General features: G+C 70.0%; 46 protein-coding genes and 1 pseudogene (1 of these 47 running past the window's edge). 31 read left to right on the top strand and 16 right to left on the bottom strand.

Annotated features, from left to right (window positions below):
- The 4 genes from JR064_RS11645 to JR064_RS11630 form a co-directional block, all read left to right on the top strand.
- On the top strand, positions 1–400 hold the 3' portion of the coding sequence (locus JR064_RS11645) for a peptidoglycan-binding protein (RefSeq protein ID WP_206229828.1). The gene continues 1,580 nt to the left of window position 1, outside the view; only the last 400 of its 1,980 coding nucleotides appear in the window; the start codon falls outside the window, past its left edge; it ends in the stop codon at positions 398–400.
- A 101-nt stretch (positions 401–501) separates the two neighbouring features.
- Complete coding sequence (locus JR064_RS11640; RefSeq protein WP_206229827.1) at positions 502–711, top strand: hypothetical protein; 210 nt, start codon at positions 502–504, stop codon at positions 709–711.
- 44 nt (positions 712–755) lie between these two features.
- Entirely contained in the window at positions 756–1,301 is a 546-nt protein-coding gene (locus JR064_RS23095; RefSeq protein ID WP_338123887.1) for a lysozyme inhibitor LprI family protein, read from the top strand.
- Between the two features lie 49 nt (positions 1,302–1,350).
- On the top strand, positions 1,351–2,736 hold the full coding sequence (locus JR064_RS11630; protein WP_206229826.1) for a peptidoglycan-binding domain-containing protein: 1,386 nt from the start codon (positions 1,351–1,353) through the stop codon (positions 2,734–2,736).
- 293 nt (positions 2,737–3,029) lie between these two features.
- Here JR064_RS11630 and JR064_RS11625 read toward each other — a convergent pair whose 3' ends face one another.
- Positions 3,030–3,941 (bottom strand): LysR substrate-binding domain-containing protein, encoded by a 912-nt coding sequence (locus tag JR064_RS11625; RefSeq protein ID WP_206229825.1) that lies wholly within the window; start codon positions 3,939–3,941, stop codon positions 3,030–3,032.
- 108 nt (positions 3,942–4,049) lie between these two features.
- Between JR064_RS11625 and JR064_RS11620 the strand changes: the two genes are divergently transcribed.
- From JR064_RS11620 to hglS, 9 genes are all read left to right on the top strand, one after another.
- The gene (locus JR064_RS11620; RefSeq protein ID WP_206229824.1) at positions 4,050–5,732 is read left to right on the top strand and encodes an MFS transporter; all 1,683 of its coding nucleotides are present in this window, start codon (positions 4,050–4,052) and stop codon (positions 5,730–5,732) included.
- Between the two features lie 88 nt (positions 5,733–5,820).
- Complete coding sequence (locus JR064_RS11615; RefSeq protein WP_241093012.1) at positions 5,821–6,600, top strand: M15 family metallopeptidase; 780 nt, start codon at positions 5,821–5,823, stop codon at positions 6,598–6,600.
- A gap of 29 nt (positions 6,601–6,629) precedes the next feature.
- Positions 6,630–6,830, top strand: a complete 201-nt coding sequence (locus tag JR064_RS11610) for a CPXCG motif-containing cysteine-rich protein (protein WP_179567802.1) — start codon at positions 6,630–6,632, stop codon at positions 6,828–6,830.
- 178 nt (positions 6,831–7,008) lie between these two features.
- Positions 7,009–7,398 (top strand): hypothetical protein, encoded by a 390-nt coding sequence (locus JR064_RS11605; RefSeq protein WP_179567800.1) that lies wholly within the window; start codon positions 7,009–7,011, stop codon positions 7,396–7,398.
- Between the two features lie 225 nt (positions 7,399–7,623).
- Positions 7,624–7,986, top strand: coding sequence for an EF-hand domain-containing protein (locus JR064_RS11600; RefSeq protein ID WP_179567798.1), 363 nt, complete (start codon positions 7,624–7,626; stop codon positions 7,984–7,986).
- Between the two features lie 285 nt (positions 7,987–8,271).
- A complete protein-coding gene (locus tag JR064_RS11595; protein ID WP_406848117.1) occupies positions 8,272–8,640 on the top strand; it encodes an EF-hand domain-containing protein in 369 nt (122 codons plus the stop codon).
- A gap of 22 nt (positions 8,641–8,662) precedes the next feature.
- Positions 8,663–9,430 (top strand): HAD family hydrolase, encoded by a 768-nt coding sequence (locus JR064_RS11590; RefSeq protein ID WP_179567794.1) that lies wholly within the window; start codon positions 8,663–8,665, stop codon positions 9,428–9,430.
- 315 nt (positions 9,431–9,745) lie between these two features.
- Entirely contained in the window at positions 9,746–10,288 is a 543-nt protein-coding gene (locus JR064_RS11585; RefSeq protein WP_206229822.1) for a hypothetical protein, read from the top strand.
- Between the two features lie 464 nt (positions 10,289–10,752).
- The gene (gene hglS / locus JR064_RS11580) at positions 10,753–12,114 is read left to right on the top strand and encodes a 2-oxoadipate dioxygenase/decarboxylase HglS (protein ID WP_206229821.1); all 1,362 of its coding nucleotides are present in this window, start codon (positions 10,753–10,755) and stop codon (positions 12,112–12,114) included.
- 184 nt (positions 12,115–12,298) lie between these two features.
- Here hglS and JR064_RS11575 read toward each other — a convergent pair whose 3' ends face one another.
- The 4 genes from JR064_RS11575 to JR064_RS11560 form a co-directional block, all read right to left on the bottom strand.
- On the bottom strand, positions 12,299–15,430 hold the full coding sequence (locus JR064_RS11575) for an efflux RND transporter permease subunit (protein WP_206229820.1): 3,132 nt from the start codon (positions 15,428–15,430) through the stop codon (positions 12,299–12,301).
- A gap of 148 nt (positions 15,431–15,578) precedes the next feature.
- On the bottom strand, positions 15,579–18,821 hold the full coding sequence (locus tag JR064_RS11570) for an efflux RND transporter permease subunit (protein WP_179567786.1): 3,243 nt from the start codon (positions 18,819–18,821) through the stop codon (positions 15,579–15,581).
- A gap of 63 nt (positions 18,822–18,884) precedes the next feature.
- Positions 18,885–19,328, bottom strand: a complete 444-nt coding sequence (locus JR064_RS11565; RefSeq protein ID WP_179567784.1) for a hypothetical protein — start codon at positions 19,326–19,328, stop codon at positions 18,885–18,887.
- A 112-nt stretch (positions 19,329–19,440) separates the two neighbouring features.
- A complete protein-coding gene (locus JR064_RS11560; protein WP_179567782.1) occupies positions 19,441–20,685 on the bottom strand; it encodes an efflux RND transporter periplasmic adaptor subunit in 1,245 nt (414 codons plus the stop codon).
- 287 nt (positions 20,686–20,972) lie between these two features.
- Here JR064_RS11560 and JR064_RS11555 point away from each other — a divergent pair, with 287 nt between their 5' ends.
- From JR064_RS11555 to JR064_RS11525, 7 genes are all read left to right on the top strand, one after another.
- Positions 20,973–22,283, top strand: a complete 1,311-nt coding sequence (locus tag JR064_RS11555) for a M20 family metallopeptidase (RefSeq protein ID WP_179567780.1) — start codon at positions 20,973–20,975, stop codon at positions 22,281–22,283.
- A gap of 200 nt (positions 22,284–22,483) precedes the next feature.
- Complete coding sequence (gene queF, locus JR064_RS11550; RefSeq protein WP_206229819.1) at positions 22,484–23,302, top strand: NADPH-dependent 7-cyano-7-deazaguanine reductase QueF; 819 nt, start codon at positions 22,484–22,486, stop codon at positions 23,300–23,302.
- A 106-nt stretch (positions 23,303–23,408) separates the two neighbouring features.
- On the top strand, positions 23,409–23,702 hold the full coding sequence (locus JR064_RS11545; protein ID WP_206229818.1) for a LysM peptidoglycan-binding domain-containing protein: 294 nt from the start codon (positions 23,409–23,411) through the stop codon (positions 23,700–23,702).
- A gap of 51 nt (positions 23,703–23,753) precedes the next feature.
- Positions 23,754–24,263: a hypothetical protein gene (locus JR064_RS11540; protein WP_058361222.1), complete on the top strand. Its 510-nt coding sequence runs from the start codon at positions 23,754–23,756 to the stop codon at positions 24,261–24,263.
- 606 nt (positions 24,264–24,869) lie between these two features.
- Positions 24,870–27,101, top strand: coding sequence for an NADP-dependent isocitrate dehydrogenase (locus JR064_RS11535; RefSeq protein ID WP_206229817.1), 2,232 nt, complete (start codon positions 24,870–24,872; stop codon positions 27,099–27,101).
- A gap of 200 nt (positions 27,102–27,301) precedes the next feature.
- On the top strand, positions 27,302–29,044 hold the full coding sequence (gene aceK / locus JR064_RS11530) for a bifunctional isocitrate dehydrogenase kinase/phosphatase (protein WP_179567770.1): 1,743 nt from the start codon (positions 27,302–27,304) through the stop codon (positions 29,042–29,044).
- 72 nt (positions 29,045–29,116) lie between these two features.
- Entirely contained in the window at positions 29,117–30,010 is an 894-nt protein-coding gene (locus JR064_RS11525) for an energy transducer TonB (protein ID WP_206229816.1), read from the top strand.
- Positions 30,011–30,098: 88 nt separating this feature from the next.
- Here JR064_RS11525 and JR064_RS11520 read toward each other — a convergent pair.
- The 3 genes and pseudogenes from JR064_RS11520 to trxA form a co-directional block, all read right to left on the bottom strand.
- Positions 30,099–30,850, bottom strand: a pseudogene (locus JR064_RS11520) (COG4705 family protein).
- A gap of 166 nt (positions 30,851–31,016) precedes the next feature.
- On the bottom strand, positions 31,017–32,858 hold the full coding sequence (gene rho / locus JR064_RS11515) for a transcription termination factor Rho (protein ID WP_206229815.1): 1,842 nt from the start codon (positions 32,856–32,858) through the stop codon (positions 31,017–31,019).
- A gap of 238 nt (positions 32,859–33,096) precedes the next feature.
- Entirely contained in the window at positions 33,097–33,438 is a 342-nt protein-coding gene (gene trxA, locus JR064_RS11510; RefSeq protein WP_003465432.1) for a thioredoxin TrxA, read from the bottom strand.
- Between the two features lie 201 nt (positions 33,439–33,639).
- On the opposite strand from trxA, the gene rhlB reads away from it, so the two are divergent.
- The 6 genes from rhlB (at position 33,640) to rpoH (ending at position 39,823) form a co-directional block, all read left to right on the top strand.
- Entirely contained in the window at positions 33,640–35,424 is a 1,785-nt protein-coding gene (gene rhlB, locus JR064_RS11505; protein WP_206229814.1) for an ATP-dependent RNA helicase RhlB, read from the top strand.
- Between the two features lie 73 nt (positions 35,425–35,497).
- A complete protein-coding gene (ftsE, locus tag JR064_RS11500) occupies positions 35,498–36,184 on the top strand; it encodes a cell division ATP-binding protein FtsE (RefSeq protein ID WP_047324490.1) in 687 nt (228 codons plus the stop codon).
- Positions 36,181–37,128 carry a permease-like cell division protein FtsX gene (ftsX, locus tag JR064_RS11495; RefSeq protein WP_179567760.1) on the top strand — a complete coding sequence of 316 codons (948 nt, stop codon included), beginning with the start codon at positions 36,181–36,183 and terminating at the stop codon, positions 37,126–37,128. Before ftsE ends, ftsX begins: the two co-directional genes overlap by 4 nt.
- Positions 37,129–37,135: 7 nt before the next feature.
- Positions 37,136–37,978: a response regulator gene (locus tag JR064_RS11490; protein ID WP_179567758.1), complete on the top strand. Its 843-nt coding sequence runs from the start codon at positions 37,136–37,138 to the stop codon at positions 37,976–37,978.
- Positions 37,979–37,996: 18 nt separating this feature from the next.
- Complete coding sequence (gene ung / locus JR064_RS11485; RefSeq protein WP_191825120.1) at positions 37,997–38,725, top strand: uracil-DNA glycosylase; 729 nt, start codon at positions 37,997–37,999, stop codon at positions 38,723–38,725.
- Between the two features lie 219 nt (positions 38,726–38,944).
- A complete protein-coding gene (rpoH, locus tag JR064_RS11480) occupies positions 38,945–39,823 on the top strand; it encodes an RNA polymerase sigma factor RpoH (protein WP_003469114.1) in 879 nt (292 codons plus the stop codon).
- A 128-nt stretch (positions 39,824–39,951) separates the two neighbouring features.
- Here rpoH and JR064_RS11475 read toward each other — a convergent pair whose 3' ends face one another.
- Both JR064_RS11475 and JR064_RS11470 read right to left on the bottom strand, forming a co-directional pair.
- Positions 39,952–40,572: a trimeric intracellular cation channel family protein gene (locus JR064_RS11475; protein WP_191825121.1), complete on the bottom strand. Its 621-nt coding sequence runs from the start codon at positions 40,570–40,572 to the stop codon at positions 39,952–39,954.
- Positions 40,573–40,627: 55 nt separating this feature from the next.
- Complete coding sequence (locus JR064_RS11470; protein ID WP_206229813.1) at positions 40,628–41,935, bottom strand: NAD(P)/FAD-dependent oxidoreductase; 1,308 nt, start codon at positions 41,933–41,935, stop codon at positions 40,628–40,630.
- Positions 41,936–42,198: 263 nt separating this feature from the next.
- Between JR064_RS11470 and JR064_RS11465 the strand changes: the two genes are divergently transcribed.
- Positions 42,199–43,854, top strand: a complete 1,656-nt coding sequence (locus JR064_RS11465; protein ID WP_338123886.1) for a VanW family protein — start codon at positions 42,199–42,201, stop codon at positions 43,852–43,854.
- A gap of 29 nt (positions 43,855–43,883) precedes the next feature.
- Here the strand turns inward: JR064_RS11465 and JR064_RS11460 are convergent, their stop codons facing one another.
- Positions 43,884–46,073 carry a primosomal protein N' gene (locus tag JR064_RS11460; protein WP_206229811.1) on the bottom strand — a complete coding sequence of 730 codons (2,190 nt, stop codon included), beginning with the start codon at positions 46,071–46,073 and terminating at the stop codon, positions 43,884–43,886.
- Positions 46,074–46,536: 463 nt separating this feature from the next.
- Here JR064_RS11460 and JR064_RS23085 point away from each other — a divergent pair, with 463 nt between their 5' ends.
- From JR064_RS23085 to sppA, 3 genes are all read left to right on the top strand, one after another.
- Complete coding sequence (locus JR064_RS23085) at positions 46,537–47,979, top strand: hypothetical protein (RefSeq protein WP_241093010.1); 1,443 nt, start codon at positions 46,537–46,539, stop codon at positions 47,977–47,979.
- 169 nt (positions 47,980–48,148) lie between these two features.
- A complete protein-coding gene (locus JR064_RS11450) occupies positions 48,149–49,516 on the top strand; it encodes an MATE family efflux transporter (protein ID WP_206229810.1) in 1,368 nt (455 codons plus the stop codon).
- Between the two features lie 82 nt (positions 49,517–49,598).
- Positions 49,599–51,497: a signal peptide peptidase SppA gene (gene sppA, locus JR064_RS11445; protein WP_179567743.1), complete on the top strand. Its 1,899-nt coding sequence runs from the start codon at positions 49,599–49,601 to the stop codon at positions 51,495–51,497.
- A 79-nt stretch (positions 51,498–51,576) separates the two neighbouring features.
- On the opposite strand, the gene JR064_RS11440 is transcribed toward sppA, so the two are convergent.
- On the bottom strand, positions 51,577–51,804 hold the full coding sequence (locus JR064_RS11440) for a hypothetical protein (protein ID WP_206229809.1): 228 nt from the start codon (positions 51,802–51,804) through the stop codon (positions 51,577–51,579).
- Positions 51,805–51,867: 63 nt separating this feature from the next.
- On the opposite strand from JR064_RS11440, the gene JR064_RS11435 reads away from it, so the two are divergent.
- The gene (locus JR064_RS11435; RefSeq protein ID WP_179567739.1) at positions 51,868–52,641 is read left to right on the top strand and encodes an SDR family oxidoreductase; all 774 of its coding nucleotides are present in this window, start codon (positions 51,868–51,870) and stop codon (positions 52,639–52,641) included.
- Between the two features lie 152 nt (positions 52,642–52,793).
- On the opposite strand, the gene JR064_RS11430 is transcribed toward JR064_RS11435, so the two are convergent.
- The 4 genes from JR064_RS11430 to JR064_RS11415 form a co-directional block, all read right to left on the bottom strand.
- Positions 52,794–53,423, bottom strand: coding sequence for a DUF4124 domain-containing protein (locus tag JR064_RS11430; protein ID WP_206229808.1), 630 nt, complete (start codon positions 53,421–53,423; stop codon positions 52,794–52,796).
- Position 53,424: 1 nt separating this feature from the next.
- Positions 53,425–54,201 carry a DUF4124 domain-containing protein gene (locus JR064_RS11425; RefSeq protein ID WP_206229807.1) on the bottom strand — a complete coding sequence of 259 codons (777 nt, stop codon included), beginning with the start codon at positions 54,199–54,201 and terminating at the stop codon, positions 53,425–53,427.
- Between the two features lie 64 nt (positions 54,202–54,265).
- The gene (gene tsaC, locus JR064_RS11420) at positions 54,266–54,826 is read right to left on the bottom strand and encodes an L-threonylcarbamoyladenylate synthase type 1 TsaC (protein WP_206229806.1); all 561 of its coding nucleotides are present in this window, start codon (positions 54,824–54,826) and stop codon (positions 54,266–54,268) included.
- 331 nt (positions 54,827–55,157) lie between these two features.
- Positions 55,158–57,644, bottom strand: coding sequence for a DNA topoisomerase I (locus tag JR064_RS11415; RefSeq protein WP_206229805.1), 2,487 nt, complete (start codon positions 57,642–57,644; stop codon positions 55,158–55,160).
- Positions 57,645–57,671 lie beyond the last annotated feature (27 nt).

Genomic DNA, 57,671 nt, shown 5'->3' with positions numbered 1-57,671 from the left:
CGCCAAGCTCAACCCGGCCGCCGCCGAGGCGCAGCGTGCCGACAATCCGCTGTTCACCCAGGCGCTGGAGAAGCTGCAGAAACAGGGGCCGAACGGCGGGTTCAACAGCCGCGAGGAAATGCAGCGCGCGGCCGGGCAGGTGGCGTTCGAGGCCAAGGTCGGCGGCATGTCGCGCATCGACGACGTGGTCCACAGCACCGATGGCAAGGGCCTGATCGCGGTGGAGCGCAATCCGAACAACCCGCACGACGTGAACCGCGCCTACGTGGACAAGCAACATGCCGCGACGGTGCCGCTGGAACAGAGCCAGCAGCAGCTGGTAGCGGAAACCCAGCGGCAGGCGCAGGAGCAGAGCCAGGATCAGCGCACCCAGACGCAGTCGCAGACACCGACGCGCTGATGCGTGTCGCGGCATCGGCTGCCGCCGTCAGGCGTGTCGGATGGCAGCCGATGCCGGTTCGATCATCGATCGGGCTGGCATCCACGCGCGTTCGGAACTGCATGGCGTTCCTGCTGGGCGGCGCACGCGGCATCGAGCCGTTGACCGCGTGCGAAGCTCTCGATCGTGCCCGTGAAGTGGACGTTGCGGATGCAAGACGCTTGCGGCTCGTCGAGACGTTGTCGGCAGACTGTCTGCGTTGTTTGAACGGCCGTGTAGCGGTGTCGTGGCAATCCGGCGATCCGATGGACACGGTTTCGACGATCGTTTAGAACTGCCCTCCCTTACACGCATCACCACAAGGCGAATTCCAACAGTGGCCATCGTCAAGGTTCTTCCCCTTTCCTGCCTGCTCGCGCTCTGCGGTCTGACCGCGGCGTGCAACGGCGGGTCTTCCGCTCCGGCGCCGGCTGCGGCATCCGCCGCCGCTGCGCCAGCGCCAGCATCGGCACCGCCCGCGAGCGATGCGCCTGCGGCGAATCCGCAAGCGCCGAGCGCGCCGTCCACCCAGGCGGATGCCGCCGCCGCACCATCGAAACCTTCAGGAGAAAACGTCGTGCTGCGACCTTCCTATGACGCCTGCATCAGCGCCGCCGCAGGCGTGACCCCGACGATGCAGGACTGCATCGACACCGAATACGCGTACCAGGATGGCCGCCTGAACACGGTCTACAAGGCGCTGATGGCCAAGCTGGGCGATGCGGAAAAGAACGCGCTGCGCGAGCAGCAGCGCAAGTGGATCGCCGACCGCGACGAGAAGTGTTTCTACGATCCCGACAGCGGGCAGGCGGGGCGCGTGGATGCCGCCGAGTGCCGTCTCGACATGACCGCCAAGCGCGCGGACGAACTGGAAGCGCGCTGATTGCTGCAGTGGTTTTTGCGATGAACTTTTTTAGACAAGGAGATGGACGATGAGCGACAAGGATTGGGAACTGGGTCAGACCTCGAAGCATTACGAAACCGGCGGACGCGGCGCGAGCACGGTGTCCTCCGGCATCGACGATCCCGGCGGCGTGTCCTACGGTTCCTATCAGATGACCTCGCAGGTCAAGACCAAGGAAGGCACGGTCATCGTGGGCGGCACCGTCGCGGCCTTCGTGAAGGACAGCAAGTACGCCGACGACTTCGCCGGCCTGAAGCCCGGCTCGGCCGACTTCAGCGCGAAGTGGAAGGACCTGGCCAGGACCGACGACAGCTTCGCGCAGGAACAGCACGACTACATCAAGCGCACGCACTACGACAAGCTGGTCGATCGGCTCAAGGACAAGGGCCTGGACCTGTCCGACCGCGGTCCGGCGGTGCAGGACGCGCTGTGGAGCACGGCGGTCCAGTACGGCCCCGGCAGCGACAAGAAGCCGGGCGGCTCGGGCGTGTTCCTGAAGGGGATGGAAGAGAAGTTCGGCAAGGACTACGACCTGTCCAAGCTCTCCGACAAGGACATCGTCGGCGCGGTGCAGGACTACAAGGCCGACCACGTCAAGGGGCTGTTCCCGCGGGTGGAGAAGCAGAAGACCCTGGATTCGCTGCAGAACCGCGCCGAGAACGAGAAGGCGGATCTGCTCAAGCTGGCCGACCAGGACAAGACGGTCACCCGGACCGGCGAGCAGCCGGCCAAGCATGAGCGCACCTCGCATGCGGACAAGGCGCATGGAGGCAATGGCCCGCATGCAGAAAACGGCGATGGCGTGCTCAAGCGCAACGAGCAGGGCGCCGCGGTGAAGGACATGCAGGAGAAGCTGTCCAAGCTCGGTTACCTGGACGCGAAGGACGCCATCGGCACCTACGGTCCGAAGACCGAAGCGGCGGTGGAGAAATTCCAGCAGGACAACCGGCTCAAGGGCGTGGACGGCAAGGCCGGCCCGGAGACGCTCGCCTCCATCGACAAGAGCCTGCAGCGGCAGCAGGGCGTGGACCAGTTGCGCCGCGACAATCCGATGTTCGACCAGGCGGTCAAGCAACTGGAGAAGCAGGGGCCGAACGGCGGCTTCGGCAGCCGCGAGGAGATGCAGCGCGCGGCCGGCCAGGTCGCGTTCGAGGCCAAGGTCAACGGCATGTCGCGCATCGACGACCTGGTGCACAGCACCGACGGCAAGGGCATGATCGCGGTGGAGCGCAACCCGAACAACCCGCACGACGTGAACCGCGCCTACGTGGACCGGCAGCAGGCCGCCACGGTGCCGCTGGAGCAGAGCCAGCAACAGCTGGCGGCCGAAACCCAGCGCCAGGCGCAGGTGCAGGAGCAGACCCAGGACCAGCAGCGCACCCAGGCGCAATCGGCACCGTCGCAAGGACGTTGAGGCCTATGGCGCCGGCGATTGTCGCCGGCGCCAACTACGTTGCACCAGGCACCCGCTCGGGTTCACCGGGCTGGTGGCCAATGTGTCTCGTGCAGCAGGGAGCCGCCGCGGCGCAGTCGCTTGTGGCTCGCACCGGCATTCGATTTCGCTTGTCCTGCGATGCAGCGCCGCGCATCGGGAGCTGCTGCATGTACGGGACATTTGCAGGAACGCTGCGCCAGCGTCTGCCTGGCTCGCGCAAGGACACAACGTTCGGGCGGCATTGCTGACGCAAGCGGCAGCAATGCTCAAGCTCATCGCCCCGCCTGGTCGCCGCGCTTGCCCAGGCTGGCCGAGAGATGGTCGATCCACACGCGCAGTTTGGGCAGCACGTGGCGGTGCGAAGGCCACAGCATCCAGAACGTGCCGTCGACGACGTTGTAGTGCTCCAGCGCCGTCTGCAGCAGGCCCTGCTGCAGCGCGTCGTCCACTGCGAAATCGGGCAGATAGGCGATGCCCATGCCGCCGATGGCCGCGCTCAGCGTGGCTTCGATGCTGCCCAATGTCATGGTGGTGGGCACGCGCAGTTCGGCCAGGTCGGCACCCGCCTCGCTCAGGCGCCACTCCTGCAGCTTGCCGCTCGAGGGGTACTTGAAGCGCAGGCAGCGATGGGCGGCCAGGTCCTGCGGGTGCGCGGGCATGCCGTGGTTGGCGAAATACTGCGGCGAGCCGCACAGCCTGAAGCGGAACGGGCACAGGCCGCGCGCCGAAAGCCGCGAGTCCGCCAGCGTGCCGCTGCGGATCGCCATGTCGAAGCCTTCGTCGACGACGTCCACCAGCCGGTCGCTGAAATCGATGTCGAGCTCCACCTCCGGATATGCCCGGACGAAGGCCGGCAACACCGGCATCAGCAGCCGGTGCCCCGCGGCGGGCACGCTGATGCGCAGGCGTCCGCGCGGCGCGCTCGCGTTCTTGCCGAGCGCGGCCTGCGCATCTTCCAGGTCTTCCAGGATCCGGCGGCAGCGCTCGAAGAACTGCATGCCTTCCTCGGTGAGGGCGATGCTGCGCGTGCTGCGATGGAACAGGCGCACGCCGAGCTTGGCTTCGAGCCGCGCGATGCTCTTGCCGATGGCCGAGGGCGACAGCCCCAGCACTCTGGATGCGGCGACGTAGCTGCGGGTCTCGGCGGCACGGACGAACGCGGTCAGCCCGCTCACATGGTCCATTTTTTTGGCCTTTCGGGGAACGGATTGACGACTATTTGTCGTTTCTGTCCGGAATCATGGCTTGTTCCAAGCCGATTGGAGCCATCCTATCTTTTGTCGATCCATTTTGTGGATGCGCTCGACAAAGGATCCGACATGCATTTCCCCGACCCCACGCACGCTGCCAACGCGAAGAAATGGGTGCTTCTCGGCGCGGTCCTGCTCGCTGCCCTGTCCATGCCGCTGAGCTTCACCGGCCCGGCGGTGGCGCTGCCCGCCATCGGGCAAAGCCTGGGGGGCAGTCCCGTCGCCCTGAACTGGGTGACCAATGCCTTCATGCTGGGCTTCGGCGGCTGCCTGATGGCGGCCGGCGCGCTCGCCGACCAGTTCGGCCGTCGCCGCCTGTTCGTTCTCGGCGTGGGCGGGTTCGCCGCCGCCTCGCTGGCCCTGGTCTTCGTGCCGGACATCGTCTGGCTCGATGCGCTGCGCGCCGTGCAGGGCGTGGCCGGCGCGGCGGCCTTTGCCGGCGGCGCGGCGGCACTGGCCCAGGAATTCGACGGCCACGCGCGGGCGCGGGCCTTCAGCCTGCTGGGTACCACCTTCGGCGTCGGCCTGGCGTTCGGGCCGGTGCTCTCCGGGTTGCTGATCGAGCGCCTGGGATGGCGTTCGGTCTTTTTGAGCGCCACCGTGCTCGGTGCGCTGGCGCTGTTCTGCGGCTGGCGCGGCATGCCCGAATCGCGCGACCCGGAGGCGCAAGGCTTGGACTGGCTCGGCGCCCTCGGTTTCACGGCGGCGTTGACGCTGTTCACCTATGCGCTGCTGCAGGTGCCGGAGCGCGGCTGGGGCGACCGCAGGGTGGCCGGCCTGCTGGCTGCTGCGGCTGCGCTGCTGGCGGCCTTCGTGCTGATCGAGACCAGGGCGAAGCGGCCCATGCTGGACCTGTCCCTGTTCCGCTACCCGCGCTTCGTCGGCGTGCAGTTCCTGGCGGCGGCGCCGGCCTATTGCTACGTCGTGCTGCAGGTGCTGTTGCCGGCGCGCTTCATCGGCATCGAGGGGTACAGCGCGATGGCGGCCGGACGCATGATGATCGCGCTGTCCGCACCGATGCTGATCGTGCCGATCCTGGCGGGCATGCTGACGCGCTGGCTGTCGGCCGGCCTGATCTCCGGCATCGGATTGCTGACCGCCGCCGGCGGCCTGGCGTGGCTGGCGCAGTGCACGCCGGGACAGCCTGCCGCGCATTGGCTGGCGCCGCTGCTGGTGATCGGCCTGGGTACCAGCCTGCCCTGGGGCCTGATGGATGGCTTGGCCGTGAGCGTGGTGCCCAGGGAGCGCGCCGGCATGGCCATGGGCATCTTCAGCACCACGCGCGTGGCCGGCGAAGGCGTGGCGCTGGCCGTGGTGGCGGCCATGCTCGCCGGCCTGGTGCAGTCACGCTTGCGCGATGTGGGCCCGGCGGATCTCGCGCACGCCCTGCCCGAGGCCGCGCAGCGCCTGGCGATGGGCGACCTGGCGCATGCGGGGAGCGTATTGCCCGGTATCGATCAGGCCTTGCTGGTGCACGGCTACGGCGACGCCTTTCGCATCCTGCTCTACATCCTCAGTGCAATCACGGTGCTGTCGAGCGGCATGGTCTTCGGTTTGCTGACGCATCGCCCGGCCCAGGAAGCAGCGTCGGAGCCTGCTCTGCAGCCGTGGCCCGACACGGCGGTGGGTGGCGGTCCTGCGCCGTCGCCCGCGCGCAAGGCCATGGGCGAGCCGGCGCCGCGTCGCGGGCGCGAGGCGGCGAGCACCATGAGCAACGACGTCTGAGCGGCAAACGGGCGATCGCCTTTATGTGCCCGTGAGCGAAGCGAATGGGGGAGAGCCGTCGTGTGGTGTGATGGCCTATGCTGGGCCCATGCCGTATTTCTGCTCCGTTGTGCTGCATCCCGTGCCGCATCAGCTGCGCGAGGCATTGCGCGCGCGCCGGGTCGCGCTCGTGCTGTTCGCCGCATGTGCGCTTGCCGGCCCGGGCAACGCGCTGAGCGCAGCGGCCACGCCGGCCGTATCGCCGGCGACCACGCCCGCGCAAGCCGGATTGGTGGACGTGCACGACGTCGTGCCGGACATCGCGATGGACATCCGCTACGCCGGCCACGACAACTTCACCGGCCGCCCGGTGCCCGGCTACGACGCGCCGAAGTGCTATCTGCTGGCCCCGGCCGCGCAGGCGCTGGCGCGCGTGCAGCGCGCGTTGCGCGCCGAGGGCTACGGCCTGCAGGTGTTCGACTGCTACCGGCCGCAGCGTTCGGTGCGCGCCTTCGTGGCCTGGGCGGGCGACCTCGGCGACCAGGTCGCCAAGGTGCGCTACTACCCGCACCTGGACAAACGCGTGCTGCTCGGCGACTACATCGCCGAGAGCTCCGGCCACAGCCGCGGCGCGACGGTGGACCTTGGCCTGCTCGACTGCCGCAGCGGCCATTGCGCGCCGCTGGACATGGGCACCGGCTTCGACTTCTTCGACCCGTTGGCGCACACCGATGCGGCCGCGATCGATGCGGCGCAGCGCGCGAACCGCCAGCGCCTGCTGCGCGCGATGGCGGCGCAGGGCTTCGCCAACTACCCGCTGGAATGGTGGCACTACACCTTCCAGCCCGAACCCAGTCCCGGCACCGCCTACGACGTACCGGTACGCTAGCCGTTCGTCTCGCTTCCCAGGCCAACATCATGTCCGGCATGCAACAAAGCTTCATCGACCTGCAGTGCCCGTATTGCGGCGAATGGATCGACCTGGCGCTGGACCCGTCGGTCGAGGCGCAGCAATACGTGGAGGATTGCCAGGTGTGTTGCCGGCCGATGCTGGTGACGGTGCGCTGGGACGAAGACGGCGCACCGGTGGTGAGCGCCACTGCCGAGAACGAGGGCTGATGCGTGCCTGTCGGTCGATTGCCAGCGTGAGCGCGGCTCCCGGCGGCCTCGGGCAATAGTCACGCAGACGCCGCCGACATCGCCCTTTGCGACGATGCCCGTATGCGCGGTGAGGACCGCACACCGGCCGCCACACCACCTAGACTGGCGCCCTCCCCGACAACCAGGAAGCACCGCAATGAATCTCCCGCTGCACTTCGGCCTGCTGGGCTCGCTCGAAGCCGGGCTGATCGCGTTCGCGGTCGGGTTCCTCGTGTACGCGTTGTGGCACCGCCTGTGCCGCTGGCTGCAATGGTCCGAAGGCCATGCGCTGGGCTGGTCGTGCCTGATCGCGGTCGCGGTGTCGGCCGGGATCGATTGCTGGAACCTGTTCTACACCGGCATCGTGCGCCTGGAGTCGCCGTTGTATGCGCGGCTGGCGCTGGCCAGCATCCACGATCCGAACGAGCTGGGCTCGCGGGTGGTGCTGGAAGTGTCCGGTGCGCTTGCCGGTGTCGCCGCGGCCTGGGTCGCGTTCAGTTCGCGTTCAAGCGAAAAATCCGGCGAGCGCGACCGCGAAATCGTGTGAAACACACGGTTTTTTTCTGGTTTGCAAACACCTCGAACGAATGGCTTACCGCACGCTCACCGCTTGCTAACCAAGCCGGTAACGCGTGTTTTCCACGCTGTGGTTAACGAAGCGTTGCCTGCGTTTTTTCGCAAGGGAATGGATTCAGCCTGGCACCGGCACGGTGTGGCCATGCACCGGATTCAACCGGGCATGCCACAACCGAGAGAGCACAGGAGACCACCCATGAACATTCGCAACCGCACGCCGCTGATCGGGACCGCCGCCATTCTCGCCGCCGCACTGGCCCTGCCGGCCTTCGCCCAGGATGCGCAGAGCGATGCCGCCACCCAGGCGCAATCGCCGACCAGCGCGACCGGGCAGCCCGCACAATCCGGCGCTTCGGGCGGCGGCCAGACCTGGGCCGATGTCGATACCGATAGCGACGGCGCCATCAGCAAGCAGGAAGCGCAGGTCAATGCAGGCCTCAGCCAGATCTTTGCGCAGGCCGATGCCGATCACAATGGCAAGTTGACCCCGGACGAATACAAGGCGTACGTCGCCAAACAGCAGCAGGGCGGCGCCGCCGCCGGCAGCAACGGTCAGTAACGCCGACGGCGGCAAAGCGCCGCGGCCGGTACGCGCAGAGACGAGGGCGCGTGCCGACCGCGGCGCGGACACGGCGTAACGGCCCAATCGAACGTGACAGATGCATAGGAGGAAGGGCGGCTCGTGCCGCCCTTCCTTTTTTGCGCTGCTACCGAAGAATCGGCACGGCCGGGTATCGGTGCGGCCATCAGCAGCGCCGCAAGGAGTAGGGTGTCCATTCGCCGTTGGATGGGGCTGCCCATGAGTTCTTCACGCTATTCGCTGCGTCTGTGCCTGGCGTCGTCGTTGGCGGCTGTTGCCGCAGCCGGCACGGCCGCGCCGCAGCAGGATCCTGCCGCACCGGTCCTGCCCATCCCTGTGCCGACACCCGCGCCCACCCCGGCGCCGGCCGCACTGCCGCCGTTGCCTGCGCCGCCGGCATCGACCCTCCCGGTACCGGCAGCGCCGGCCAGCGACGTCGGCGCCGCCGCAGGCGCCCGCAGTTTCGCCGCCCTGGATCTGGATCGCGATGGCCGCATCGGCCGTCCCGAGGCCGCCGCCGACCCGGTCCTGCGCGAAACTTTCGACACGTTCGACGCCGATGCCGACGGGGCGTTGTCGCGCGAGGAGTACGCGCACTACCAGCCCGGCCCCGGCGATCCTGCGGCGCAATAGGCGGCGCTGCTATGCTTGCGCGATGCCTACTCCCACCGCTCTGCGCTCCTCCGCCATCGCCCTGGTCGGCTTCGACGGCGACGACACGCTGTGGAAAAGCGAGGACTACTACCGCGACGCCGAAGCCGCGTTCGAAGCCATTCTCGGCCACTACCTGGACCTGCGCGACGTCGCCACCCAGCAGCATCTGCTGACGGTGGAGCGGCGCAACCTGAAGGTGTTCGGCTACGGCGCCAAGGGCATGACCCTGTCGATGATCGAGGCGGCGATTGAGCTGACCGAGGCGCGCATTTCCGCGCGCGATCTGCAGCGCATCGTCGAGATCGGCCGCGCCACGCTGCAGCATCCGGTGGAGGTGATCGCCGGCGTGCGCGAGGCGGTGGCGGCGATCGCCGCCGATTTCGAGGTGGTGCTGATCACCAAGGGCGATCTGTTCCACCAGGAAGCGAAGATCGCGCAATCCGGACTCGGCGCGCTGTTCCCGCGCATCGAGATCGTGTCGGAAAAGGACCCCAAGACCTACGCCAAGGTGCTGGCCGAATTCGGCATCGGCGCCGAGCGCTTCGCGATGATCGGCAACTCGCTGCGCTCGGACGTGGAACCGGTGATCGCGCTCGGCGGCTGGGGCATCCATACGCCCTATGCCACCACCTGGGCGCACGAGGCCGAGCATGGCGTGGCCGCTGACGAACCGCGTCTGCGCGAGGTGGCCACGGCGGCCGAGTGGCCGCAGGCGGTGGCCGACCTGAACCGGCATGCGGCGGCGCAAGGTGGCTTGCCGCCGGCGTGAGGGCGCTCGCGGCGCCTGTCCCCGAGACCTCGATTGCCGCGCCGCCAGTGCGTGCAGCGAGTACGAAAGCAGGCGCTGGTAGCGGCAGCACGTGAGCGCGCGCCTCGCGTTGGCCGGTGCGCCGCGGGAGCGGCCCGAGCGGAGTGGCCGCATACCATCGGTGCCGGTGCTTCCTTATCGGAAGCGCGCTTGTGCGGGGCGGTAGCCGAGCCTATCTGCCATGCCAGGCGGATGCGGCGCCTCGCGGGCCTTGCTTGACGACCGTACCGACCGCGCCACCCTGACAGCGATGCCGGCATCCGGCAGAATCGACGCATGCCGTCCCGCCTGCGCTCCGTCTGTCTGATCCTGCCGCTGGCGCTATGCATGGCGAGCGCCGCAGTGGCCCAGGAGGCGGCGCCGCCGAGCGCTGCAGTGGCGGATGCGGCCGAGCCCGGCAGCGGCGATGCCTGGGTCGACCGCCAGCTGCTGGACATCGACCGCTATGCCGCGCGCTATCCGGACAGTTTCCTGGATGAGGTAGCGCGCTACGCGCAGTTGCCGCGCGGCTATGCCGAGGCGCTGCTGCGCGAGCGCCGCTGGCCGCCGCGCGACATCTACTTCGCCGGCTTCCTGGCCAAGGCGGCGGGGCTGCCGTACCGCGAGGTGGTACGCGCGCGGGCCAGCGCCGGCCAGGACGCCAGCTGGGCGGACGTGGCGAGCGCGTTGCAGGTCGAACCGGGTTCGCTGACCTACCGCGCGCTGCGCCATGCCATCGTCGCCAGCTACGACCACTGGGACCGGCCGATCCAGCTGGATGCGCTGTTGCGCCGGCAGCTCGGCGACCGCGCGCAGCGCGATCAAGCGGCGGCGCAGTAGGCGCCGCCGACGCCTTACAGGAAGCGGTCGGCGGCGCGTGGCCGATGCGGAGGCTCTGCTCAAATGCCCGCAATACCAAGCCAAACCAGCGAAACCCCTTTGGGAGCGACTTCAGTCGCGCCGCGCTGATCTCGTCCTTCGCTTGCCAAGCCTGGGTCGGTTGCCCCTGGAAACCGCCAAGCGCCGCTTGCTGGCGCGTCGCGACTGAAGTCGCTCCCACAGGAGGCTTGCGGCCAACTTGCAAGCCCTCACCGCGTGGCACCTGGCGGCAAGCGCGCCGATCCTGCTGCCGACCGCTTCCGGCTCGATTCCAGATCAAGCCACCCAAGCCAGGACCTTTCGCTTCCATTGCACGCGTCATGGCGGCGATCCACGCGGACGACTGGCCGCGCCGCCGCCGCGGCGCGAGAATAGGCGTTCTGCCGGACCTGGTGCCCGGCGCTACCGCCGCTCCGGACCGTCCGATGACCACTGCTTTCGTTTCGCCCGATGCCATCCGCAGCCTGTTCGCGCAGGCCATGTCCGACATGTACCGCACCGAGGTGCCGCTGTACGGCGCGCTGATGGAGCTGGTGGCGCAGGTCAACGCGGCGACCCTGGCCGCCGATCCGACGCTGGACGCGCAGCTGCAGCGCAACGACGAGCGCGCGCGGCTGGACCAGGAACGGCATGGCGCGATCCGCGTCGGCAGCGCCGAGGAACTGGCCACGCTGCGGCGCTTGTTCGCGGTGATGGGCATGCATCCGGTCGGCTATTACGACCTGTCGGTGGCCGGGGTGCCGGTGCATTCCACCGCGTTTCGCCCGCTCGACGCGGCGGCGCTGGCGCGCAATCCGTTCCGCGTGTTCACCTCGCTGCTGCGGCTGGAACTGATCGAAGATCCGGCCCTGCGCGCGCAGGCCGCGCAGATCCTCGCGCAGCGGCGCATCTTCACCGATGGCGCGCTGCAGCTGATCGAACGCTGCGAGCGCGACGGCGGGCTGGGCGAGGCCGACGCGCAGCGCTTCGTCGCCGAGGCGCTGGAGACCTTCCGCTGGCACAGCGACGCCACCGTGACGCTGCCGACCTATCGCGCGTTGAGCGATGCGCACAAGCTGATCGCCGACGTGGTCAGTTTCCACGGCCCGCACATCAACCACCTGACCCCGCGCACGCTGGACATCGACGCCGCGCAGGCGGACATGCTGCGCCGGGGCATTGATGCCAAGGCGGTGATCGAAGGCCCGCCGCGGCGGCGTTGCCCGATCCTGCTGCGCCAGACCAGCTTCAAGGCGCTGGAGGAGACGGTGCGTTTTCCGGCCGGCGACGGCGCCGCGGAGGCCGGCACCCACACCGCGCGCTTCGGCGAGATCGAGCAGCGTGGTTTGGCCCTGACCCCGAAGGGCCGCGCGCTTTACGACGCCTTGCTGGAGCGCGCGCGCGCCGCCGACGGCAGCGCCGGCGGCGACTACGCCACACGCCTGCAGGCCGCGTTCGCCGAGTTCCCCGACGATTACGCCACGCTGCGCCGCGAAGGCCTGGGCTATTTCCGCTATGCGCTGACCGAGGCCGGCCGCGCCGCTGGTGCCATGGGCCTGGCCGGCCGGCCCGCCGAGTCGCTGATCGCCGACGGCCTGGCCAGCGCCGATCCGATCGTCTACGAGGACTTCCTGCCGGTCAGCGCCGCGGGCATCTTCCAGTCCAACCTGGGTGGCGGCGAACAGCGCGCCTATGCCGCGCACGCCAACCGTGCCGCATTCGAACAGGCGCTGGGCGCGGCGGTGCACGACGAATTCGCGATCTACGCCGGCATCGAGCGCGCCTCGCTGGAAGCGCTGCAGGGCTGAGCGGCCGCTAGCCCCTCTCCCCACGGGAGAGGGGTTGGGGTGAGGGTCCGGCGCGCAGCGTCTCGCGGAGTTGGGGTGCGCGAGGCTGCGCCCGTCCCCTCATCCGCCCCTGCGGGGCACCTTCTCCCGATGGGAGAAGGGAACTGCCATGGCACCAGGCGCCACGCGAGAAGGGCGACCTCGGCTAGTGCAATGCAGCCGCTTGCGGTGCGGTGCGTGCCAGGCGCCGCTCGCGCTTGCGTGCCCGCCGCGCGCGCCAACGCTCGCGCAGGCACGAGAAGATCACATACAGCGCCGGGGTGCTGAGCAGGGTCAGGCTCTGCGAGATCAGCAGGCCGCCGATCATCGCGATGCCCAGCGGACGGCGCAGCTCCGAGCCTTCGCCCAGGCCCACCGCCAGCGGCACCGCCGCCAGGATCGCCACCATCGTGGTCATCATGATCGGGCGGAAGCGCACCACGCAGGCTTCGCGCACCGCCTCCAGCGGCGACTTGCCGTGCTGGCGCTCGGCCACCAGTGCGAAGTCGATCATCATGATCGCGTTCTTCTTGACGATGCCGATCAGCAGCACCAGCGCGATCATCGAGATCACCGACAGCTCGGTGTTGGTGGCCCACAGCGCCAGCAGTGCGCCCATGCCCGCGGCCGGCAGCGTGGACAGGATCGTCACCGGGTGCACCAGGCTCTCGTACAGCATGCCCAGCACGATGTAGACCACCACGATCGCCGCCAGCACCAGGATCAGCATCGAGTTCGGCTGCAGCGCCACGCCGAAGCCGCCGCCGTCGGCGATGCGGATGTCGCCGGGCATGCGCAGGCCGGCGACGGTGGCGGCGATGATCGCGTCGCCTTCGCCGGTGCTCACCCCGGGCGCCAGGTTGTAGCTCAGGTCCATCGTCGTGTACTGGTTCTGATGGGTGATCTGCGGCGGCGCCAGGCCCGGCACCTGGTGCGCCACCGCGGTGAGCGGCACCATCGCGCCGCTGCGCGTGGGCACGTAGATCCGGTCCAGCGCCGCCGGCGTGGCGGTCTGCTCGGGCAGCGCGTTGACCACCACGCTGTACTGGTTGAGATCGGAATAGATCGTGGAGATCTGGCGCTGGCCGAACGCGCCGTACAGCGCGCCGTCGATCGCGCCGATCGACACGCCCAGGCGCGCGGCCTGGGCGCGGTCGATGACGATGTTCTGGCGCAGGCCGGCGGTGTCCACGTCGGTGCCGACGTCGCGCAGCTTCGGATTCTGTTTCAGCGCCGCCTGCAGCTTGGGCAGCCATTCCTGCAACTGGGCATTGTCGTTGCCCTGCAGCGAGACGCGGTATTGCGCGCCCTGGCTGGTGCCGCCGCCGCCGTCGCTGGGCAGGTCCTGGATCGCGCGCAGGCGCAACTGCAGGTCCGGGTAGCGGTCGGCCTTGGCGCTGAGCCGCGACAGCACCTGCGCGGTGGTCTCGGTGCGGCCCTCGTCGTGGCGCTTGAGCTCGATGTTGAAGCTGGCGCTGGAGCCCTGGCGGCTGCTGCCCAGGCGCGCGCCGACGATCTTCACCGCCGGATCGGACATCAGCATGTCGGTGATGCGGCGCTGGCGCTTGACCATGTCGGCGAAGGACACGGTGGCGCTGGAGCTGGCGCGGCCCCAGATCAGGCCGGTGTCCTGGGCCGGGAACGAGCCCTTCTTCACCGCGCCGGCCAGGAACACGGTGGCGGCGATCAGCAGCAGCGGGGTCAGCGCCAAGAGCAGCGCATGGCGCAGCGAGAAATCCAGCGCCACGGTGTACACGCGCAGCATGCCGGCATGCACGCGCTCCAGCCAGGCGCCGAAGCGGCTCGGCCGTTCCGGTTCGGCATGCGCGGACAGGAAGCGGCTGCACAGCGCCGGGGTCAGGGTCAGCGAGACCACCGCCGAGACGCAGATCGCCGCGACCAGGGTCACGGTGAACTCGCGGAAGAACGTGCCGATCATGCCGCTGGCGAACAGGATCGGGATGAACACCGCCACCAGCGAGGCGGTGATCGAGACGATGGTGAAGCCGATCTCGCGCGCGCCGGCCAGCGCCGCGTCCAGCCGCGACATGCCTTCGTCGAGGTGGCGCATGATGTTCTCGATCACCACGATCGCATCGTCCACGACGAAGCCGATCGCGATCACCAGCGCCAGCAGGCTCAGGTTGTTCAGGGTGAAGCCCATGACGTACATCGCCAGCGCCGCGCCGGCCAGCGACAGCGGCACCGTGGCCGCGGCGATCAGCGTCGGCGCCAGCCGGCGCAGGAACAGCGCCATGGTCAGCACCACCATCGCAAGGCTGATCAGCAGCGTGGCCTGGACCTCGTTCAACGAGGCGCGGATGGTCGGCGTGCGGTCGAAGTAGGCGGACATCTTGGTGCCCGGCTGCAGGTAGCCGCGCAGCATCGGGATCTGCGCCTTGACCCGGTCCACCGTCTCCACGATGTTGGCGCCGGCGCGGGTGAACACGTACATCACCACCGCCGGCTTGCCGCCGAACCAGGCCGCCTGGTAGGCGTCCTGCTGGCCGTCGTAGACGTTGGCGATGTCGCGCAGGCGCACGGTGCGGCCGTCCTGCTGCGAGATCACCAGCTGGGCGAAGTCGGCGGCCTTGGCCACCGAATCGTTGGCCACGATCGCGGTGGTGGAGCTGCCGTCGCTGAGGAAGCCGGTGGGCGAGGTCACGTTGGCCGCGCGCACCGCATTGCGCAGGTCGTCCGGGGTCAGCCCCATCGCGTTGAGCGCGCGCAGGTTCACGTCCACCCGCACCGCCGGGGTCGAGGCGCCGCCGATGTCGACCGAGGCCACGCCGCTGATCTGGCGCAGGCGCTGCGCCAGCAGCGAGTCGGCGACGTTGTACAGCTCGTCGGCCGACTGGGTGTCGGAGGTCAGCGCGATGGCGATGACCGGATCGTCGTTGGGATTGGCCTTCTGGTAGCGCGGCGTGGACAGGCCCGAGGGCAGGTCCGCCTGCGCGGAATTGATCGCGGTCTGCACGTCCTGCGCGGCCGAATCGATGTTGCGGTCGCTCTGGAACATCATGAACACCTGGCTGTTCCCCTCCGAACTGGAGGAACGCATGGTGTCGATGCCGGGGATCTGGCCCAGGTGCCGTTCCAGCGGCGCGGTGACCGTGGACGCCATCGTCGAGGCATCGGCGCCGGCCTGGCTGGCCTGCACGAAGATCACCGGAATCGAGATGTTCGGCAGCGCCGCCACGCCCAGGCGCAGGTAGCACATCATGCCGATCACGAACAGGCCAATGGCCAGCAGCGTGGTGCCGATCGGGCGGCGGATGAAGGGGCCGGAGATGTTCATGGAGCCGGGATTGGGGATTGGGGATTGGGGATTCGGAAAGCGGCGCGCTTGCACGCTCCTTGCTCGCGCAAGTCGTCAGGCGTTCGTGGGGACCGCAGGCCGCAGACGCCGTGCGATTCCCGATTCCCGATTCCCCATTCCCGGCGACTCATGCCGTCCGCCCCGCCGCCGCCACTGCCGCCTCGCGCCGCGCGGCGCGGCGTTCGCGGTAGGCGCGCATCCGCTCGGAGGCGCGTTCCATGTATAGGTAGATCACCGGCGTGGTGTACAGGGTGACCAGCTGCGACAGCAGCAGGCCGCCGACGATGGCGATGCCCAGCGGGCGCCGCAGCTCCGAGCCGATGCCGTCGCCCAGCGCCAGCGGCAGCGCGCCGAGCATCGCCGCGGCGGTGGTCATCATGATCGGGCGGAAGCGCAGCAGGCAGGCGCGGCGGATCGCATCGTGCGCGTTGGCGCCCTCGCGGCGCGCGTCGATCGCGAAGTCGATCATCATGATCGCGTTCTTCTTGACGATGCCGATCAGCAGCACGATGCCGACGATGCCGTCCACCGACAGGCTCAGCCCGCACAGCATCAGCGCCAGCAGCGCGCCGACGCCGGCCGGCGGCAGCGTGGAGATGATCGTCAGCGGATGGATGTAGCTCTCGTAGAGCACGCCGAGCACGATGTAGATCAGCACCACCGAGGCCAGCAGCAGCCACACGATGTCGGTCTGGCTGCCGGTGTATTCGGCGGCCTTGCCGATGAATTCGGCATGCAGCTGCGGCGGCAGCTGCAGTTGCTCGTTGGTCTCCTCGATCGCCGCCACCGCCTGCGACAGCGAGTAGCCCGGCGCCAGGTTGAACGAGACGGTGATCGCCGGCAGCTGCTGCTGGTGGCTGACCACCAGCGGCGTGGTCGCGATCCTGGCCTCGGCCACCGCGGCCAGCGGCACGGTGCCGCCGCTGCCGACCGAGATGCCGGTGTTCTGGTTGCCGATGCCGGTGGCGGTGGACGAGTTGCTGGAGGTGGTCTGGCCGAAGTTGGTGGCATTGCTGGCGGTCAGCGCGCCGCTGCCGTTGCTGGACACCGCCAGCTGGTGCAGCAGCGCGGTGCTGTTGCGGAACTGCGGCGCCACTTCCAGCACCACGCGATACTGGTTGAGCTGGGTGAAGATGGTGGAGATCTGGCGCTGGCCGAAGGCGTCGTACAGGGTGTCGTCGATGGTCTGCATCGGCACGCCCAGCGCGCTGGCCTTGTCGCGGTCGACGGTCAGCTCCAGTGCGCGGCCCTGGTTGGCCAGGTTGTTGTCCACGTCGGCCAGTTCCGGGCGCTTGCGCAGCGCCTCGGTCAGGCGCGCGGCCTGCGTCGCCAGTTCGGCGCTGTCCACGTCCGACAGCGAGTACTGGTATTCGGTGGCCGCCACGCGCGTGTCCAGGGTCACGTCCTGCACCGGCTTCAGATACAGCGCCACGCCGGGCAGGCCGGCCACCGCCTTCTGCAGCCGCGGCAGCACCTCCTCCAGGCTGTCGCGGTCGCCGCGGGTCTTCAGCACGATGCTCAGCTGGCCCTGGTTGAGGGTGGGATTCATCGAGCCGGCGCCGATGAACGCGGCCACGCCGGTCACCGCCGGATCCCGGCGCAGCGCCTCGGCCACCGCCTGGGTGCGCTGCTGCATCTGCGGGAACGCCACGTTCTGGTCGGCCTGGACCACGCCGGTGATCAGCCCGGTGTCCTGCTCGGGCAGCAGGCCCTTGGGGATCACCACGTACAGCACCACGGTCAGCACCATCGTCGCCAGCGCGATCGCCAGGGTCAGCGGCTGGTGCCCGAGCACCCAGTCCAGCGAGCGCTCGTACAGCGCCACGGTGCGCGTCCACACGGTGGTCTTGCCGGCCGCGGCCGCCCGTTCGTGCGCGTCCTCGCCTTCGGGCAGCGCATCGGGCTTGAGCAGGTAGGCGCACATCATCGGGGTCAGCGTCAGCGACACCAGCATCGAGATCGTCACCGCGATCGACAGCACCCAGGCGAACTCGTGGAACAGGCGCCCGGTGACGCCCGGCATCAGCAGCAGCGGCAGGAACACCGCCACCAGCGACACGGTCAGCGACAGCACGGTGAAGCCGATCTGCTTGGCGCCGATCTCCGCCGCCTCCGGTCCGCTCTTGCCCTGTTCGATGTAGCGCACGATGTTCTCGATCATCACGATCGCATCGTCGACCACGAAGCCGGTGGCCACCACCAGCGCCATCAGCGACAGGTTGTCCAGCGACATGCCGGCGAAGGCCATCACCGCGAAGGTGCCGGCCAGCGACAGCGGCACCGCCACCGACGGGATGATCGTGGCCCACAGACGGCGCAGGAACACGAAGATCACCGCGACCACCAGGCCGATGGTCAGGATCAGGGTGAACTTGACCTCGTGCACCGAGGCACGGATGGTCTCGGTGCGGTCGGAGAACACGTCCAGGTGCACGCCGCTGGGCAGCACCGCCTGCAGTTGCGGCAGGATCGTGCGGATCTGTTCCACCGTCTGCACGATGTTGGCGCCGGGCTGGCGGCGGATCTCCAGCAGCACCGCCGGCTTGCCGTCGGCCCAGGCCGCGAGCTGGTCGTTCTCCACCCCGTCCACCACCTGCGCCACGTCCGACAGCCGCACCGGCGCGCCGTTCTTGTAGCTGATGACGGTGTCGCGGTAGTCGGCGGCGCTGGACAACTGGTCGTTGGTGCCGATGCTGTAGGACTGGGTCTTGCCGTTGAGCGAGCCCTTCGGCGCGTTGACGTTGGTCTCGGTCAGCGCGCTGCGCAGCGCCTCCATGGTCAGGCCCATGTTCGACAGCTGCGCCGGATTGACCTGGATGCGCACGGCCGGGCGCACGTTGCCGGCGATCGATACCAGGCCCACGCCGGGCACCTGCGACAGGCGCTGCGCCAGGATCGAGTCGGCGTAGTTGTTGACGTCGCGCAGCGGCAGCGTCTCGGAGCTGAGCTTGAGGGTGATGATCGCCGCGTCGGCCGGGTTCACCCGGTTGTAGACCGGCTGGTAGGGCAGCGACGAGGGCAGGGTGGACTGGCGGATCGCCGCCTGCACGTCCTGCGCGGCGATGTCGATGTCGCGGTCCATCGCGAACTGCAGGATGATCGTGGACAGGCCCGCCGACGAATCGGAGGTCATCATCTGCAGCCCGGAGATCTGCCCCAGCTGCCGCTCCAGCGGCGTGGTCACCAGCGAGGCCATGGTGCTGGCGTTGGCGCCGGGGTACTGGGTGGTCACCACCAGGCTCGGCGAGTCGATCTCCGGCAGCGCCGACACCGGCAGCTGCCGGTAGCCGAGGATGCCGAGCAACAGCACGCCTGCCATCAGCAAGGTGGTGGCGATCGGGCGGCGGATGAAGATCGTCGAAAAGCCCACAGGAATATCCTTGCTGGTGAGGTCCCGGACCCGGACGGGCCGGGGCCGGGGAAAGCCGTTGCGTCAGTCGTCGAGCGACATCTGGTCGAACAGGTTGGTCAGATCGCTGTTCGGGGCGACCGTGACGAAGTTGCCCTGGAACGCGTATCCGTGCGGCCCCCATTGCCCGTAGACGTCGGTGGTCGAGGCGATGACGGTGCGGCTCAACGCGTTGGCGATCCGCTCGGCGGGCGTCAGCAGGTCGCTGCCGAAGTTCAGGCTGCCGGCGCTGCACACGATCAGCACCACCTCGAACGCGACGTCCATCGGAAAGTCGGTGTGCTGCAGCAGCGCCTGCAGGAACGCGCTGCCGTCGCCCAGTTCGTTGTCGTGGGCGACGATCCACAGCTGGTTGCCGTTCTGCAGCGCGTCGAGCGGCGGACCGGCGACGAAGCCCTGCTGGTTGATCAGAAACGTCTGCAGACTCTGCGCAAGCGGGTCTTGGGAGGCGATGACGACATTGGTCATGATGGGATTCCTCTTGAGGGTGACGGGCGAGGAGCGAGTGCTCCGCCCGTCATCCAGACGCGCCGCCACCGCGGGTGTGAACCGCATGCCGCGCGTGCCGATGCCGGCCTGCTCAGCGCGGTCCGCCGCCGCGACGGCCGCCGCCGCCGTCCTTGCGCTGCTGCTTGCTCTCGGCCGCCTTCAGCTCGGCCTCGCTCGGCTGCGGCGGCGCCTCGCCCGGCTTCAGCGGGGCGACCTTGCTGCCCGGCTTGAGCCGGAACTGACCTTCGGTCACCACCCGCTCGCCGGCCTTCAGGCCCTGCGCCAGCTGCACCTGGCTGTCGCCGACTTCCGCGCCCTGCTTGACCGTCTGCATCTTGACCGTGTTGTCGCCCTGCACCACGTACACGTAGTCGCCGTCGGGGCCGCGCTGCACCGCCTGGGTCGGCACCACCACGCCGCTGTCCAGCGTGCGCAGGGTCAGCCGCACGTTGACGAACTGGCCCGGCCACAGCGCGTTGCCGGGGTTGGGGAACACCGCGCGCACCTTGAAGGTGCCGGTGTCGCTGCTGATCTGGTTGTCGACCACGTCGACCTTGCCGTCGCCGGCGATCACGTGCGCATCGGTGCGGTCCAGCGCCGCCACCGTCAGCGGGCCGGCCGCCTGCGCCTCGCGCAGCCCCTGCAGCTCGCGCTCGGCCAGGTTGAAGACCACGTAGATCGGATGGATCTGGGTGATGGTGACGATGCTGCTGCTGGTGCTGACGATGTTGCCAACGTCCACGCCGCGCAGGCCGGTGATGCCGTCGATCGGGGCGAGGATGCGGGTGTACTGCAGTTGCACCTGCGCCGCGCGCATCGATGCGTCGTTGGCGGCCACCGCGGCCTCGTACTGCGCCACCTGGTTGCGCTGCGTGTCCAGGTCGGTCTTGGCCACGTACTGGCGGTAGGCCGGCGAATCGGAGCGCTGGAAGGTGGAGCGGGCGGTGGCCAGCAACGCCTGGTTCTGGCGCTTGCTCGCCGCCGCCTCGTCGTAGCTGGCCTGCAGCGAGCGCGGGTCGATCTGCGCCAGCACGTCGCCCTTCTTCACTTCCTGGCCTTCACGGAAGTTCAGGCTCATCAGCTGCCCGCCGACCTGCGGATTGACCGTGACCGTGGCCAGCGCGGTCACCGTGCCGGTGGAGGTGGCGTAGATCGGCACCGCCTGGCTGCTGGCGGCGACCACCGTCACCGGGATCGGCGTGCTGTCGTCGCCATCGCCGCCCGCCTCCGCGCCGCCGCGGCCATGGCCGTGACCGCTGCGCAGGAAGTGCGCGCCCACCAGCACCACGACCACCGCTGCGACGATCAGCAGCGCAATCTTCCAGAAACGCGACATCCGGGGGGAACTCCTGTGGCGAGGCGGGGTAGGGGACCCTCCCGCAATGGCTGGTGCGACAAGCGGTGAAGCATATCGCCGGCGCGTTGCGATTGGACCATGACTTAAGGGAGGGGGAGGTGCGCCCGCGGCCATGGGCGCTGATAGCGGCAACGCACCGGCGGTGGATCGGTTGACACGGATTCCTAAGGGTTTTTTCGCCGTGGCGGCGCGCCGGCCGGTGCCGGCGCGCCGCGAATGCAATACATTGACTGAACGCCATGCAAAGAACCGATTGGAGATTGCCCATGCCGCGCCTGTCCCGCCTGCTGTCCGCCCTGCTGCTCGCCGTCCCCGCGCTGGCCTGCGCCCAGTCCGCCGAACGCCCGGAAGTGGCGGCCGCCGCGGCCAAGCTGCAGGCCAAGGTGGTCGACTGGCGGCGCGATTTCCACCAGCACCCGGAGCTGTCCAACCGCGAGGAGCGCACCGCGGCCAAGGTCGCCGAGCGGCTGCGCGCGCTGGGCCTGAAGCCGCAGACCGGGATCGCCCACCACGGCGTGGTGGCGATCATCAAGGGCGCGCTGCCGGGGCCGAAGATCGCCCTGCGCGCGGACATGGACGCGCTGCCGGTGACCGAGCAGACCGGCCTGGCGTTCGCGTCCAAGGCCACCGGCGAGTACCGCGGCGAAACCGTCGGGGTCATGCACGCCTGCGGCCACGACGCCCACACCAGCATCCTGCTGGGCGTGGCCGAAGCGCTGGTGGCGATGCGCGCGCAGCTGCCGGGCGAGGTGATGCTGGTGTTCCAGCCTTCCGAGGAGGGCGCGCCGGGCAACGAGGAGGGCGGCGCCTCGCTGATGCTGAAGGAAGGCCTGTTCCGCGACTTCAAGCCCGACGCGATGTTCGGCCTGCACGTATTCTCCAGCGTGCAGGCGGGCAAGATCGCGGTGCGCGGCGGCCCGCTGATGGCCGCCTCGGACCGCTTCAGCATCAAGGTGATCGGCCGCCAGACCCACGGCTCGGCGCCGTGGAACGGGATCGACCCGATCGTGGCCAGCGCCGACCTGATCGGTGCGGCGCAGACCGTGGTCAGCCGCCGCGCCAACATTTCCAGGCAGCCGGCGGTGCTCAGCTTCGGCGCGATCAAGGGCGGCATCCGCTACAACATCATTCCCGACGACGTGGAGATGGTCGGCACCATCCGCACCTTCGACGAAGGCATGCGCCAGCAGATCTTCGCCGACCTGAAGACCGTCGCCGAGCACACCGCCGCCGCGCACGGCGCCAAGGCCGAGGCGCACGTGCCCGACCAGGACGGCAACCCGGCCACGGTCAACGACCCGGCGCTGACCGCGAAGATGCTGCCCAGCCTGCAGGCGGTGGTCGGCGCCGACAACGTCTACGAGCCGCCGTTGCAGATGGGCGCGGAGGACTTCTCGTTCTACGCCCAGCAGGTGCCGTCGATGTTCTTCTTCGTCGGCGCCACCGGCCCCGGCATCGACCCGGCGACCGCGCCGAGCAACCACTCGCCGCAGTTCCTGCTCGACGAATCGGCGCTGGACGTGGGCCTGCGCGCGCTGCTGCAGGTCTCGCTGGACTATCTGGGGATGAAGCGGTGATTGGGGATTGGGGATTGGGGATTCGTCAAAGCGGTTGCCCGGGGCGGAGATAGCGCCGCACTCCCCGGCACTTCCGGATCCGGATGAATTGGCCAAGCCGCAGCTCGCGCGGCGCGCTTTTGCCAATCCCGAATCCCGACTCCCCAATCCCGGCCCCCCATACACCTTCCAGCCAGTCCGCGCCCGCTAGACTGGCGCGCATGAACACCCCCCAGGATTCCAGTCTCGGCCGCGAGGTCGCGTATCCCTCGCAGTACGACCCCGCGCTGCTGTTCCCGATCCCCCGCGCCGGCGGCCGCGCCGAGATCGGCCTGGACGCCGCGCCGCTGCCGTTCTTCGGCCTCGACCGCTGGCATGCCTACGAACTGGGCTGGCTGGACGCGCAGGGCAAGCCCTGCGTGGCCACCGCCACCTTGCAGGTGCCGTGCACCTCGCCGCAGCTGATCGAATCCAAGTCGCTCAAGCTCTACCTCAACTCGCTCAACGCGATGCGCTTCAACAGCGCCGAAGCGGTGCGCGCCTGCATCGTCACCGACCTGTCGGCGCGCGCCGGCGCCGACGTGACCATGGAGTTCGGCCTGCCGCCGGTGGATCCGCTGGGCGACGGCGAGTCGCTGGATGTGCTGGACATCGCCATCGACTGCTATGGCCCGCCACGTCCGCAGTTCCTGCTCGCCGCGGCCGACGACATCGTCGAGGAGACGCTGAGCAGCGAACTGCTCAAGTCCAACTGCCCGGTCACCGGCCAGCCGGACTGGGCCACGCTGTGCGTGCGCTATCGCGGCGGCCGCATCGATCGCGAAGGCCTGTTGCGCTACCTGATCAGCTTCCGCGAGCATGCCGGCTTCCACGAACAGTGCGTCGAGCAGATCTTCCACGACCTGCTGACGCGTTGCCGCCCGCAGTCGCTGCAGGTCGAGGCGCGCTACACGCGCCGCGGCGGCCTGGACATCAATCCCTGGCGCGCCACGCCCGACGTGGCCGAGCCGATCGCCTTCCACCGCGACCCGCGCCAGTAGCGCGGGGGCTGAATCGGGCCAACGCCGTTCACGGCTGCGCGATCCGCTTTTAACAAATCCTGTGCAACCGTGGCGGCATCCCAATCCACGCACGGAGCCACATGCGATGAACAGCGACAAGCGCGCCGATTTTTCGGCAGTCACCGCCAAGGTGGACACCACCGCCGACGTCACGCCGAAGGCGGATTTCTCCGCAGTGCAGGCGCAGGTGGACACCACCGCCGAACAGGTGCAGCAGGTCTACGTGGTCAAGTCGGGCGATTCGTTGTCCCAGATCGCCAAGCTGCACTACGGCGACGGCAACGCCTGGACCCGCATCTTCGAAGCCAACCGCGACGTGCTCGACGATCCGGACAAGATCTATCCCGGGCAGACCTTGAAGCTGCCTGCCCGCGCCTGACGCGCCGAACCACGCGCGCGATCCGTCATTCCATCCAAGGAGCACCACCTCATGAAGATCCATTCGAAGACATTCACCTCTCCGCTGCTGCTGGCGCTGGTCGGCACGCTGGCCCTGGCCGGTTGCAAGAAGCAGGAGCAGAGCCAGACCGCCACGCCGGATCCGACCTCGTCGGCCCCGACCGAGGCGATGCCGGGTCCGGCAGAGACGGCGCCCGCCGCGGCCAACGCCGGCGCGGTCACTGTCGCCTCGGTGACCGTGGGCAACACCGCCGGCGCCGACAAGACGGTGGCGCCGCTGACCACGCTGAGCAGCAAGGACACCATCATCGTCTCGGTGAAGACCGAGGGTTCCTCCACCAACACCGCGATCGGCGCCAAGCTGCTGTTCCAGGACGGCCAGACCGCCGGCGAGCAGAGCGCGACGCTGACCACGGCCGGTGCGGAAACCACCAATGTCTCGTTCACCAACGCCAAGGGTTGGCCGGCCGGCAAGTACAAGGCCGAGGTCACCGTGAACGGCCAGCCGGCCGGGACGGCGCAGGAATTCGAAGTCAAGTGATGCGCATCGCGTCCCGCTAGGGACACCGCAGTCACGGATCGCGCCAGCCGACTCTCTCCCGGCCGGCGCGGCACGCTGGGCGCAGTCCCGAGACTGCGCCCTTTTTTATGGGCGAACGTGCGTGCCGGGACACGCAAGGCGCCTATCGCCGATGCGTGCATCGCGCGTGGCGCCGCGCAAGCCGCACCGCATGCGCCGGCTGCGACCATGCGCCGGCGCATGGCGGGCCCGCGTCGTTGCGCCACCAATGGCATCGGCATGCGCTGCAGCGTGTCCCATACGCATGCGCAGGGAAGGCGCGTCGCCTTGCGCCGCAAGCGATGACGGAATTTGTCCTGCGAGCCAACGCAAGCCATCGCCGCAGCGCCATGCCGCACGCAGCGCAAGCGCATGCGCCGGTGCGGCGGCGGTGATCTCCACCGTTCCATGCAAGCGCTTTCTCCGGCCCGCAGAAAACGCGACAATCGGCGTCCGTCATGCCATCGCCGTCGCAGGGTTCCCCTGCGTCGCAAGCGCTGCACTCCGCACGCCGTCCGCGCCGTGCCACCCGCAGTCTTGTTCGCGGCAACGTGTCCTTCCCGAATCGCAAGAGAGCCTACGTCACTCATGTCGAATACGCCCAAGATCCTGTACACGCTCACCGACGAAGCCCCGTACCTGGCGACGCAGTCGCTGTTGCCGATCGTCGCCGCCTTCGCCGGCACCGCCGGCATCGCCGTGGAAACCCGCGACATCTCGCTGGCCGGCCGCTTGATCTCGCAGTTCCCCGAATACCTGCGCGAGGATCAGCGCATCGCCGACGACCTGGCCGAGCTGGGCCAGCTGGCGACCACGCCGGAAGCCAACATCATCAAGCTGCCCAACATCAGCGCCTCGGTGCCGCAGCTCAAGGCCGCGATCAAGGAACTGCAGCAGCAGGGCTACGCGCTGCCGGATTACCTGGACGAGCCGCAGGACGACAAGCAGAAAGAGGCCAAGGCGCGCTACGACCGGGTCAAGGGCAGCGCGGTCAATCCGGTGCTGCGCGAAGGCAATTCCGATCGCCGCGCGCCGCTGTCGGTGAAGAACTACGCGCGCAAGCACCCGCACCGCATGGGCGCGTGGAGCGCCGACTCCAAGTCGCACGTGGCGCACATGGACGCCGGCGATTTCTACGGCAGCGAGCGCTCGGTACTGATCGAGCAGGCCGGCAGCGTCAAAATCGAACTGGTCGGCAAGGACGGCGCGGTGACCGTGCTGAAGGAAAAGACCGCCGTGCAGGCCGGCGAGATCATCGACGCGGCAGTGATGAGCAAGCGCGCGCTGGCCAGCTTCGTGCAGGCGCAGATCGCCGATGCCAAGCAGCAGGGCGTGCTGTTCTCGCTGCACCTGAAGGCGACGATGATGAAGGTCTCCGACCCGATCATGTTCGGCGTGGTGGTCGGCGCGTTCTACCAGGACGTGCTGGACAAGCATGCCGAGGCGCTGAAGCAGGTCGGCTTCGATCCGAACAACGGCATCGGCGACCTGTATGCGCGCATCGCCACCCTGCCGGACGCGCAGCGCGCGCAGATCGAAGCCGATCTGCAGGCGGTGTACGCGCAGCGCCCGGCGCTGGCGATGGTCAATTCCGACAAGGGCATCACCAACCTGCACGTGCCCAGCGACGTGATCGTCGATGCGTCGATGCCGGCGATGATCCGCGACTCCGGCAAGATGTGGAACGCCGAGGGCAAGCTGCAGGACACCAAGGCGCTGATCCCGGACCGCTGCTACGCCGGCGTGTACCAGGCGGTGATCGAGGACTGCAAGCGGCATGGCGCGTTCGATCCGGCGACGATGGGCAGCGTGCCCAATGTCGGCCTGATGGCGCAGAAGGCCGAGGAGTACGGTTCGCACGACAAGACCTTCCAGATCGCCGCCGACGGCGTGGTGCGGGTCAGCGATGCCGGCGGCAAGCTGCTGCTCGAGCATGCGGTCGAAGCCGGCGACATCTGGCGCATGTGCCAGGTCAAGGACGCGCCGATCCAGGATTGGGTCAAGCTGGCGGTCAGCCGCGCACGGCTGAGCGAGACCCCGGCCGTGTTCTGGCTGGATCCGCAGCGCGCGCACGATGCGCTGATGATCCAGAAGGTGGAGCGCTATCTGCAGGACCACGACACCAAGGGCCTGGACATCCGCATCCTGTCGCCGGTGGAAGCGACCGCGTTCTCGCTGCAGCGCATCCGCAAGGGCGAGGACACCATCTCGGTCACCGGCAACGTGCTGCGCGACTACCTCACCGACCTGTTCCCGATCATGGAGCTGGGCACCAGCGCCAAGATGCTGTCGATCGTGCCGCTGATGGCCGGCGGCGGCCTGTTCGAGACCGGTGCCGGCGGTTCGGCGCCCAAGCACGTGCAGCAGTTCGTCGAAGAGAACTACCTGCGCTGGGATTCGCTGGGCGAGTTCCTGGCCCTGGCGGCGTCGCTGGAGCATTTGGGCCAGCGCGAAGGCAGCGCGAGCATCGGCATGCTGGCGCGGACCCTGGACCAGGCCAACGGCCAGTTCCTGGACAACGACAAGTCGCCCTCGCGCAAGGTCGGCGAACTCGACAACCGCGGCAGCCATTTCTACCTGGCCCTGTACTGGGCGCAGGCGCTGGCCGCGCAGGACGAGGACGCGGCGCTGAAGGCGCGCTTCGCACCGCTGGCCAAGCAGTTGGCCGAGCACGAGGCCGCCATCGTCGCCGAACTCAACGGCGTGCAGGGCAAGCCGGTCGACATCCAGGGCTACTACCGCCCGAACCTGGCCCTGGTCAGCGAAGCGATGCGGCCGAGCGCGACGTTCAACGCCGCGCTGGCGACGCTGACGGCGTAGTAGTCAGCTAGCGAGACCGTCAACCGAACCTGGCCGGCGCGCATGTGTCGGCCGGGTTTTTTTGTGCGCGTGCCGCCCGACTGCGCCGTCGCCTCAGCGCAATGGCGACAGCGCGGCCATCGTGCGGCGCAACAGCGCGCGCGATGGTTCTCGTCTGTCGCACGCGCGTGCGCCGCCGCGCACGCGGGTAGACTGCGGCCATGACCGACACGCCCGCGCCGCCGATGCCCGCCGAACCCCGCGCCGACGCCGTGGCGCGCAGCATCCGCGACGCCTTCGAGGACTACCACGCGCGCTTCGCGCAGATCAGCCGCCGCGCCCGCCGCCGCTTCGAGAGCCGCGACTGGAACGCCGCGCGCAACGACGCGGTCGAGCGCATCGCGCTGTACGACCAGTGCATCGACGAGTGCATGCTGCGCCTGCGCACGCTGTTGCTCGGCCAGACCCACGACCGCACGCTGTGGGCGCAGGTGCGCGACAGCTTCGCCGCGCAACTGCACGGGCTGATCGACCAGGAGCTGTACAAGACTTTCTACAACACCCTGACCCGGCGCTTCTTCCGTACCCAGGGCGTGGATGCGCGGATCGAGTTCGTGGCGTTGGACATCGAACCCACCGACGCGATCACCCATCCGGTGGCGCGGCACAACTACGTGGTCTCCGAGACGCGGCCGGTGGATGCGTTCGTGCGCGTGCTCGGCGACTACCCGTTCGACGTGCCGTACGCGCACCGCACGCGCTGCGCCGCGGCCATCGCGGTGCGCCTGCAGGACGACCTGGCGCACTGGGGCGAGCAACCGGTGCGCGGCATCGAACTGCTGGAGACGGTGTTCTACCGCGAGCGCCGCGCCTACCTGGTCGGCCGCGTGTTCGGCGAACACCGCTTCTCGCCGTGCGTGATCGCGCTGGTCAACGACGCCGACGGCCTGCGCGCCGAGGCGGTGCTGACCAGGCGCAACGACGTGGCGCAGCTGTTCGGCATCTCGCGCAGCTATTTCCAGGCCGACCTGGCCACCGTCGGCGACGCGGTGGTGTTCCTGCGCAGCCTGCTGCCGCACAAGCCGATCGACGAGCTGTACACCATGCTCGGCCGCGCCAAGCAGGGCAAGACCGAGCGCTTCCGCACCTTCTTCCGCCACTTCCAGGCCCAGCCCAACGAGCAACTGGTGCACGCCGACGGCACGCCGGGCATGGTCATGGCGGTGTTCACCCTGCCCAGCTACCCGCTGGTGTTCAAGCTGATCCGCGACCGCTTCGCCTACCCGAAGACGATGAGCCGCGAGCAGGTCGAGGACAAGTACGCGCTGGTGTTCAACCTGGACCGGGTCGGCCGCCTGCTCGACGCGCAGCCCTACCGTTCGCTGCGCTTCCCGCGCGCGCGCTTCGCGCCGGCGCTGCTCGCCGAACTGCTGCAAGGTTGCGCGCGCAGCCTGCGCGAGGATGGCGACGATCTGATCTTCGAGCTGTGCTACGTGCAGCGGCGGCTGCGCCCGCTGAACCTGTACCTGCGCGAGCAGACCGCCGAGGCGGCGCGCGAGGCGGCGCTGGACTATGCGCAGGCGATCAAGGACATGGCGCGCAACAACATCTTCCCCGGCGACATGCTGCTGAAGAACTTCGGCGTGTCGCGGCAAGGGCGCGCCGTGTTCTACGACTACGACGAACTGTGCCTGGTCACCGATTGCACCTTCCGCGACTGGCCGCAGCCGCGCAACGACGAGGAAGCCATGTCCGCCGAACCCTGGTTCCACGTCGCCGCGCGCGACGTGTTCCCGGAGCGCTTCGCGCTGTTCATGGGGTTGCCTGCCGCGTCGCTGGAGGCGGTCAAGCGCGCGCACGGCGAACTGTTCGACCCGCAATGGTGGCGCGAGCTGCAGGCGCGGCTGCGCGAGGACGACTATCCGGACGCGCCGCCGTATCCGGAATCGCTGCGCCTGGCCTGACCTGCCGGCCTGACTTGTCTGTGTCAGCCGGCTGCGTTGTAATCGGCGCCTCATCCATGCAAGGACAGCGCGATGCACAGCAAGTCAGGAATCTCGATGTGGCGTTGGGGCAGTCTGCTGTTGGCGTTGTTCGCCGCCACCGCGTTCGCCGCCGGCGCCGGGCCTGGCGCGGTGCGCAAGCAGGTCGAAAACAGCCTGCTGGTGACCGGCAAGATCGACATCGAGCCCGACGGCGCGGTCTCGGCGCTGGCGATCGATCGGGAAGACAGGTTGCCCGAGGGCGTGATCCGCTTCGTGCGCGATTCGGTGAAACAGTGGAAATTCGAGCCGGCGCTGCGCGACGGCAAGCCGGTGCCGGCGCGCGCGCCGATGACGCTGCGCATCGTGGCCAAGCGCCAGCAGGGCGACAGCTATCAGGTGGAGATCCGCCATGCCAGCTTCGCCGCCTACGATCCCAAGGATCCGCGCGCGGTGACGTCGCTGAAGATGGCGCCGCCGTCCTATCCGGAAGCCGCGTACCGGGTGGGCGCGTCGGGCTCGGCGTACCTGGTGCTCAAGGTGGCGCGCGACGGCAGCGTCGCCGATGCCGCGGTCGAGCAGGTCAATCTGCGCATCGTCGGCTCGGAGAGCGAGATGAAGAAGCTGCGCGAGATCTTCGCCCAGAGCGCACTGGCGGCGGCGCGCAAGTGGACGTTCCGCCCGCCGACCGAAGGCGAGGACGTGTCGAAGCCGTACTGGGCGGTGCGCGTTCCGGTCAACTATTCGCTGCGCGACCAGCCCAACGAAGGCATGGACAGCAGCTACGGGCATTGGATCAGCTATGTCCCCGGTCCGCGCGCGCGAGCGCCCTGGGACACCGGCAAGGACGCGTCGGGTTTCTCGCCCGACACGCTGTCGGCCGGCGGCGTGTACATGGTCGACAACAACGGCCCGCGCCTGCTGACGCCGCTGCAGCAGGGCAGTTGAGCGCCAGCGGGCGGCGCTCCCGGCACCGCTGTCCGCTTGCGCTGGAAGATGCCCCGCGTCGCGGGGCGTTTTCCCGCAGCGCCGAGAGCTACCTGGTGGTCGCAGCGATCGCGCGATGGCGAGTGCTGGCATACAGCACCGCGACCAGGATCGCTGCCAGCACCAGCGAGGCGCCGGCGGTACCCAGATCCAAGCCGCCCCTGGCGGCCGGCTTGGTCAGCAGGTCGCCGAGCGTGGCGCCGAACGGTCGGGTCAGCACGAAGGCGGCCCAGACAGCGCCACGCGGTCGATGCGGGTGAACGCGCCGGCCAGAGCGATCGCAGCCAGCGTCGCCCCGATCAGCGATGCGCCGCCGAGGAAGCCCAGCCCCGAGTCGTCGGCAAGGTAATCGCCCAGCGCGGTGCCGAGGGTGTTGGAGAACAGGATCGCCACCCAATAGAAGACTTCCGCGGGGCCGCCATCGATCCGCTCGACCGACAGGCTGCGTTCGCTCAGCCACCACGCGCCGAGGGTCAATGCCAGGCCGCCGCTCAGGAGCAGCGCGCCCCGCGCATAGCCCAGCCCCAGGCTGCGATCCATGTAGTCCGACACGGTGGTGCCGGCGGTGCTGGTGGTCAGGATCACCCACCAGTACAGCCACGGGCGGAAACGGCGCGCGCGCAACTGCGCCCACAGCGACAGCGCGAACACGCCGAGCAACACGGCGCTGCTGAGCGCATAGCCGACCTCCCACGTCATCGACAGCAGGTCGCCAGCGGTCTCGCCGAGCGTGGTGGCGCAGATCTTCATCGCCCAGAACGCCAGGGTGACCGGTGCGACTTTGGCGACAGTGGACTGCATGGGGCGGCACGCCGGATCGGGACCGGGCCAGCATCGCCAGCGGCATGTCGAAAACCGGTCGGATCGCGCGATGCCGGAGCGCCGCGGCCGCGGCTCGCGCAGATGGCCCCGCACAAACGCAGACGCCCCGCCGAAGCGGGGCGTCCAGGTCGCGCCGGCGCTGGACTCAGCGCTTCATCGAACCGAAGAACTCGTCGTTGGACTTGGTGTTCTTCATCTTGTCCAGCAGGAATTCCATCGCCGCGATCTCGTCCATCGGATGCAGCAGCTTGCGCAGGATCCAGATCTTCTGCAGCAGCTCAGGCTCGATCAGCAGGTCTTCGCGGCGGGTGCCGGAACGGTTGATGTCGATCGCCGGGTACACGCGCTTCTCGGCGATACGGCGGTTCAGGTGCACTTCGCTGTTGCCGGTGCCCTTGAACTCTTCGTAGATCACCTCGTCCATCTTGCTGCCGGTTTCCACCAGCGCCGTGGCGATGATGGTCAGCGAGCCGCCTTCCTCGACGTTGCGCGCCGCGCCGAAGAAACGCTTCGGGCGGTGCAGGGCATTGGCGTCCACGCCGCCGCTGAGCACCTTGCCGGAGGACGGCACCACGTTGTTGTAGGCGCGGGCCAGGCGGGTGATCGAGTCGAGCAGGATCACCACGTCCTTCTTGTGTTCGACCAGGCGCTTGGCACGCTCGATCACCATCTCGGCGACCTGCACGTGGCGCGCGGCCGGTTCGTCGAAGGTGGAGGAGATGACCTCGCCGCGCACGGTGCGCTGCATTTCGGTCACTTCTTCCGGCCGCTCGTCGATCAGCAGCACGATCATGTGCACGTCGGGATGGTTGGTGGTGATCGCCGTGGCCACCTGCTGCATCAGCATGGTCTTGCCGGCCTTGGGCGGGGACACGATCAGCGCGCGCTGGCCCTTGCCCTGCGGCGCCATCAGATCGAGGATGCGCCCGGAAATGTCTTCCGAGGAACCGTTGCCGCGTTCCAGGGTGAAGCGCTTGCGCGGGAACAGCGCGGTCAGGTTCTCGAACAGGACCTTGTTCTTGCTCGCTTCCAGCGGCTCGCCGTTGATCGTGTCGACGATCGACAGCGCGAAGTAGCGTTCGCCGTCCTTCGGGAAGCGGATGCGGCCGGACAGGTGGTCGCCGGTGCGCAGGTTGAAGCGGCGGATCTGGCTGGGCGAGATGTAGGTGTCGTCCGGGCCGGCCAGGTAGCTGGCCTCGGCCGCGCGCAGGAAGCCGAAGCCGTCCGGCAGGATTTCCAGCACGCCGTCGGCGGCGACGCCTTCGCCGTGGCGGGTCAGCACCTTCAGCAGCGCGAAGATCACGTCCTGCTTGCGCGCGCGGGCCACGCCGTCCTGGATGTTGAGCTGCTCGGCGATGTCCAGCAGCTTCTGCGCCGGCATCCGCTTCAGGTCGCTCAGCGAGTAGATCGGGAAGCCTTCCGGCACGTTGGCGTGCGGGCGCGGCACGAACACTTCGTTGGCGCCGTTGTCGTTGGGCAGGCCGTTGTCCGGAAAGCGACCGCCGCCGCCGCCACCGCCGCCGCCACCGCCACCGTTGCGATCGCGATCGCGATCGCGGCGATTGCGGAAGCGGTCGCGGCGATTGCCCTGCTGGTTGTTCTGGTTGTTCTGGTTCTGCGGATTCTGGTTGTTGAAGCGCGGGTTGCCGCCTTCGCGCGGCTCGCCGCCGTCGTTCTGGTTGCCGCCGCCCTGGCCCTGGGCATCGCCGCCGGAGGCGGGAGCGGGCTGGGACTGGGGCTGGGACTGCTGCGACGGGGCCTGCGCGTGTTCCTGCGGCGCGGCACGCTCCTGGCGTTCCTGCGGCGCCGGACGCGGCGCGTCGGCCTGGGCCGGCGCCGGGTTCAGCGGCAGGTTCGGCTGCGCCGGCGCGCCGTGCTCGGCTCCGCCGTCAGCGCCGGCAACGGCCTTGCTGACACGCGGCTTGCGCGCGCGCTTCTCGGCGGGGGCGTCGACGCTCCCGGGTTCGGTGGTGGTGTTATCGGACAAGTGGTGATTCCTCGCTATGAGTGCGAGCGCCCAGCGTGGGGGCAAACGGGTTGGGAAGGGGTCTAGAAGAGAATCTTCCAGAGGGGGTGCGGTGCGCGAATGCCACCGGATGCGCCGACACTATCATCGCCACGCAACCACGGCAAGCAGGCGTTACCGGGCGATTCAGCCGGCCGGCAGCGTCGCTGCAGGCCGGTATCACAGCGGCCGCTCCGATCCGGAACGGCCGGCGACAGACTCAGGCCGCGGCGCCGCCCAGGGTCTTGTCGATCATCTGGGTCAGCTGGCCCTTGCCGACCGCGCCGATCTGGGTGGCCTGGACCTTGCCGTCCTTGAACAGCAGCAGCATCGGGATCGAGCGCACGTGGTACTTGATCGCGGTGGCGCGGTTCTCGTCCACGTTGACCTTGGCCACCTTGAGCTTGCCGTCGTAGGTGTCGGCCAGGTCGTCCAGCACCGGGGCGATCATCTTGCACGGGCCGCACCATTCCGCCCAGAAGTCCACCAGGACCGGCTCGCCGGATTGCAGCACGGCGGTATCGAAATCGGCGTCGCCGACGTGTAGGACCTTATCGCTCACTAGGGGTATCTCCTGGGCCAATGCGACCGGCCGGACCGGGTGGCCGCCGCATTGCGGTAAACTGGGGCATTGCGCGGCGAAATCAAGGGATTCCCCCTGTCGCGCGACCCGGCATGGAAGTAGCCAGTGTGCGACGCTGCCGGGGCCGATGCAAGCCGCGACCTTACGCTTCGGGCGGGGTGGCCTGACGAAGATGGAATGATGAGCGACAAACCGCTGACCGATGTGACTTTTTCCGCGTTCGAGCTGCAACCGGCGCTGCTGGCCGGCCTCGAAGGCGCCGGCTTCACCCGCTGCACGCCGATCCAGGCGCTGACCCTGCCGGTGGCCCTGCCGGGCCGCGACGTGGCCGGCCAGGCCCAGACCGGCACCGGCAAGACCCTGGCGTTCCTGGTGACGGTGATGAACCGCCTGCTCAGCCGCCCGGCGCTGGCCGACCGCAAGCCCGAGGATCCGCGCGCGCTGATCCTGGCCCCGACCCGCGAACTGGCGATCCAGATCCACAAGGACGCGGTCAAGTTCGGCGCCGACCTGGGCCTGCGCTTCGCGCTGGTCTACGGCGGCGTGGACTACGACAAGCAGCGCGAACTGCTGCAGCAGGGCGTGGACGTGATCATCGCCACCCCGGGGCGGCTGATCGACTACGTCAAGCAGCACAAAGTGGTGTCGCTGCACGCCTGCGAGATCTGCGTGCTCGACGAAGCCGACCGCATGTTCGACCTGGGCTTCATCAAGGACATCCGCTTCCTGCTGCGGCGCATGCCCGAGCGCGGCACCCGGCAGACCCTGCTGTTCTCGGCCACGCTCAGCCACCGCGTGCTGGAGCTGGCCTACGAGCACATGAACGAGCCGGAAAAGCTCGTGGTCGAGACCGAGAGCATCACCGCCGCACGCGTGCGCCAGCGCATCTACTTCCCCTCCGACGAGGAGAAGCTGACCCTGCTGCTGGGCCTGCTGTCGCGCAGCGAGGGCGCGCGCACCATGGTGTTCGTCAACACCAAGGCCTTCGTCGAGCGCGTGGCGCGTTCGCTGGAGCGCAACGGCTACCGGGTCGGCGTGCTGTCCGGCGACGTGCCGCAGAAGAAGCGCGAGACCCTGCTCAACCGCTTCCAGAAGGGCCAGCTGGAGATCCTGGTCGCCACCGACGTGGCCGCGCGCGGCCTGCACATCGACGGCGTCAAGTACGTCTACAACTACGACCTGCCGTTCGACGCGGAAGACTACGTGCACCGCATCGGCCGCACCGCGCGGCTGGGCGAGGAAGGCGACGCGATCAGCTTCGCCTGCGAGCGCTACGCGATGAGCCTGCCGGACATCGAGGCCTACATCGAGCAGAAGATCCCGGTCGAGCCGGTCACCGCCGAACTGCTGGTGGCGCTGCCGCGCACCCCGCGCGCGGTGGTCGAAGGCGAAGCGGCCGAGGTCGACCCGGATGCCGACGAGAGCATCGGCGACATCTTCCGCGAGGCGCGCGCGCAGCGCGAGGCCGACGAGCAGCGGCGCGGCGGCGGCAGCAGCCGCGGCAAGCCCGGCGGCGGCCGCAGCGGTCCTGGCGGTGCCGGCGGCCGCGGCGAAGCGCGCGGTGCCGACGGCAAGCCGCGGCGCCCGCGTACCCCGCGCCCGGCCGACGCCGCGGCAGCGCCCGCAGCCGTTGCGGAAGCGCCGGCTGCGGGCGCCACCGAGGCGGCCGCAGTGGTCGCGGCGCCCACGCCCAAGCCTGCCCGCCCCGCCGTCGACGGCGCGCCTGCGGCGGACGGCGAGCGCGCCCCACGCAAGCGCCGGCGTCGTCGCGGCGGCCGTCCGCTGGAAGGCGCCGAGAGTGCGGCGACTGCTGCCACCGTCGCGACCGGCGACGCGCCGGCCAAGCCGGTCCAGGTCAGGGCCGCGCGCCAGGGCGAGCGCGCCGCCGCGCCGGCCGCCGCGGCGAACGATTCGTTCCTGACCCGCCTCGGCCGCAAGCTGCGTTCGCTGGTCTCCAGCTCCTGATGAACCGGTCCTCCACCGTTCGCGGCGCGCGCACGGTGGACGAAAACCCGGGCCGCTCCGGCATAATCGCCGGATGAGCGTTCTGCGGTTCGACAATGTCAGCAAACAGTACGCCGGTGGCCACGAGGCGCTGGTGGACGTCAGCTTCCAGGTGGAGGAGGGCGAGATGCTGTTCGTCACCGGCCATTCCGGGGCGGGCAAGAGCACCTTGCTCAAGTTGATCCACCTCAGCGAGCGCCCGTCGCGCGGTGCGGTGCTGTTCGGCGAGCGCAACCTGCTGAAGGTGCGCGGGCGGCGCGTGCCGCTGCACCGGCGCGAGGTCGGCGTCGTGTACCAGGACCACCGCCTGCTGATGGACCGCAGCATCGCCGAGAACGTGGCGCTGCCGCTGATCCTGCGCGGCACCCGCCGCGCCGAGATCGGCAAGCGCGTGCGTTCGGTGCTGGAGCGGATGGGCCTGGGCCATCGCGAGAAGGCGCTGCCGTCGCAGCTGTCGGCCGGCGAGCAGCAGCGCGTCGGCATCGCCCGGGCGATGGTCGCCGAACCGCGCCTGCTGGTCGCCGACGAGCCCACCGGCAACCTCGACCCGACCCTGGCCGCCGAGATCATGCAGCTGTTCGCCGAATTGCCGGCGCGCGGCACCAGCGTGCTGGTGGTCAGCCACGACCTGGCGTTGCTCAAGCAGATGCGCAAGCGCGTGCTGATCCTCGACCACGGCCGCCTGGCCGACGACATCTCCCCGCAGGACCTGGCCGAATGAGCGCACGCAATGCCGGCGGCGCCGCCGCGCCCTCGCGCCTGGGCGTGTGGTGGGACCACCACCTGCACAGCATCGTCTACAGCCTCGGCCGGGCCATGCGCAAGCCGTGGGCGACGCTGCTGACGATGGCGGTGATGGCCCTGGCCCTGGCGTTGCCGCTGGGGCTGTCGATCGCGCTGGACAACCTCAAGCAGTTCGCCGGCAGCGTGCAGCAGTCGCGCGACATCAACGTGTTCCTGAAGACCGACATCGATGCCGCCGCGGCCAACGCGCTGGCCGCGACCCTGCGCGGCCGCGCCGACGTCGCCGCGGTGGCGCTGCGCACGCCCGAGCAGGGCATGGCCGAGCTGCGCGACAGCGCCGGGCTCGGCGAGGCGCTGGACGCGCTCGACGACAACCCGCTGCCGACGCTGCTGATCGTCACCCCGGCCGCGGCCGACGACGCGCAGCTGGCGGCCTCGCTGAGCGCGCTGCCGCAGGCCGACCTGGTCCAGCACGACGCGTTGTGGCGCAAGCGCCTGGACGGCTGGCTGCGCTTCGGCGAGCGCCTGGTGCAGGTGCTGTCGGTGCTGCTCGGCGCTGGCGCGGCCTTGGTGGTCGGCAACACCGTGCGCCTGGACATCCAGTCGCGACGCGAGGAAATCGGCGTGCTGCAGTTGCTCGGCGCCAGCGACGGTTTCATCCGCCGCCCGTTCCTGTACCTGGGCGCCTGGTACGGCTTCGGCGCCGGGGTACTGGCGCTGGGTCTGATCGCCGCTTCCGGGCTGGCGCTGGGGCCGCCGCTGGCGGAACTGGCCGACAGCTACGGCAGCCATTTCGCGCTGCACGGGCTGGACGCCTTGCACTCGGCGTTCGTGCTGCTCGGCACCCTGCTGCTGGGCTGGCTCGGCGCTTGGCTGGTGACCGGCCACTTCCTGCGCCAGACGCGTCCCACCGATACCTGAGGCGCGCATGTCCCGGCACGAGCTCAAGCACCTGATCAGCGACGCCCCGCGGGTGATGGTCGTGGACGGCTCCAAGCTGGTGCGCAAGCTGATCGCCGACGTGCTGCACCGCGAGCTGCCGGATGTGGAAGTGGTCGGCTGCGCCAGCATCGCCGAGGCGCGCGCCGCGCTGGAGGCCGGCCCGGTGAACCTGGTCACCACCTCGCTGGCGCTGCCCGACGGCGACGGCCTGGCCCTGGCGCGCAGCGTGCGCGAGGCCGCCGGCCAGGCCTACGTGCCGGTGATCGTGGTCTCCGGCGATGCGCAGCAGCACCTGGTCGAACGCCGCTTCACCGAATACGTCACCGACTACTTCGACAAGGCGCTGGGCCACGAGGCGCTGGCGACCTTCATCCGCGGCTACGTGCAACCGCAGCCGGTGGTCGGCGCCACCATCCTCTATGTCGAGGACAGCCGCGTGGTGGCCGAGGCGACCAAGCGCATGCTCGAGCGGCAGGAGTTGCACGTGGTGCACGTGCTGACCGCCGAGGACGCGTTCGCGCTGCTCACCGCCGAATCGCTGGGCCGCACCACCCGCCGCATCGACCTGGTGCTGACCGACGTCACCCTGAAGGGCGAACTCAACGGCCGCGACGTGGTGCAGCGCATCCGCATCGACTTCGCCTACGGCAAGCGGCGCATGCCGGTGCTGGTGATGACCGGCGACAGCAATCCGCACAACCAGTCCGAACTGCTGCGCGCCGGCGCCAACGATCTGGTGCAGAAGCCGATCGAGGAGCGCCTGCTGGTCACCAAGGTGCTGTTCCAGCTGCGCCTGGCCAAGCTCAACGACACTGCCGTGACCTTCTGACCGATCTGCCGAACCTGCATGAGTAGCGAAGACGACACCCGGATCCAACTGGAACCCTCGTGGAAGGCGCGGGTCGGCGACTGGCTGCTGCGCCCGGAGATGCGCGAACTGGCCGCGTTCCTGCGCCAGCGCAAGGCCGCCGGCGCACGCGTGTTCCCGCCCGGGCGGCAGATCTTCGCCGCGTTCGACGCGACCCCGTTCGACCAGGTCGAGGTGGTGATCCTCGGCCAGGATCCGTACCACGGCTACGGCCAGGCGCATGGGCTGTGCTTCTCGGTGCTGCCCGGGGTGCCGGTGCCGCCGTCGCTGCTGAACATCTACAAGGAGATCGAGGACGACCTGGGCATCCGCCGTCCCGATCACGGCTGCCTGTTGCCGTGGGCGCAGCGCGGCGTGCTGCTGCTCAACGCGGTGCTGACGGTCGAGGAAGGCCGCGCCGGCGCGCACCAGGGCAAGGGCTGGGAGGGCTTCACCGACCACGTCGTGGAGACCTTGAACCGCGAGCGCGAAGGCCTGGTGTTCCTGCTGTGGGGCAGCTATGCCCAGGCCAAGGGCAAGGTCATCGACACCCGCCGCCATCGCGTGCTGAAGGCGCCGCATCCCTCGCCGCTGTCGGCGCACCGCGGCTTCCTGGGCTGCAAGCATTTCTCCGCGGCCAACGAGTACCTGCGGCGCCGCGGCGCCACGCCGATCGACTGGAGCCTGCCGCCGCGCGCGGCGCTGGACCCGGCCTTGGCCGGCGGCTGAACCGTGGTTCGACGGCGTCGCCCGGAGCGCGCCGCGTGTACGCAAATTTCGCAGCCCGGGTGCTAGTTTTGGTGCTCGTAACCGGTTACGCCTGTCTTTTCCAGCGTTCCAGTGGCTTCTGTCACAGTCCGTTTCCTGATTCGAATGTTCCATAAACGGAACGCAGGAACTTTTTACTGTACCCAGCAGTCTAGTTAGTTGACTGCTAAGATGAGCCCTATGAGCCAGACCATACCTGCCACCGCGCTGGTGGCCAACAACCTCCCGATCCCCAGTCCGCTCGGTTCGCTGGATGCCTATATCGGCGCCGTGCACCAGATCCCGGTGCTGACGTCCGAAGAGGAACGCGCGCTGGCGGTGCGCTACCGCGACCAGGAAGACCTGGATGCGGCGCGCGAACTGGTGCACTCCCATCTGCGCTTCGTGGTCCACGTCGCCCGCGGCTACAACGGCTACGGCCTGCCGCTGGGCGACCTGATCCAGGAAGGCAACATCGGCCTGATGAAGGCGGTCAAGCGCTTCGACCCGGAAATGGGCGTGCGCCTGGTCAGCTTCGCGGTGCACTGGATCCGTGCCGAGATGCACGAGTACATCCTGAAGAACTGGCGCATCGTCAAGGTCGCCACGACCAAGGCGCAGCGCAAGCTGTTCTTCAACCTGCGCAAGTCCAAGACCCGCCTGGGCTGGATGAACGCGGCGGAAGTGACCGCGGTCGCCAAGGACCTCAACGTGTCCGAGCGCGAGGTGCTGGAGATGGAGTCGCGCCTGTCCGGCCGCGACATCGGCTTCGATGCGCCGTCCGACGACGACGACGACCATGCGCCGCCGTCGCCGGCCGCCTACCTGATGGCCGCCGAGGAAGATCCCTCGCAGGCCTACGAGCGCGCCGACAGCGAGGACAACCAGCTGCAGCTGCTGCGCGAAGGCCTGGCCGAACTGGATGCGCGTTCGCGCGACATCATCAAGCGCCGCTGGCTGGATGCCGACAGCAAGATCACGCTGCAGGAGCTGGCCGACGAGTACGGCGTGTCCGCCGAGCGCATCCGCCAGATCGAAGCCAACGCGCTGAAGAAGATGAAGGCGTTGTTCGTTGCGTAAGTGTGGCGCCCACGCGGGCGATCGATCAGCGAAGCAAAAAAGGCCCGGTTTTCCGGGCCTTTTTCGTTGCGCCAACGCGAGCGAAGACCGGCGCTGCCGAGCCGCATTGCGGCCGCCCGGGTTGCGGGTTACGGCTCCGGCGGCGGCCGCGCCACCGGCAGGTGCCAGCCATAGCGGATCGCCATGAAGCGCAGGCCGAAGCACAGCGTGGCGCCGATCGCCAATCCCCACGGCTGCGGCAGGTGCAGCGCGTGCGCCGCGGCGACCACGCCGCCGCCGAGCAAGGCCGCCACCGCGTACAGCTCGGCCTGCAGCACCACCGGCGTGCGCGCCACCAGCAGGTCGCGGACGATGCCGCCGCCGATGCCGCTGAGCATGCCGAGCAGGGTCGCGCTGAGCGGACCCAGGCCGAACGCCAGCGCCTTGCTGGTGCCGTACACCGCGAACAGCGCCAGGCCGAGCGCGTCGAAGATCTGCACCGGGTTGCGCAGGCGCTCGACCGTGTTGTGGCTGTAGAAAGTCAGCAACCCGGCCAGGCAGGCGACGCCGAGGTAGCGCGCGTCGCCGAGCGCAGCCGGCGGGGTGGCGCCGATCAGCACGTCGCGGGCGATGCCGCCGGAGACCGCGGCCGCGCACGACAGCACCAGCACGCCGAACAGGTCCAGGCGGTGGCGCACGCCGACGGTGGCGCCGCTGATCGCGAACACGAAGGTGCCGAGCAGGTCGAGCAGGAACAGAAAGGTCGCCAAGACGGCACTGCGCAGCGGCAAAGGGCGGCTAGGATCGCAGCCCCGCCGCGGGGTGTCACGCGGCCGCTGGCGGTTCGGCTGGCGCGGGCGCAGGCTCGGCCGGGCGTTCGTCGTCGCCGAGGATGATGCGCGCCGCGCGCTGGTAGCTCCAGTACGCCCAGGCCCAGTTGAGCAGCACCACCAGGCGGTTGCGGAAGCCGATCAGGAAGAACACGTGCGCCGCCAGCCAGAACCACCAGGCCAGCAGGCCGGACAGCTGCAGGCGGCCCAGGTGCACGATCGCGGCCATGCGCCCGATGGTGGCCAGGTTGCCGTAGTCGGCATAGCGGAACGGCGCGTCGCCGGCTTCGCCACGCAGCCGCTTGGCCAGGTTCTCGGCGACGTGCCGGCCCATCTGCTTGGCCGCCGGCGCCACCCCGGGCACCGGCTTGCCGTCGGCCTGCTGCAGGGCGGCCAGGTCGCCGGCCACGAACACTTCCGGATGCCCGGGGATGCTCAGGTCCGGCTGGACCTGCACGCGGCCGCTGCGGTCCAGCGACACGTCCAGGGTCCGCGCCAGCGGCGAGGCGGCCACGCCGGCGGCCCAGACCACGGTGCGTGCGGGCACGAAGGTACTGCCCAGCCGATAGCCGCTGGCGTCGATGTCGGCCACCGGCACGCCGGTCAGCACTTCCACGCCGAGCTTTTCCAGCTGCCGTTGCGCCTTGGCCGACAGCCGCTCCGGGAACGAGGCGAGCACGCGCGGGCCGGCTTCGATCAGCCGCACCTTGGCCTCGGCCGGATCGATGCGGCGGAATTCGTGCTTGAGCGTATGCCGTGCGATCTCGGCCAGGGTGCCGGCCAGTTCAACCCCGGTCGGGCCGCCGCCGACGATGGCGAAGCTGAGCCAGGCCGCGCGTGCGGCAGGGTCGCTCTCGGCTTCGGCGCGTTCGAACGCCAGCAGCAGGTGGCGGCGCAGGTGCAGCGCATCGTCCAGGGTCTTCAGGCCGGGCGCGTGCCGGGCCCACTCGTCGTGGCCGAAGTAGGCATGGGTGGCGCCGGTGGCGACCAGCAGGTAGTCGTAGTCCAGCGTCTCGCCGCTGGCCAGTTGCACCTGCCGCGCCTGCTTGTCCAGGCGTACCACTTCGCCCAGGCGCACTTCCACGTTGTCCTGCTTGCGCAGGATCTGGCGCAGCGGCGCGGCGATGTCCGGCGACGACAGGCCGGCGGTGGCGACCTGGTACAGCAGCGGCTGGAACAGGTGGTGGTTGCGGCGATCGATCAGGGTGATGCGCAGCGGCGCCTTGGCCAGCGCGCGCGTGGCCCACAGCCCGGCGAAACCGCCGCCGACCACGATCAGGTGCGGCACGGGCGGGTTAGCCATGCAGGACTCCAGGGGCAGGCAAAGACGAGGCGCAAGCGGCTGTCGGCACGCTGGCGACGGCTGCGGACGCTGCACACACGCGGTGCGGCGCGGCGCCGTGATGCACGCAGCGGTCGCGGCGCCGTGCAGGAACTGGGGGCTGGAACGGCATGGCCCTATAGTAGCGCGATGGCAGGCGCAGGCAGGGACGCGGAGGGCGCGTGGAGATGCGAGCGACAGCAACGGATCGGCCTCTGGTTTCGCCCGCGGCAACGCCGTCGCGGGTGGGCGGCCTGCTGTTCGCGCTGAAGACCCGCGTGCTGCAACTGCGCCGCGCGCTGCGCGATCTGCGCGGCGGGCCGCGCCGGCATCGCCGCGATGCGGGACTGCCGATCGCCGCCGCGGCGGTGTCCGAGTCGGTCACCGCGCTATGGCCGGAGTCGGAGGAGACCTCGCCGCTGCTGGTCGCCGGCAAGATCCACAACCTGCGCGTGGCCGCGCGTGCGCTGCACGGGATCGAAGTGCCGGCCGGCGCCACCTTCAGTTTCTGGCGGCAGTTGGGCCGGGCCACGCGCCGGCGCGGCTTCGCCGCCGGGCGCGAACTGCGCGAAGGCTGCCTGGTGCCGTCGATCGGCGGCGGCCTGTGCCAGTTGTCCAATGCGATCTACGACGCGGCGTTGCGCCAGGGCCTGGAGATCGTCGAGCGGCATCGGCATACGCAGGTGATCGCCGGCTCGCTGGCCGAGCGCGACCGCGACGCGGTGGTGTTCTGGAACTACGTGGATCTGCGCCTGCGCGCGGAGTCGGCATGGCGCCTGGAAGTGTGGCTGGATGGCGATGACCTGCACGTGCGCATCCTCGGCGGCGCGCCGGCCGTCGCCGCGTTGCCGTTGCTGCCGCTGCGGCGCGCGCCGGCAGCGACGGCGGCGAACGACTGCACGCGTTGCGGCCGCGAGGCATGCCACCGGCATGTGCCGGCGAGCGCGCAGGGCCTCCGCCGCACCTGGCTGGTGGACGAGGACTGGCCGGAATTCGCCGACGACCGCCGGCGCCGCATGCAGCCGGGCGATCGGGTGCTGGCGCTGCGCCGGAGCAGCGTCGCCGCGGTGCAGGCGGCGTTGCTGCAACGCTGGTGGCTGCGCCGCGGGCTGCCGTTGCCGCAGGTGCGGCAGCGCGCGCAGCGCATCCGCCTGCGCGCGCTGCAGCGCCTGCTCGGCGCGCAGGATGTCGAACTGGTGGTGCCGCAGAGCCTGTTGCCGGGCCTGTGGCTGGCCGGCGAACTGCAGGGCCGGCGCTGGGACGTGTGCATGACCGCGCTGCCGATGCACCTGCTGCAGGCGCGCCTGGACGTGGCGGCGCGGCGCCATCCCGACAGCGCCACGCTGCGCGATTTCCGCGCCGATCCGCGGCTGGTCGAGGCCGAGCGTGCGGCGCTGGCGCAGGCGCGGCACTGGATCACTCCGCATCGCGAGCTATTGGCGTTGGCCGGCAGCCGCGGCATCGCCTTGCAATGGCGGCAGCCGTTGCCGCCCGCAGCGCCATCGCCCAGCGGCGATGCCGCTGCCGCGCAGGTGCTGCTGGCGGCGTCGGCGCTGGCGCGCAAGGGTGCATTTGAACTGCGCGAGGCGTTGCGCGGTTTGCCGGTGCAGTTGCTGTTGCCGCCAGGCGCGCAGGAGACGCCGCAGTTCTGGAGCGGTTTCGATGTGCGCCGGGTCGCGTCGATGGCCGCGGGCGTGCAGGCGGCCGCGGTGGTGGTGCTGCCGGCCTGGATCGAGCAACAGCCGCGTGGCGTGCTGTTGGCCTTGGCGCTGGGCAAGCCGGTGATCGCCACCGCCGCCTGCGGTCTGGGCGCGGACGACGGCGCGTGGCGCTGCGTGGAAGCCGGCGACAGCGCCGCGCTGCGCGCGCAGCTGGTCGCCGTGCTGGGTTTGCCGGGCTGAGACAGCGGGACGCGAACGACGCGCTCGGCTCAGTACAGATCCTGCGGATCCACATCCAGCGACCAGCGCACCCGCCGCGCCTGCGGCAGCGCATGGATCGCCGGCACCGCCGCGTCCAGCACCGCATGCAGGGCGCGCCGCGTCGGCGCCGACAACAGCAACTGGGTGCGCTGGAAACCGGCGCGGCGCGGCATCGGCGCCGGCATCGGCCCGAAACGCTGCACCTCGGCCTGCTCCGGCAGCAGTGCGCGCACCGCGCCGAGGAAGGCGTTGGCGTGTTCGACCTGCTTGGCTTCGGCGCGCAGCAACGCCAGATACGCGAACGGCGGGAAGCCGGCCGCCTCGCGCTGCGCCAGTTCGGCCTCGGCGAAGGCGTGGTAGCCGCCGTGCACCAGGGTCTCCAGCAGCGCATGGCCGGGATGGTGGGTCTGCAGCCACACCTCGCCCGGGCGCGCGGCGCGGCCGGCGCGGCCGGCGACCTGGATCAGCTGCTGCGCCAGTTTCTCGCTGGCGCGGAAGTCGGCCGAGAACAGGCCTTCGTCGATGCCGACCACCACCACCCGGGTCAGCTGCGGCAGGTCGTGGCCCTTGGCCAGGATCTGCGTGCCGACCAGGATGCCGGGCTGCGTGCCGAGCGTGGCCAGTTGCGTCTCCAGCGCATCGCGGCGCTGGGTGGTGCCGCGGTCGATGCGCAGCACCGGCACGTCGGGGAAGGCCTGCAGCAGGCGTTCTTCCAGGCGCTCGGTGCCGATGCCCTGCGGCTGCAGCGCCAGGCTGCCGCAATCCGGGCAGGCCAGCGGCGCCGGCTGCCGCGCGCCGCAGTGGTGGCATTGCAGGCGGCGGCCGCCGGCATGCACGGTCATCGGCGTGGCGTGCAGCGGGGTACTGCAGCGCTGGCACGGCGCGGTCCAGCCGCAGTCGTGGCACAGCAGCACCGGCGCGTAGCCGCGGCGGTTCTTGAATACCAGCACCTGGCCGCCGTCGGCCAGCGCGCTGCCGATGCCGGCCAAGACCTCCGGCGACAGGCCGTCCTGCAGCGGCCGCTTGCGCACGTCGAGCACGCGTACGGTCGGCGGCCGCGCATCGCCGGCGCGGCGGGTCAGGCGCAGGTGCGCGTAGCGGCCGCTGGCGGCGTTGTGCAGGCTTTCCAGCGACGGCGTGGCGCTGCCGAGCAGCACCGGCACGTCCAGCGCCTTGCCGCGCACCAGGGCGAAATCGCGGGCGTGGTAACGGATGCCGTCCTGCTGCTTGTAGCTGCCGTCGTGTTCCTCGTCGATCACGATCAGGCCGGCCTGCGGCAGCGGCACGAACACCGCCGAACGGGTGCCGACCACCACCCGCGCCTCGCCGCGCCAGGCCGCGGCCCAGACCCGCGCGCGCTCGTTGTCGGTGAGTCCGGAATGCAGCGCGTGCACCGGCACGCCCAGGCGCGCGCGGAACCGCGCCAGGGTCTGCGGGGTCAGGCCGATCTCCGGTACCAGCACCAGCGCCTGGCGGCCGCGCGCCAGGCAGGCGGCGATGGCCTGCAGGTAGACCTCGGTCTTGCCGCTGCCGGTGACCCCGTCGAGCAGGAACGGGGCGAAGCCCGGGGCGGCGACGACGGCGTCGATCGCGGCCTGCTGTTCGTCGTTCGGGGTGGGGCCGGGCTGCGGCTGCGGCGCCGCGGTGCTGGCCGGCACCGCGATGCGTTCGGCGAAGTCGCGCTTGGCCAGGCTGCGCGCGGCGCTGCGCCAGTCGTCCATGGCCTGGTCCAGGCGGTCCTCGTCCAGCGGCGCGGCCCGCAGCAATTCGGCGAAGCGGTGCGGGCGGGTGCCGGGGCGGGCGCGGTGGCTGGCGCCGGCCTCGGTCAGGCGCCAGGCCCTGGCGTGGGTGTCGGGCAGCGCCTCGCCGCGGCGCAGGGTCACCGGCAGCGCGGTCGCCAGCACCTCGCCCAACGGCGCATGGCTGTAGCGGGCCAGCCAGTGCAGCGAGTCGGCCAGCTCGCCATGCAGCAGCGGCACCGGGTCCAGCCAGGCCAGCGCCGCGCGCAGGCCCTCGCTGTCCTCGACCTGGCCGAGCGCGGCGACCACCCCGCTCAGTTCGCGATTGCCGAACGGCACCCGCAGCCGGCGCCCGATGTCGCCAGCGCCGGCGGGCTCGCCAGGCGGCGGCAGGTAGTCGAACAGCTGCGGCAGCGGCAGCGGCAGGGCGACGCGGAGGGTGGCGGCAGGGGACGGCATCGGCGCTAGTTTAGCGGTCGGGGACGGGGGCCAATGTCCCCTCGGCGGTGGTCGGCAGGGAGCGCCAGTTGCACGCGATAGCTGCTCGCAAAGTGATAAACAAGTCGTAAATAGCTGCCCCGCTTGGAGAATCGATTTTATCCACACCCGCTGTGGATAAAGCTGTGCATGAAAGGGATGCTCCACGCCGTGAAGACGGATTCACAAGCCTCTGCCACAAGTTGGACAAAAAAGCGCCAATCGGATAAATCCAATAAATAACAACAACTTGGCCGTGAAACATGGCTGCAACATGATTTCGCGGGGGCTTGACAGGAGGCGCCGCCCGCGCCTCCGAGGCGCTGTGCACAACCCGTCGCCGCGATCCGCCCGGCTGGCGCCTGAAGCAGCCGATCGGCGCACCGTTGTCAAGCGCGCGGCGCGGCGGCGGCCTCGCTATCATCGCGCCGATGATGGAGTTCCGATGACCGCCGCGCCCCCCTCCGACGGCGCGGTCGCACCGCCCGCCCTTGCCGCCTTCCTGCGCGGCATCGAACGCCGCGCCGCGGTGCTGGCCGAGTTGCAGAGCGGCAGCGTCGAGCGCGGCGCGCCGGCGTTGGCGGCGGCGATGCGCGCGTTCCGCAGCCATGCCGCGACCCTGCCGATGGCCGACTGGCCGCTGCGCTTCTGGAAGCTGCTCGCCGCCGTGCCGTCGCTGCGCCAGGTCGCGACCGCCGCCGGCAGCGGCTGGCCCGCGCCGCTGGCGCACCTGGGCGCGTTGGGCGCCGCCGATCGCCTGGCGCTGCTGCTGCGGATCGTGGCCGGGCTGGACGAGCCGACCGCGGCGCAGGTCCTGAACCAATCCACCCAGGACTACCAGCAGGCGCTGGCGCGGGCCTGTCCGCGCGATGCCGGCGGGCGTCCGGACGCCGCCGGCTGGCGCGCGCTGGCCGACGCCGCCCAGCAGCACCTGCGCGAACTGCCGCCGCAGCGGCTGCAGGCGCTGGCGCACCTGCGCGATGCGGCCATCGCCGGCGCGGCGCCCGCGCCCGCGCCCGCGGCGGCGCCGGCGGCGCCTGCTGCGGTCCGTCCGCGCCGTCGCGGCGGCGGGCGCGGGCTGACCCGGCCACGGCTGGCGGCCGCGGTCGTCGTGCTGGTGGCCCTGGCGCTGCTGGGGACGCTGTGGTGGGGGCGGGCGCCGTCGCGGCCTGCGGCGACGGACGCCGGCTCGAGCCTGGCGCTGGGCGATACCGGGCCGGTGCAGGTGGAGGAACTGCCGGCCGAGTCGGATGCGCCCACCGCGCCGCCGTTGCCGGCCGCCGCGCCGGCGCCGCTGCCGGAACCGGCGGTGTACGACCTGGACTTCTTCGCCTGGTACGCGGCGGGCGCGCCGCCGGCACGGATCGAGCGCAGCGCGCCGAGCGCGGAGGACCTCGCCGAAGCCGCCGCCGCCCAGGCCGCCACCGGCAGCGCCGCGGCGGTGCCAGCCGCGGCCGCCGACCCGCCGCCGGCGCTGACCCCGGCACAGTTGCGCGAGCGCGAGGCCGCCTGGGAGGCGCTGGACGCCACGGTGCAGGCGCGCCTGCGCCAGGTGGCCAGCGCCTTCGCCGGCTTGCCGGTGGAGCAGCAGCACACGCTGCGCGCGCAATTCGCCGCACTGGATGCGCTGGAACGCCACGGCTGGTTGCTGGGCCCGGAACTGGGCGGCGAGTACTGGGCGTTGCAGCCGCTGTTCGGCTATGTGCCCGACGCGCAGCGTGCGGCGCTGCTGGGCCTGCTGCGCACGTTGCCGGCCGAGCAGCGCGAGCACCTGGCGCTGTTGTCGCAGCGCACCCCGCCGCAAGAGCGCGCGGCGCTGCGCCGCGAGTTGCTGGCGCAGGGCGCGGACACGCGCGCGGCCTGGCTGCGCCAACGCGCCGCGCGCTGAGCGCAGCATCCGCCGCTCTCCGCTCTCCGCTCTCCGAGTCCCGAGTCCCGAGTCCCGAGTCCCGAAGCCTGCGCCAACCAGCCGCGCAGGTTAAACTGCCGCCCCTCCGCCACCCGGCGCCGGCGCTTTCCTGCGCGGCCGCAGTCGGCGGGATCGCCAGAGTCTTGCAATGTCTTCGTCCTCCACCCCGGCGTCGGTCCGGGGCCGCGAACTGCGCACCACCGCGCAGCTCGCCCTGCCGCTGGTCCTGGGGCACATCTCCGCCGGCCTGATCAGCTTCGTCGATAACGTGATCGCCGGCCACCACGGCACCCGCACGCTGGCCTCGGTCACGGTCGGCACCGCGTTGCTGTGGCTGCCGATGATGATTCCGATCGGCACCCTGATCGCGTTGACCGCGTCGGTGTCGCAACTCGACGGCGGCAAGCGCCATGCGCAGATCGGGCCGATGTTCCGCCAGGCGCTGTGGCTGTCGCTGGGCCTGGGCGTGCTGATGTTCGCGTTCCTGAGCGTGATGCCGATGGCGCTGCCGCAGCTGGGCATCGCTCCGGAGATCGTGCCCGGCGCGCGCGATTTCCTGCATGCGATCCGCTGGGGCGTGCCGGCGATGGTGCTGTACTTCTGCATGCGCTATCTCAGCGAGGGCATGCACTGGACGCTGCCGACGATGCTGCTCGGCTTCGGCGGGCTGCTGGTGCTGGCGCCGCTGGGCTACGTGCTGACCTTCGGCCTGTTCGGGCTGCGCGAACGCGGCGCCGGCGGGTTGGGCATGGCCTCGGCGATCATGATGTGGCTGCAGGCGCTGTGTTTCGCCATCTACCTGGCGCGCTCCAGGCGCTTCGCGCCGCTGCGCCTGTTCGCGGCCTTCGAGGCGCCGGACCTGCGCGCGATCGGCGGGCTGCTGAAGACCGGGCTGCCGATCGGCATCACCATCCTGATGGAAGGCGGGCTGTTCATCGTCACCGCGCTGCTGATCGCGCGGCTGGGCGAAGTGCCGGCGGCCGCGCACCAGATCGCGATCAACGTGGCGCAGCTGTGCTTCATGGTGCCGATGGGCGTGGCCGAGGCGACCACGGTGCGGGTCGGGCGCGCCGCCGGCGGCGGCGACGCGGTGGGCGTGCGCGGCGCGGCCTGGGCCGGCTATACGATCGTGCTCGGCACCCAGGCGCTGTCGGCGCTGGTGCTGCTGTTCGGCCACGACGCCATCGTCGGCGTCTACACCCGCGACATCGCGGTGGCCGGGCTGGCGTCCACGCTGCTGCTGTACGCGGCCGCGTTCCAGTTCCCCGACGGAGTGCAGGTGCTGTCGGCCGGCGCGCTGCGCGGGCTCAAGGACACCCGCGTGCCGATGCTGCTCGCGCTGTGTTCCTACTGGGGCCTGGGCATGCCGCTGGGCGCCGGGCTCGGCCTGTGGCTCGGCTGGGGACCGCAAGGCATGTGGATCGGGCTGATCCTGGGCCTGACCGCCGCGGCGGTGATGATGGCTGCGCGCTTCCGGCTCAGCAGCGGGCGCCTGCTCGCCGCCGCGGCTGCCTGACCCCTGACTTCAGGCGCATGTGCGGCGCCGGCACAGCCGGTATGCTGCACGCGCGCAAGACGCCTTCCTTCCGGAGTTTTCCATGAACCAACCCGTGCGTCGCAGCCCCATCGCCAGCTTCTTCGTTGGCCTGTGGGATGTGATGAACTTTACCCGCCGGCTGATCCTGAACCTGGTGTTCTTCGGCTTCCTGCTGCTGCTCCTGCTGGCGATCGTGTTCGCGATGGCGCGTGGCGATGGCGCCAAGACGCTGCGCGACCGCACCACGCTGTTGATCGCGCCGGAAGGCACCCTGGTCGAGCAGTTCAGCGCCGATCCGGTCAGCCGCGCGCTGACCAAGGCGATGGGCGACAAGGGCGCCGAGGAGATCCAACTGCGCGATCTGATCCGCGCGCTGGAAGCGGCCAAGACCGATCCGAAGATCGAGCGCGTGGCGCTGCGCCTGGACAAGCTGCAGCCGAGCGGGTTCGCCTCGATGCGCGAAGTGTCCGCGGCGCTGCAGGACCTGCGCGCTTCCGGCAAGCAGGTCGTGGCCTACAGCGACAGCCTGAGCCAGGCGCAGTACCTGCTGGCCGCGCAGGCCAACGAGGTCTACCTGGACCCGATGGGCTCGGTGGTGCTGGAAGGCCTGGGCCGCTACCGCCAATACTTCCGCGAAGGCCTGCAGGACAAGCTCGGCGTGGACGTGCACCTGTTCAAGGTCGGCGAGTTCAAGTCCGCGGCCGAGCCGTACGTGCTCGACGCGGCCTCGCCGGCGTCCAAGGAAGCCGACCTGTTCTGGATGAACGACGTGTGGCAGCGCTACGTGGCCGACATCGCCAAGGCGCGCAAGCTGGCGCCCGAGCAGATCTCCGCCGGCATCGACACGATGCCCGAAGGCATCGCCGCGGCTGGCGGCGACATGGCCAAGTTCGCGCTGCAGCAGAAGCTGGTCGACGGCCTGAAGACCCGCGAGGAGGTCGAGGAACTGCTGACCAAGCGCGGCGTCGCCGACGACGATGCCGATACCGGCTTCCGCAACGTCAATCTGGATGCCTACCTGCAGCAGCTGGACCTGCGCCGTTCGCCGGTGGATTCGCGGCCGCAGGTGGCGGTGGTGGTCGCCGCTGGCGAGATCAGCGGCGGCGAGCAGCCGGCCGGGCGCATCGGCGGCGAGTCGACCGCGGCGCTGCTGCGCGACGCGCGCGACGACGAGGCGGTCAAGGCGGTGGTGCTGCGCGTGGATTCGCCCGGCGGCGAAGTGTTCGCCTCCGAGCAGATCCGCCGCGAGGTGGTGGCGCTGAAGGCGGCCGGCAAGCCGGTGGTGGTGTCGATGGGCGACCTGGCCGCGTCCGGCGGCTACTGGATCAGCATGAACGCCGATCGCATCTACGCCGACCCGTCGACGATCACCGGCTCGATCGGCATCTTCGGCATGATCCCCAACCTGACCCGCAGCCTGGACAAGATCGGCGTGCATACCGACGGCGTCGGCACCACCCGGTTCGCCGGTGCGTTCGACGTCACCCGGCCGATGGATCCGGTGGTCGGGCAGGTGATCCAGTCGGTGATCAACAAGGGCTATGCCGACTTCACCGGCAAGGTCGCACAGGCGCGCAACAAGCCGGTCGAGGCCATCGACCAGGTCGCGCGCGGCCGCGTGTGGAGCGGTGCGCAGGCCAAGGAACGCGGCCTGGTGGACGCGTTCGGCGGCTTCAAGGACGCGGTGGCCGATGCCGCCGCGCGGGCCAAGCTGGGCGATCGCGACAAGTATCGCGTGCGCTACATCGAGAAGCCGGCCACGCCGTTCGCGCAGTTCGTCAGCGGTTTCGCCGGCAGCCGCATGGGCGCGTGGATGCTGGGCGACTCGGCCCTGGCCCACGCCGTGCTGGCGCGCAGCATGCCGGAGCTGGATACCCAGCTGCGCTTCGTGCAGGACGCGACCGACAAGCGCGACGGGACGCCGGTCAAGGCGCTGGCCTACTGCTTCTGCGGTTTCTGATGCAGGCCTGATGCATGCGCGTCCGCCACTGGCGGGCGCGCTGCAAGCAACGACGAACGCCGGCCGATGCCGGCGTTTTTCATTTCCCGGTGGCGGCGTCGATCGCCGCGTTCTGCGCGGCGGCGGACTGCTCGGTGCCGGCGGCCGCCTGCTTGGCGCGGTCCAGCGGCTGCGCGATCGCCGCGCGCAGCGCGCCGGCCTGCGGTTCGGGCGGCTTGTCCGGCGGTTTCGGCGGCGCCGGCTTGCAGGCGGCCAGCGCGGCCAGCAGCGACAGTGCCAACGTCATCAAGCGCAGTGAACCGGTCATGGCAGCGACCTCGTTGAGCGTGGGCGTTATCCTACGCCCACCCCGGTGCAGACAGGCAAGGCGATGCAGCAACGTTGGCGGCTGGACGGACAGACCGCATTGATCACCGGCGCCAGCGCGGGCATCGGCCTGGCGATCGCGCGCGAGTTGCTCGGCTTCGGCGCCGAGCTGATGCTGGTGGCGCGCGACATCGATGCGCTGGAAGCGGCGCGCGACGAACTGGCCGATGCCTTTCCGGAGCGGCGCATCCTGGCGCTGGCCGCGGACGTGGCCGACGACGAGGACCGGCGCGAGATCCTGGACTGGGTCGAGGACCATGCCGACGGCCTGCACCTGCTGATCAACAACGCCGGCGGCAACCTGAGCAAGGCGGCGGTGGACTACACCGAAGACGAGTGGCGCGGCATCTTCGAGACCAACCTGTTTTCGGCGTTCGAGCTGTCGCGCTATGCGCATCCGCTGCTGGCGCAGCACGCGTCTGCGGCGATCGTCAACGTCGGCAGCGTGTCCGGGCTGACCCACGTGCGCAGCGGCGCGCCCTACGGCATGACCAAGGCCGCGCTGCACCAGCTGACCCGCAACCTGGCCGCCGAATGGGCCGAGGACGGGATCCGGGTCAATGCGGTGGCGCCGTGGTACATCCGCACCCGCCGCACCTCCGGGCCGTTGTCGGATCCGGACTACTACGAGCAGGTGATCGAGCGCACGCCGATGCGCCGGATCGGCGAGCCGGAGGAAGTGGCGGCCGCGGTCGGCTTCCTGTGCCTGCCGGCGGCCAGCTACATCACCGGCGAATGCATCGCGGTGGACGGCGGGTTTCTGCGCTATGGGTTCTAGGGCGCCGGTAGACCGCGAGTGCTGGCCAAGCCCTGTAGGAGCGGCTTCAGCCGCGACGCTTTGCTGACAATGCCTGTCGCGGCTGAAGCCGCTCCTACAGGGGCAGTGTCGGGTGCAGGGGCAGTGTCGGATCGAACATCCGCGGGGGCACCCTAATCCGGCGCGCCGCAGCTGCTCGCCTGCAGCAGGTGCTGGCGACGCAGGAATTCCTGCCGCAGCTGCTCGGCGTGCTCGGATGTGGCGAAACGCCAGTGCGTCTCGGCTTCGGCCACGTAGGTTGCCCAGGCTTCGCAGGCGCCGGCCTCCGGCAGCGCCTCGCAGCGGTCGCGCAGCACTTCGCAGGCGCTGCCGCCGGTCCTGTCGGGGCTGCCGTCCAGGCCCATGGTGCGCAACGGCACGCAGCGCGGCGTCGGCTCGGCGGTTTCGCCGATGTAGCGTTGCTGCTCGTAGGTGGTACAGGCATACAGCGTGGGCGGCGGCAGGCGCGGCGCGGTCTCTGCCGGCGCTGGCGGCGGTGGATCGGGCGTGGCGGCGACAGCGGCCGGTGCGGGGGCCGGCGGCGTCGGCGCGGCTGGTGCCGCTGGCGCGGCAGCCGGCGCCAGTGTGGGGGCGCGGCCGACGCCCTGCATGAGTTTCTTTTCCTGGCGCATGCCCTTGGGGCACGGCTGGTTCTGCACGGTCAGGTTGTCGTGCGCATCGGTGCAGCGATAGAACACCACTTGCTCGGCCTGCGCGGCGCCGGCGCAGGCCAGGAGCGCGGCGAGGCAGGCGCCGCCCCGCATCTCAGCCGCTGCCGCAGTCGCGGTCGAGCCGCGCGTCGATGCCGCGCTGTTCGGTTTCCAGCGCGCGGCGCTCGCTCTGCAGCGCGCTGTTGTAGCGGCGGATCAGTTCCCAGCGGCGGTCGGTCAGGCGTGCGCACACTTCCTGCGGCGGCAGCACGTTGCAGGTGTCGCGGATCAGGGTGCTGCCGGCCGGGACCACCACGCCGACGCCGGGATACACCGGCCGCGGCGGGCGCGGGTGGCCGCCTTCGCCGCCACCATTGCCGCCACTGCCACTGCCACTGCCACTGCCACTGCCACTGCCACTGCCACTGCCACCGCCACGACGATGGCCGTAGCCATAGCTGCCGGCATAGCCGACGGTCCACAGCGGCACCCAGCGCGGATTGCCTTCGTTGTCGTCGCTGGTGTAGCGCTGGCCCTCGCTGGTGACGCATTCGTACATCGGCTGCGGCGGTTGCACGGTGACGATGCGGATCTCGCGCTGCGGCAGCGGCGCCGGCGCTGCGGCGTCGCGCGCCGGGTCGGTACTGAGCGTGGTGGTCGGGCGCGGCGGCGGATCGCGCGGGCGCTGCATGTCCAGCACCTGCTGCTGGCGCGCGTTCTCGCAGGGCGCGTTCTGCAGGCTGACCGCGCCGGAACTGCCGATGCAGCGGTAGATGCGCACCGACCCTTGCGCGCCATCGCTGCTGGTGGTCCGCGTGCTTTGCGCCCAGGCGGCGCCGGCCAACGGCAACAGCGCGGTCAGGAGCAGGGCAGGGCGGGCGAGGCTGGGCATGCGCGCATCTTGCGCGCCTTCGCCGGCCAGGGAAAGTGAAGGCGGGCGGGGAGTCGCCCTGCGCTCAGGCGCGCAGGATCTCGCCGCTGACCGCGTCGCGGATCGGAGTGGGCTGGGCCAGGCCGCCGGTTTCGCCCCCGACCACGCCGTCGAGCGCGGCCAGCAGGTGCGGATCCAGTTCGGCGCGCTGCCGCGCCGGCGGCTCGCCGCCGCGGTTGGCGCTGGTCGAGACCAGGGCGCCGCCCCAGGCGCGGCACAGCGCGGCCACCTGCGGGTGCGCGCTGATCCGCACTGCGATGCTGCGGTGCGCGCCGGTGATCCAGGGCGGCGCCTGCGTCGCGGCCGGCAGCACCCAGGTATGCGCCCCGGGCCAGCTGGCCAGGACCGCGGCCAGGCGCTCCGACGGCAGCGCCGGCAGGTCCAGCAGCGGGCGCAGCGGCTCCAGTTCGGCGGCGATCACGATCAGGCCTTTCTCCACCGGGCGCTGCTTGATCTGCAGCAGGCGCGTCACCGCCGCCTGGTCGTACGGATCGCAACCCAGGCCCCAGACCGCCTCGGTCGGGTAGGCGATGACACCGCCCTGGCGCAGGGCGGCGACGGCTTGGCTGAGCGACAGATCGGTCATGCGCGCATGATGCGGCAGGCTGTTTTGTGGGGCAATGCCGGAGGGCCGGGATTTGGGATTTGGGATTGGGGATTGGCAAGAGCGAAGCGCGCTTTGCTGCCGGTTCCGGGTTCGATTGCTGTCGGGCGGCGTGGGCGGTGCGCAGGCGGTGGGGCTGATGCGCAGGCTGTGGCGGCTGCGGTTGTTCCGGTCTGCGCGGCGCCGCTTCCGAATGCACCGGTGGAGCTCGATTGCGGCAAGTGCTAACGGATCGCTTGGCGCGATGGATGGCGATTGCGGCCATCCGGCGCCGCTCCTGCGGATGTGGCATCCGCAGGAGCGGGGTGGTGGATCAGGCGGGCTTGGCCGCGGCCTTCTTGACCACTTTCTTTGCGGCTTTCTTCGCGGTCTTCTTTGCCGCCTTCTTGACCGCCTTCTTCGCCGCGGGCTTGGCCGGGGCGTCGGCCGCGGCCTTCTTGGCTGCGCTCTTCTTCGGCGCCGCTTCCTTCTTCGCCGCGGCCTTCTTCGCGCCGAAGCCGCGCCGCGCCGGCTTGCCGGTCTCTTCCAGCAGCTTCTGCACTTCTTCCAGGGTCAGCGTTGCAGGCTCGCGATCCTTGGGGATCTTGCCGTTGAGCTTGCCGTCGCTGATGTACGGGCCGAAGCGGCCGTTCAGCACCTGGATGTCGCTGCCGTCGTATTCCTTGATGATGCGGTTGCGCGCGATCTCTTCCTTCTCCTCGATCAGGAACACCGCGCGCGCCAGGTCGATGGTGTACGGGTCGTCTTCCTTCTTCAGCGAGGCATAGACGCTGCCGCGCTTGGCGAACGGCCCGAAGCGGCCGATGCCGACGCTGACGTCCTCGCCCTTGTCCTCGCCCAGCGCGCGCGGCATCAGGAACAGCTCCAGCGCGTCTTCCAGGGTGATGGTGTGCATGCTCTGGCCCGGCCGCAGCGAGGCGAACTTGGGCTTGTCCTCGGCGTCCTCGGCGGTGCTGCCGATCGCCGCATACGGCCCGAACCGGCCCAGGCGCACGCTGACCGGCTTGCCGGTCTTGGGGTCGGTGCCGAGTTCGCGCGCGCCGGTGGCCTCGGAGCGGTCCACCGATTCCTTTTTTTCCTCGACCAGTTCCTTGAACGGGCCCCAGAACTTCTCCATCAGCGGCCGCCATTCCTCTTCGCCGCGCGACACCGCGTCCAGCTCGTCCTCGAGCTTGGCGGTGAAGTCGTAGTCGACATAGCGGGTGAAGTGGCCGGACAGGAACTTGCTGACCGCGCGGCCCACGTCCGACGGGCGGAAACGGCGCGCGTCCAGCTCCACGTACTTGCGGAACAGCAGGGTCTGGATGATCGAGGCATAGGTCGACGGGCGGCCGATGCCGTATTCCTCGAGCGTCTTGACCAGCGAGGCTTCCGAGTAGCGCGGCGGCGGCTCGGTGAAATGCTGGTCGGCATGGATGCGGTCGAGCGGGATGCGGTCGCCGGGCTTCATCGGCGGCAGCTTGCGGCCTTCGTCCTCGTCCTCGGCGGCCTTCTGGTCCTTGCCTTCCTCGTACACGGCCAGGAAGCCCGGGTCGATCACCGTGGTGCCGCTGGCGCGGAAGCTGTGCTCGTTGCCCGCAGCCAGTTCCACGGTGACGGTGTTCATCGTCGCCGGCACCATCTGGCAAGCCACCGCGCGCTTCCAGATCAGCTCGTACAGGCGGCGGCCATCGTCGTCCAGGTACTTGGCCATCTGCGCCGGGGTGCGCAGCGCGCTGGTCGGGCGGATCGCCTCATGCGCTTCCTGCGCGTTCTTGGACTTGGTCTGGTACATGTTCGGCTTGTCCGGCAGCGCGCCGGTGCCGAAGTCGCGCGCGATCACGTCGCGGATCTCGGCCAGCGCGTCCTGCGACAGGTTCACCGAGTCGGTACGCATGTAGCTGATCAGGCCGACCGTGCCTTCGTCGCCCAGGGTCACGCCTTCGTACAGCTTCTGCGCCACGCGCATGGTGCGGCTGGTGGTGAAGCCGAGCTTGCGCGAGGCTTCCTGCTGCAGCGTGGACGTGGTGAACGGCGGCGCCGGGCGGCGCTTGCGCTCCTTGCTGGCCACGTCGGTGACGTGCAGCGCGCCCTGCGCGGCCTTCTGCAGGCGCATCCGCGCGTCTTCGGCGGTGTCGCCGTCGGTGATGGTGAACTGCTCGAACTTCTGCCCGTCGAGCTTGACCAGCTTGGCCGCGAACGGCTGCGAGGGGTGCAGGCAGTCGGCGCCGATGCTCCAGTATTCGCGGGCGACGAAGGCTTCGATCTCTTCCTCGCGCTCGACGATCATGCGCAGCGCCGGCGACTGCACGCGGCCGGCGGACAGGCCGCGCTGCACCTTGCGCCACAGCACCGGCGACAGGTTGAAGCCGACCAGGTAGTCCAGCGCGCGCCGCGCCTGCTGCGCATCGACCAGGTCCACGGCGATCTGCCGCGGGTTGGCCATCGCCTCCTTGATCGCGCGCGGGGTGATTTCGGTGAACACCACCCGGTGCAGCGGCTTGTCCTTCAGCAGCCCGCGCTCCTTCAGGATCTCCGCGATGTGCCAGCTGATCGCCTCGCCCTCGCGATCCGGGTCGGTCGCCAGATAGATGTCGTCGGCGACCTTGGCGGCCTTGGCGATGGCTTCGACGTGCTTCTCGTTCTTCTCGATCAGCGCGTAGCGCATCGCGAAGCCGTCGTCCGGATCCACCGCGCCCTCTTTCGGGATCAGGTCGCGCACGTGCCCATACGAGGCCAGGACGTGGAAGTCCTTGCCGAGGTATTTGTTGATCGTCTTGGCCTTGGCGGGCGATTCGACGATGAGCAGGTGCTTGGACATGATGAGGTGGGCTTCGAATGGGCGGGG

Origin of the sequence: Xanthomonas bonasiae (assembly GCF_017163705.1) — a bacterium.
GTDB classification, from domain to species: domain Bacteria; phylum Pseudomonadota; class Gammaproteobacteria; order Xanthomonadales; family Xanthomonadaceae; genus Xanthomonas_A; species Xanthomonas_A bonasiae.
Note: the sequence above shows the minus strand (reverse complement) of the source record. Positions and strands in the feature narration are given on the sequence as shown.

What these genes read in the sequence shown, in the direction of transcription:
- JR064_RS11640 (WP_206229827.1), top strand. Translation starts at nt 502, where the DNA reads ATGGCGTTCCTGCTGGGCGGCGCACGCGGCATCGAGCCGTTGACCGCG.
- JR064_RS11630 (WP_206229826.1), top strand. Translation starts at nt 1,351, where the DNA reads ATGAGCGACAAGGATTGGGAACTGGGTCAGACCTCGAAGCATTACGAA.
- JR064_RS11625 (WP_206229825.1), bottom strand. Translation starts at nt 3,941, where the DNA reads ATGGACCATGTGAGCGGGCTGACCGCGTTCGTCCGTGCCGCCGAGACC.
- JR064_RS11615 (WP_241093012.1), top strand. Translation starts at nt 5,821, where the DNA reads ATGCCGTATTTCTGCTCCGTTGTGCTGCATCCCGTGCCGCATCAGCTG.
- JR064_RS11610 (WP_179567802.1), top strand. Translation starts at nt 6,630, where the DNA reads ATGTCCGGCATGCAACAAAGCTTCATCGACCTGCAGTGCCCGTATTGC.
- JR064_RS11605 (WP_179567800.1), top strand. Translation starts at nt 7,009, where the DNA reads ATGAATCTCCCGCTGCACTTCGGCCTGCTGGGCTCGCTCGAAGCCGGG.
- JR064_RS11600 (WP_179567798.1), top strand. Translation starts at nt 7,624, where the DNA reads ATGAACATTCGCAACCGCACGCCGCTGATCGGGACCGCCGCCATTCTC.
- JR064_RS11590 (WP_179567794.1), top strand. Translation starts at nt 8,663, where the DNA reads ATGCCTACTCCCACCGCTCTGCGCTCCTCCGCCATCGCCCTGGTCGGC.
- JR064_RS11585 (WP_206229822.1), top strand. Translation starts at nt 9,746, where the DNA reads ATGCCGTCCCGCCTGCGCTCCGTCTGTCTGATCCTGCCGCTGGCGCTA.
- hglS (WP_206229821.1), top strand. Translation starts at nt 10,753, where the DNA reads ATGACCACTGCTTTCGTTTCGCCCGATGCCATCCGCAGCCTGTTCGCG.
- JR064_RS11575 (WP_206229820.1), bottom strand. Translation starts at nt 15,430, where the DNA reads ATGAACATCTCCGGCCCCTTCATCCGCCGCCCGATCGGCACCACGCTG.
- JR064_RS11565 (WP_179567784.1), bottom strand. Translation starts at nt 19,328, where the DNA reads ATGACCAATGTCGTCATCGCCTCCCAAGACCCGCTTGCGCAGAGTCTG.
- JR064_RS11560 (WP_179567782.1), bottom strand. Translation starts at nt 20,685, where the DNA reads ATGTCGCGTTTCTGGAAGATTGCGCTGCTGATCGTCGCAGCGGTGGTC.
- JR064_RS11555 (WP_179567780.1), top strand. Translation starts at nt 20,973, where the DNA reads ATGCCGCGCCTGTCCCGCCTGCTGTCCGCCCTGCTGCTCGCCGTCCCC.
- queF (WP_206229819.1), top strand. Translation starts at nt 22,484, where the DNA reads ATGAACACCCCCCAGGATTCCAGTCTCGGCCGCGAGGTCGCGTATCCC.
- JR064_RS11545 (WP_206229818.1), top strand. Translation starts at nt 23,409, where the DNA reads ATGAACAGCGACAAGCGCGCCGATTTTTCGGCAGTCACCGCCAAGGTG.
- JR064_RS11540 (WP_058361222.1), top strand. Translation starts at nt 23,754, where the DNA reads ATGAAGATCCATTCGAAGACATTCACCTCTCCGCTGCTGCTGGCGCTG.
- JR064_RS11535 (WP_206229817.1), top strand. Translation starts at nt 24,870, where the DNA reads ATGTCGAATACGCCCAAGATCCTGTACACGCTCACCGACGAAGCCCCG.
- aceK (WP_179567770.1), top strand. Translation starts at nt 27,302, where the DNA reads ATGACCGACACGCCCGCGCCGCCGATGCCCGCCGAACCCCGCGCCGAC.
- JR064_RS11525 (WP_206229816.1), top strand. Translation starts at nt 29,117, where the DNA reads ATGCACAGCAAGTCAGGAATCTCGATGTGGCGTTGGGGCAGTCTGCTG.
- rhlB (WP_206229814.1), top strand. Translation starts at nt 33,640, where the DNA reads ATGAGCGACAAACCGCTGACCGATGTGACTTTTTCCGCGTTCGAGCTG.
- ftsE (WP_047324490.1), top strand. Translation starts at nt 35,498, where the DNA reads ATGAGCGTTCTGCGGTTCGACAATGTCAGCAAACAGTACGCCGGTGGC.
- ftsX (WP_179567760.1), top strand. Translation starts at nt 36,181, where the DNA reads ATGAGCGCACGCAATGCCGGCGGCGCCGCCGCGCCCTCGCGCCTGGGC.
- JR064_RS11490 (WP_179567758.1), top strand. Translation starts at nt 37,136, where the DNA reads ATGTCCCGGCACGAGCTCAAGCACCTGATCAGCGACGCCCCGCGGGTG.
- ung (WP_191825120.1), top strand. Translation starts at nt 37,997, where the DNA reads ATGAGTAGCGAAGACGACACCCGGATCCAACTGGAACCCTCGTGGAAG.
- rpoH (WP_003469114.1), top strand. Translation starts at nt 38,945, where the DNA reads ATGAGCCAGACCATACCTGCCACCGCGCTGGTGGCCAACAACCTCCCG.
- JR064_RS11470 (WP_206229813.1), bottom strand. Translation starts at nt 41,935, where the DNA reads ATGGCTAACCCGCCCGTGCCGCACCTGATCGTGGTCGGCGGCGGTTTC.
- JR064_RS11460 (WP_206229811.1), bottom strand. Translation starts at nt 46,073, where the DNA reads ATGCCGTCCCCTGCCGCCACCCTCCGCGTCGCCCTGCCGCTGCCGCTG.
- JR064_RS23085 (WP_241093010.1), top strand. Translation starts at nt 46,537, where the DNA reads ATGACCGCCGCGCCCCCCTCCGACGGCGCGGTCGCACCGCCCGCCCTT.
- JR064_RS11450 (WP_206229810.1), top strand. Translation starts at nt 48,149, where the DNA reads ATGTCTTCGTCCTCCACCCCGGCGTCGGTCCGGGGCCGCGAACTGCGC.
- sppA (WP_179567743.1), top strand. Translation starts at nt 49,599, where the DNA reads ATGAACCAACCCGTGCGTCGCAGCCCCATCGCCAGCTTCTTCGTTGGC.
- JR064_RS11440 (WP_206229809.1), bottom strand. Translation starts at nt 51,804, where the DNA reads ATGACCGGTTCACTGCGCTTGATGACGTTGGCACTGTCGCTGCTGGCC.
- JR064_RS11435 (WP_179567739.1), top strand. Translation starts at nt 51,868, where the DNA reads ATGCAGCAACGTTGGCGGCTGGACGGACAGACCGCATTGATCACCGGC.
- JR064_RS11430 (WP_206229808.1), bottom strand. Translation starts at nt 53,423, where the DNA reads ATGCGGGGCGGCGCCTGCCTCGCCGCGCTCCTGGCCTGCGCCGGCGCC.
- JR064_RS11425 (WP_206229807.1), bottom strand. Translation starts at nt 54,201, where the DNA reads ATGCCCAGCCTCGCCCGCCCTGCCCTGCTCCTGACCGCGCTGTTGCCG.
- tsaC (WP_206229806.1), bottom strand. Translation starts at nt 54,826, where the DNA reads ATGACCGATCTGTCGCTCAGCCAAGCCGTCGCCGCCCTGCGCCAGGGC.
- JR064_RS11415 (WP_206229805.1), bottom strand. Translation starts at nt 57,644, where the DNA reads ATGTCCAAGCACCTGCTCATCGTCGAATCGCCCGCCAAGGCCAAGACG.